Source organism: Adlercreutzia sp. (assembly GCF_056795635.1).
The window spans coordinates 57,672-115,342 of record NZ_JBQIIT010000003.1 but is presented as its reverse complement, the minus strand read 5'-3'; the positions used below and the strand labels follow the sequence as shown (position 1 = coordinate 115,342).

26 protein-coding genes (2 of these 26 cut by a window edge) are annotated in these 57,671 nt (G+C 65.3%); 20 read left to right on the top strand and 6 right to left on the bottom strand.

What is annotated here, in order from left to right:
* The 3 genes from ACTOXK_RS02745 to ACTOXK_RS02735 form a co-directional block, all read left to right on the top strand.
* Positions 1-17,825 carry the 3' end of a hypothetical protein gene (locus ACTOXK_RS02745; protein ID WP_482279221.1) on the top strand. Its footprint begins 20,116 nt before the window's first position, so only the last 17,825 of its 37,941 coding nucleotides appear in the window; the start codon falls outside the window, past its left edge; it ends in the stop codon at positions 17,823-17,825.
* A gap of 148 nt (positions 17,826-17,973) precedes the next feature.
* Complete coding sequence (locus ACTOXK_RS02740) at positions 17,974-19,062, top strand: hypothetical protein (protein WP_482277111.1); 1,089 nt, start codon at positions 17,974-17,976, stop codon at positions 19,060-19,062.
* A gap of 33 nt (positions 19,063-19,095) precedes the next feature.
* Complete coding sequence (locus tag ACTOXK_RS02735) at positions 19,096-20,421, top strand: amidohydrolase (RefSeq protein ID WP_482277112.1); 1,326 nt, start codon at positions 19,096-19,098, stop codon at positions 20,419-20,421.
* A 561-nt stretch (positions 20,422-20,982) separates the two neighbouring features.
* Here ACTOXK_RS02735 and ACTOXK_RS02730 read toward each other — a convergent pair.
* Complete coding sequence (locus ACTOXK_RS02730; protein ID WP_482279839.1) at positions 20,983-21,813, bottom strand: DUF559 domain-containing protein; 831 nt, start codon at positions 21,811-21,813, stop codon at positions 20,983-20,985.
* Between the two features lie 638 nt (positions 21,814-22,451).
* Here ACTOXK_RS02730 and fusA point away from each other — a divergent pair.
* The gene (fusA, locus tag ACTOXK_RS02725) at positions 22,452-24,530 is read left to right on the top strand and encodes an elongation factor G (protein ID WP_482277114.1); all 2,079 of its coding nucleotides are present in this window, start codon (positions 22,452-22,454) and stop codon (positions 24,528-24,530) included.
* Between the two features lie 634 nt (positions 24,531-25,164).
* Positions 25,165-26,271 carry a HipA domain-containing protein gene (locus ACTOXK_RS02720; protein WP_482277115.1) on the top strand — a complete coding sequence of 369 codons (1,107 nt, stop codon included), beginning with the start codon at positions 25,165-25,167 and terminating at the stop codon, positions 26,269-26,271.
* A gap of 115 nt (positions 26,272-26,386) precedes the next feature.
* Here the strand turns inward: ACTOXK_RS02720 and ACTOXK_RS02715 are convergent, their stop codons facing one another.
* Complete coding sequence (locus ACTOXK_RS02715; protein WP_482277116.1) at positions 26,387-28,072, bottom strand: FAD-binding protein; 1,686 nt, start codon at positions 28,070-28,072, stop codon at positions 26,387-26,389.
* Between the two features lie 198 nt (positions 28,073-28,270).
* Entirely contained in the window at positions 28,271-29,746 is a 1,476-nt protein-coding gene (locus ACTOXK_RS02710; protein WP_482277117.1) for a response regulator transcription factor, read from the bottom strand.
* A 294-nt stretch (positions 29,747-30,040) separates the two neighbouring features.
* Here ACTOXK_RS02710 and rpoB point away from each other — a divergent pair, with 294 nt between their 5' ends.
* Both rpoB and ACTOXK_RS02700 read left to right on the top strand, forming a co-directional pair.
* Positions 30,041-33,574: a DNA-directed RNA polymerase subunit beta gene (gene rpoB / locus ACTOXK_RS02705; RefSeq protein ID WP_482279838.1), complete on the top strand. Its 3,534-nt coding sequence runs from the start codon at positions 30,041-30,043 to the stop codon at positions 33,572-33,574.
* A 3-nt stretch (positions 33,575-33,577) separates the two neighbouring features.
* Positions 33,578-38,002 carry a DNA-directed RNA polymerase subunit beta' gene (locus tag ACTOXK_RS02700; RefSeq protein WP_482279837.1) on the top strand — a complete coding sequence of 1,475 codons (4,425 nt, stop codon included), beginning with the start codon at positions 33,578-33,580 and terminating at the stop codon, positions 38,000-38,002.
* Positions 38,003-38,233: 231 nt separating this feature from the next.
* Here ACTOXK_RS02700 and ACTOXK_RS02695 read toward each other — a convergent pair whose 3' ends face one another.
* Entirely contained in the window at positions 38,234-39,166 is a 933-nt protein-coding gene (locus ACTOXK_RS02695; RefSeq protein WP_482278179.1) for a LysR family transcriptional regulator, read from the bottom strand.
* 277 nt (positions 39,167-39,443) lie between these two features.
* Between ACTOXK_RS02695 and ACTOXK_RS02690 the strand changes: the two genes are divergently transcribed.
* The 4 genes from ACTOXK_RS02690 to ACTOXK_RS02675 all read left to right on the top strand — a co-directional run bounded on the left by ACTOXK_RS02690 (position 39,444) and on the right by ACTOXK_RS02675 (position 43,593).
* Complete coding sequence (locus ACTOXK_RS02690) at positions 39,444-41,228, top strand: FAD-dependent oxidoreductase (RefSeq protein WP_482278180.1); 1,785 nt, start codon at positions 39,444-39,446, stop codon at positions 41,226-41,228.
* Positions 41,229-41,401: 173 nt separating this feature from the next.
* Positions 41,402-41,533 carry a hypothetical protein gene (locus ACTOXK_RS02685; protein WP_482278181.1) on the top strand — a complete coding sequence of 44 codons (132 nt, stop codon included), beginning with the start codon at positions 41,402-41,404 and terminating at the stop codon, positions 41,531-41,533.
* Between the two features lie 120 nt (positions 41,534-41,653).
* Positions 41,654-42,163, top strand: a complete 510-nt coding sequence (locus tag ACTOXK_RS02680; RefSeq protein ID WP_482278182.1) for a phosphoribosyl-ATP pyrophosphatase — start codon at positions 41,654-41,656, stop codon at positions 42,161-42,163.
* A 2-nt stretch (positions 42,164-42,165) separates the two neighbouring features.
* Positions 42,166-43,593 carry a phosphoglucosamine mutase gene (locus tag ACTOXK_RS02675; protein WP_482278183.1) on the top strand — a complete coding sequence of 476 codons (1,428 nt, stop codon included), beginning with the start codon at positions 42,166-42,168 and terminating at the stop codon, positions 43,591-43,593.
* Positions 43,594-43,763: 170 nt separating this feature from the next.
* Here the strand turns inward: ACTOXK_RS02675 and ACTOXK_RS02670 are convergent, their stop codons facing one another.
* Positions 43,764-44,522, bottom strand: a complete 759-nt coding sequence (locus ACTOXK_RS02670; RefSeq protein ID WP_482278184.1) for a hypothetical protein — start codon at positions 44,520-44,522, stop codon at positions 43,764-43,766.
* A 72-nt stretch (positions 44,523-44,594) separates the two neighbouring features.
* Here ACTOXK_RS02670 and ACTOXK_RS02665 point away from each other — a divergent pair, with 72 nt between their 5' ends.
* The 8 genes from ACTOXK_RS02665 (at position 44,595) to ACTOXK_RS02630 (ending at position 55,637) form a co-directional block, all read left to right on the top strand.
* Positions 44,595-45,539 carry a LytTR family transcriptional regulator DNA-binding domain-containing protein gene (locus ACTOXK_RS02665; RefSeq protein WP_482278185.1) on the top strand — a complete coding sequence of 315 codons (945 nt, stop codon included), beginning with the start codon at positions 44,595-44,597 and terminating at the stop codon, positions 45,537-45,539.
* Between the two features lie 323 nt (positions 45,540-45,862).
* Entirely contained in the window at positions 45,863-46,039 is a 177-nt protein-coding gene (locus ACTOXK_RS02660) for a hypothetical protein (RefSeq protein WP_482278186.1), read from the top strand.
* Positions 46,036-46,878: an ABC transporter ATP-binding protein gene (locus tag ACTOXK_RS02655; RefSeq protein WP_482278187.1), complete on the top strand. Its 843-nt coding sequence runs from the start codon at positions 46,036-46,038 to the stop codon at positions 46,876-46,878. The genes ACTOXK_RS02660 and ACTOXK_RS02655 overlap by 4 nt, the downstream gene beginning before the upstream one ends.
* Positions 46,879-47,652, top strand: coding sequence for an ABC transporter permease (locus ACTOXK_RS02650; RefSeq protein WP_482278188.1), 774 nt, complete (start codon positions 46,879-46,881; stop codon positions 47,650-47,652).
* 90 nt (positions 47,653-47,742) lie between these two features.
* Complete coding sequence (locus tag ACTOXK_RS02645; protein ID WP_482278189.1) at positions 47,743-49,161, top strand: sodium-dependent transporter; 1,419 nt, start codon at positions 47,743-47,745, stop codon at positions 49,159-49,161.
* Positions 49,162-49,461: 300 nt separating this feature from the next.
* The gene (locus ACTOXK_RS02640; RefSeq protein ID WP_482278190.1) at positions 49,462-50,274 is read left to right on the top strand and encodes an Rpn family recombination-promoting nuclease/putative transposase; all 813 of its coding nucleotides are present in this window, start codon (positions 49,462-49,464) and stop codon (positions 50,272-50,274) included.
* 156 nt (positions 50,275-50,430) lie between these two features.
* On the top strand, positions 50,431-53,910 hold the full coding sequence (ppk1, locus tag ACTOXK_RS02635) for a polyphosphate kinase 1 (protein ID WP_482278191.1): 3,480 nt from the start codon (positions 50,431-50,433) through the stop codon (positions 53,908-53,910).
* A 26-nt stretch (positions 53,911-53,936) separates the two neighbouring features.
* Positions 53,937-55,637, top strand: coding sequence for a polyphosphate--AMP phosphotransferase (locus tag ACTOXK_RS02630; RefSeq protein WP_482278192.1), 1,701 nt, complete (start codon positions 53,937-53,939; stop codon positions 55,635-55,637).
* Positions 55,638-55,765: 128 nt separating this feature from the next.
* Here the strand turns inward: ACTOXK_RS02630 and ACTOXK_RS02625 are convergent, their stop codons facing one another.
* Positions 55,766-57,205: a helix-turn-helix transcriptional regulator gene (locus tag ACTOXK_RS02625; protein ID WP_482278193.1), complete on the bottom strand. Its 1,440-nt coding sequence runs from the start codon at positions 57,203-57,205 to the stop codon at positions 55,766-55,768.
* A 230-nt stretch (positions 57,206-57,435) separates the two neighbouring features.
* On the opposite strand from ACTOXK_RS02625, the gene ACTOXK_RS02620 reads away from it, so the two are divergent.
* Positions 57,436-57,671, top strand: the beginning of a protein-coding gene (locus ACTOXK_RS02620) for an FAD-dependent oxidoreductase (protein WP_482278194.1). The gene runs 1,735 nt beyond the window's last position; the window shows 236 of its 1,971 coding nt (coding positions 1-236); the start codon lies at positions 57,436-57,438; the stop codon falls past the right edge of the window.

Sequence of the window (57,671 nt, the reverse complement as noted above, 5' to 3'; positions counted from 1 at the left end):
GCTTCGTCGTGCGCTTCCTGCCCAAGGGCAACGATCTGAATGGCGACCCCGACGAGGAGCAGCGCATCCGCTCCCATCAGATGGACACATTCAAGTTCTCCATCGCCATGACCAACGAGCCGGAGTGGCCGGAGCTGCCCGATCACCGCGAGGCGGCCCGGGCCACGGAGTCCATCCGCACCTACGTGACGAGCGCCATGACCGGCTATGCGGCTCTGACCGACAACGACATCTCCCATCCGAGCTGCGGTGCCGACCCCTACACCGTGGGCGCCCCGGCCCGCTATCGCGGGGCCGGCGACTCCCGTCAGCGCGACGTGCGCCTCGATGCCCTGTCGGCGGCCTACGCGACGCGCTGGGACGACAACGGCAACTGGAACAGCAACGTGTGGCGCACCGATTCCAAGCTGGGCACCGCCCTGTACCGCGATGCCCACGGTTGGGACGCCTACCGCTTCCAGTGGGAGTACGACAACGTGTTCAGCGGCTCCTATACCTACCAGCACAACGGTTGCTACATCCAGTCCAACGGGTCTTGGTACCATCGCAGCCACTGGTGGAACAACGTGGAGTTCGTCGACCGCCTGAAGTACAACTTCTACAACGCCGGCACCCAGACCAACGACCAGGTGCAGTACAACCATCTGAACGGCTACTTCGGCACCTACACCGAGAGCGGCGGCGCCCGGGTGGGCACGGCGGCCACGGCGCTCACGGGCCCGGCCGACAACCGCGGCCTGAACATCTCCGAGTTCAACTGGCGCACCCAGTACGGCCTGTCGGAGGCCACCACGAAGAACCTGAACAACAACTACGTCGATGGCGAGGGCCGTCCCACCGCCGACTCCACGAACTCCGACGCCCAGAAGGCCGAGGCCTTCGCTCTGCGGGATGGGGGCGCGCCGGCGGTGCATACCGACGGCGGCGTGTTCGCCGCCACGAAGCTGCGCCTGAAGACCCCCACCCTGGGCTCGGCCTACGAGATCGAGAACACCCCGACCGACTTGCCCTCCGACGGCAACGCTACCACCGCCGTGCCCGGCCACACCGTGACCGGCACGGGGGCGACCAAGGGCCAGAAGCTGGCCGACGCCGATCCGGATGCGAAGGAGGGCGCCTTCGAGTACGACGACGAGATCTGGCTGGCGGCCACGTTCAAGAACGCCGTCATCGGCGACAAGGCCGCCTCGGGCAACCAGGGCAAGGAGGGCGCGCTGCTCCACGGCAAGCTCGTGTTCTCCCTGTACCTGCCCGAGCAGGTGACCTTCTACAAAGAGGAGCAGCTGAAGAACCTCGGCGAGGCCGTGGGCACGCCCGATCAGTACGAGCGCCTGTTCACCGACTACGAGGGCGACGACTTCTCCTTCTATGTGGAGCGCACCTATCGCGACCGCCACACCGACACGGCCCTCGTGGGCAAGACCGAGGTGCGCGACCCCGATACGGGCGAGGCGCTGTATCCCAAGCGCGAGCAGCAGACGGTGAAGTACGAGCGCCTGACCCCCAAGCAGCTGGTGGAGGCCGGCTGGACCGTGCGCGTGCGCGTGCAGCCCGACTACGATAGGGACGGCTACGGCACTCCCGGGGCGGCAGACCGCAAGCACGCCGACTTCGGCAAGCCCGACGTGGACGACCTGGAGGATCTGCCCGACAGCGACGACGTGAAGGTGCGCCGCCATGGCGGCGAGACCATCGTCTTCGAGCTGACGCCTCCCGACGATGCCTCCGACAAGGAGTTCGTGAAGCACGACAGCCTGCTGGCCGCCTTCTGGGCCCAGGTGCGGGCCGACGGCTACGTGGGCGCCGGCGACTCCGTAACCGTGAAGGTGCGCACCCGCATCGACAACCTCGGCGACGAGGAGGAGGCTCTGGCCGACCTGACCGACGCCGACGGCGAGCCGCTGCCCTACTACCAGCAGATCGATGCCATCCGCACCTGGTCCACCGAGGCTTCCACGGCCTACTTCGCCACGGAGAGCCGCGACGTGACCTGGCTGCCCACGGAGACGGGCTGGTCGCACCGCTTTGCCGAGGACATGACGGTGCCCGTGGCCGATGACGCGAAGATCCTCCAGGCGGTGAAGGAGAACGGCGCCATCAAGTACAACGCGGAGGGCTTCCCCGAGACGGTGCCCGTAGACCGCAACAGCGATGGCACCGTTACCTTCAAGAAGGGCGAGCTGTACTACAAGCCCACGGTGGGCGCCAACTCCCAGGAGCAGTACGGCGTGTCCGGCTTCAACAACCAGTCTCCGGAGTACTTCCAGTACAACGACGAGGCGTCCCTGGTCTACGATGCCGCCGAGCACGTGGACCCGGACACCCAGGACGTGGTGCCTGCCGTGGACTACGACCAGGACGGCAAGTACGAGAGCGGCGGCCGCCCCGAGCGGCACATGAGCTCCCAGGCCGGCACCTTCGATATTCGCAAGCCCTCGGCCTCGGTGCGCGTGGATACGGGCACTGTGCGCGTGCCCACCAACGACACGAGCTCGACGGACTGCACGCAATCGGGCGATAACGACCTCTTCGTGACCCAGGCCATCAACACTGGCGCCGCGGTGAACAGCTTCATCGTGGACTGGCAGGTGCCCCTGTGGGCCCTGGGCACCCAGTCGGCGGAGAACGCGCCTTTGAACAGCGCCACCATACCCACGGGCAAGGTGGCCCCCACCATCACCTCGGTGAAGTCCGGCGTGTGGGAGATTCCCGGCACCTACTACCATAGGCTGAAAAACCCCGTGACCGGCGCCGAGCGGGCCGTGGGTCAGGGCACCTACTACTTCAACGCCAGTGGCGCTGAAGTGGGCGCCTGGCGCGTAGATCGCAAGACCACCAAGGTGATTGACGGAAAGACCTGGTACGCCTACTTCAAGGACGACGACAACCACCATCAGACCAAGCCCCAGACCGATGCCGCCGGCAACGTGGTGACCAACAGCAAGGGCGAGATCGTCTATACCGACGAGATCGATTGGGTGCTGCCGGTGGATACGGTGCGCGTGCCCGTGGACACGCCCGAGGCCGAGGCCAACCGCGCCATCGAGGAGAAGCTCTTCGTGCTCGTGTACGTGCGCCACAACACCACCAACGTCACGAAGCCCAACAACGGCTATGTGGAGCAGAACGGCGCGGTTCGCCAGGATCGCGAGAACTTCGCCGTACCCGGCACCGACGCCGACCGCGACTATTTCTTCGGCGAGGACGACGCCTCGGACTTCAACACCGCCGACGATGCCGCGGGCACCTGGCAGTTCGTCGGCTCTGCGCGCGTGTCGGACAAGCAGAACATCACCTTCACCCAGGGCGTGGCGGCCACCGGCAAGCAGGTGCGCCAGGTGCGCTGGGTCATTCGCGCATGCGAGACCGACGAGACGGGCCGTCCCATCCTCGACGACGAGACGCTCTCCCATGAGGTGCCGGTGCCTTCGGGCTTCCGCTTGGCCACCGACGCCGACCCGGATACCGTGGAGGTGGAAGAGCCCGACGCGGTGGACCCGAACCGCAACAACACCGCCTGGGCCAAGCAGAAGGACTACAACGACCAGGTCATCTACAAGTATACTGAGCGCAATCTCGGCAACATCAACTACCTGGATATGAGCAAGGTCTACAAGATCGCCCCGAACACCCTCTACTTCTACGGCGAGATCATCACCACCAAGGAGGGCAAGGGGGCCGACCGTACCCTGTCGGCTGCCGAGATGGAGGCGGCCAAGCAGGGCACGGCCCCCAATCCGGCCGTGGGCGGCGACGACTGCTGGGTGCGCACCATGCAGGGCGACCTGCTCGTAGACGAGTACAAGCCCCAGTGGGTGGTGGGCAGCTCGCTGCCCGAATCGGTGACGAAGAACGCTGCGGGCGTCCACGGATCGGCCTTCATCACCGAGATGCCCAAAATCCAGGTGACCGGCCCTCTCGGGCGCCAGTTCTCCCTCGGCGAGCCGGATCGGGGCCAGACCATTACGCTTTTGGCCGACGAGGGCACCCCGGCCGAGGTGACTGATACCGTGGCCGACGCCCTGACGGCCAACGGCGCCGATGTGGACATCCAAACGGCGGCTGACGATGGACAGGATCCCACGGTCACCGTGTCCGACTCGGTGCACGTGAACCACTTCGCCACGGTGGTTCCGCGCTACGACGACACCAAGTACGCCTCCTTCGAGCGCAGCCGCGCCGGCTTCTTCCGCTCCGAGGAGCGACCCACCATCAAGATCGATGCGAAGCAGTGGTACTTCGCCGGCACGGCCAACAACGGCTACGGCTGGACGAGCGAGTCGATCATGCTCGATCCAGAGGACTCGCTGTTCATGCGCTACGAGATTACCCTATACAACATCTCCCGGGGCCAGATGACGCTACTCGGCTATGACGCGGACGAGTATCCGAGCGATACGTGCACGAACCCTTCGGTCTCCACGCTGCTGCCCCGCATCCAGAACTTCGGACCCACACCGGCCTCCATGTTCTCGAAGCTGCCGGACAAGACGGCCGATCAGAAGCTGCGTGAGCAGCAGGCGGAGCAGATTCAGGCCATCGGTCGGGAGCTGCAGGGGCTCGTCGATACCGACCGCGCTGCCTTCGAGGCGAAGCTGAAGGAGCTGAGCGGGCGGCTGAAGGCCATCGACATCATCTCCGGCGACCGCGTGCCCGAAACCTCGAAGGAGACGGTGGAGGCCATCAAGACCACTGTGGCCGCCCAGGCCGAGGCCATCATCGGCTATCATCCGCGCACCGTGGACCCGGACACCGGCCAGGTGACCGAGCCCTACTATGACATCAGCACCGTGAAGGCTTCCGATGCGAAATCCGTCGGCCGCAACCTCGTGGTGCAGGGCAACAACCTCATTAACCGCGTGTCCAAGGAACGCCCCTACAGCCGCGTGTTCGAGTACGTTCCCTATCAGAAGATGTTCGAGACGGACAGCGCCGGCAAGCCCGCGAGTCCGCTGAACGAGAACTACCGCCACGATCCCTCGTCGCCCTCGGCTGGCGATGCGACGCACATGAACACCCAGGTCCCGCAGTGGACCTACCGGGTTGTGCGCTTCAAGGAGTACCTGCGCGACGACGACGGCAACCTGTGGACGAAGAATGCCGACGACAGCTACACCTACATCCGCAATATCCACGACACCGACAGCTCTGGCGGAGAAGGAGAGGGCGACGGCGAAGGCGACGGCGGCGGCGACGGCGAGGGCGGCGACGGGGAGACTCCCGCTCCTGAAGAGAAGCCCATTCCCGACAAGCCCGTGGGCGACTTGGTAGAGTACGGCAGCTTTACCGAGTCCGATCCGGTGGCCATCACCGGCTCCACGGCGGCCCTGCGCGAGGAAGAGGGCATGGCCCAGCTCGGCGGCGGCCTCATTGCCAACGGCGGCACGACCATCTCGGCCAAGGACGAGTTCGCCTACTTGTACGGCGACAATGTTTCCAAGGCCGCCGTCTCCCCGCAAGACGACGCCGTGGCTCCGAGCGAGGGCGATGCCTCCGCGACGTCTAACACCCGCCGCAGCTTCACCTGGAACTTCACCGGCGAGAATGGCAGCCGCGGAACCCTGAACGCCGGCGAGGCCATCATCATCGACTTCACCATGCAGTTCAATCCGAACTCCTCGGCCACCACCGATGTGGGCAGCGCCCTGGTGCTGTCGGCCTATGCCGACAAAGCCGGTTCCTACAGCTTCTACGACTGGCCCCTCTTCCGCATCGACGGCCAGACGAAGCAGACGGTGCTCGTGGACAAGGCCACGCTGAACGATCCGGAGACGGCGGTGTCCAAGGACTCCTCCTACCGCTCCGACCTGAACGACGGCAACGGCAACGGTGACCGCACCGAGACCCTGCTGCGCAAGGACGTGGACTCCATCGGCTGGACCAACAACGACCAGGTGGTTCAGGAGAAGATGGTGCAGCCCACCTACACCGACGAGAAGTTCTCCAAGCGCACCCAGACGGCGGCCGTGCCCGAGGGCGGCTCCTATATTTACGAGCTCATCCAGCAGTACACGGGCAACAACCCCTCGACGGCCATGCTCTACAAGCACTCCACCTTCGTGGACACGCTGCCCCACGTCGGCGACAAGGAGGCCTCCACCTACGACAACAACGCGAAGAAGTACAACCTGCGCCAGTCCCAGTGGTCCGGCTGGCTCAAGAACCTCGACTCCATCAAGATGGAGTATACGGACACGACCTACGACGAGACCGTCGGCGACATCAAGGGCAAATACGAGCTGGCCCTGGAAGACGGCTACGACAAGGTGACGGGTCAGGAGGTCCACGCCCAGGGCCAGGTGTGGGTTGGGCCCATTGCCACCGAGGGCAGCGGCGCCAACGTGCGCTACCGGCCCCTGACCACCGACGACATCGTGGAGCCTATCGATATAGCCAGCGCCAATCTCGATGCGACGGAGATGGAAGCCGACAAGATCGACGAGTACATCACCAAGTGGACCGTGGCCCACGTCACCGGCAACGGCGGCGAGACCACCGTTGCCGCCGCCATGGCCGAGCTGAACCTCGTGGACCTCAACGACTTGAAGGCCTACGTGAAAGCCCATCCTGACGAGGCCGAGGCCCTCACCCGCTGCATCGGCACCATTTGGTGCCGCGTGCTCGACGACGATCTGTACCTCATGACGAACAACGGTGACGTGCGCTTGAAGTACGAGCTGACGGCGCCGCTGAACCTTCCCAAGTACCTCGGCGGTGCTGGCAAGACCTACAAGTCCATCGATGGCTTGAAGGAAGATGCCACCGAGCTGCAGAAGCGCCTGTGGGAGACGAGCCAGTGGAACACCTTCATGTCCATGGCCGACTACCGTTCCAGCGAGAGCGGCCTGACCTATCGCAAGATAGAGAACAAGCCGGCCGGCGTGTACGTGGATGCTCCGGAGGGCTACGGCTACCTGGGCAGCTACGTGTGGCTCGACAACAACTGGGACGGTCTGACCAACGACACCCTGGGCGAGACGACCACTGACACCCTGGGCAACGAGACCACGTACCACAAGGGGGCCAACGGCCGCTATATCCTGTCCACGGAGAAGTCCATCGACAGTGCCCGCGGCACCTATGCCTACACCTACGACGGAGGCAAGGACACCAGTGCCCTGTTCCGCGATTTGGATTACGACGGCAAGCCCGATGACCCGGGCGTGAACGGCGTGAAGGTGGAGCTGCTCAACGAGTGGGGCGTGCCGGTGAACCGCAACGGCGAGGCCGTGGCCCAGGTGCGCGAGAGCACTACGTCCTCGAAGATGATCTGGGTGAAGGCCGACGCCAAGACCGGCAAGCCCATCCGCGGCATCTACGGCTACGAGCCCATTACCACGGCTGAGGGCGTCGATCTGGGCGCCTACGTGTACACCACCGAATCGGACTACTACAACAACCGCGGCTACTACATGTTCTCCATGCTGAAGCCGGGCAACTACCGCCTGCGCTTCACCTTCCCGCGGCAGTACGCCAACTACGCGCTCACTACCAAGCGCATCGGTGCGGCCTCGGCGCCCGTGGTCAACGAGAAGGGGTCTCCCACCGGAGACACGGAGGACATTTCCTCCTATCTGTCCGTAAACCGCACCGGCGATGCCATGACCGCCACCTCCGAGGTGATTCGCGTGGACGCGGTGGCCTTCGATGCCGATCGCTATGCTGTGGGGGCCGATCCTCAAAACGAGATCTACGACGCGAAGATGACCAGCTACAACGTAGGCATCGCCCGTCCGGTGGTGTATTCCGGCGTGGCCTTCCGCGACGACAAGCTGGCCGGCTACGAGGATATGGAAGAGGATCCCGAAGAGGGTGGCGACGACGGCGACGGCGACGGTGGCGACAACCCCGGCGGCGACGGCGGCGGTGACATCTTCAACCCGCAGAGCGCTCCGGTCGCGACAGGTGCGCAGGATGACGGCCCTGAGGATGATGCCGGCATCGCGCCGCTGTCGCTCACGCCGGACAACGTGCCCGACTACGATGCCTCCAAGGGCGAGCTGCCGCCGTTCATTATGGTGAACGGCAAGTTGACCCTGAATCTGAACAAGTACGTCGAGAACGACGGATCGGTCGACCCCGAGCTCATCGATGGCGTGCTCGACTGGGTGAACGTGAACCTGGACGAGTCGAATCCCTACGAGTACGGCCTGGCCGTCGACGAGCTGCGCCTCAAGAACATGAAAGTGTCCGTGAAGGTGTACGACGAGGAGACCGACACCTGGGAGCAGGCCTACGATACCGACGGCAATCGGGCCGAGGTGCAGACCGACTGCGTGCTCATGGTGTCGGAGAAGGGCCAGAACAAATGGACCCGTGCCTTCGACGACGCGGGCAACAAGCTCGTAGCCGTCGAGGATCTGGACACCCTGGATTGGCGCTGGGAGCCCGCAGAGGGCGATGCCACCGGTGCCTTCAGCTTCTCGCTGGAGCCGGAGCACAACTACAAGATCGTTTGCACCGACACTAAGAACCGCGTGCTCAAGCCCTCGGTTATGACCTGGGAGAACGATCCTCTGAAGCGTCCGGTCGCCAACGCCGAGGATCAGACGGCGGATGCCGAGGGCAACCCGACCGACCAGGTGGCGGCCATGTGGGACAACGACCTGTGGCTCAAGGGCGGCATCGGCGAGACCAACAGCTTCTACGCTGCGGTACCCGTGGATGCCAAGGGCCATGCGGTCTACGAGGACCCGCGCAACCCCTGGAAGGGCTATAAGGTCTACGACAAGCTGGCCCTGGGCTGGATCGACGGCACCAAGGGCTTCCTCGGCAACTACGTGTGGAGCGACAAGAACGACGGCGCTGATGCTGCAGGCAACCCGGTGTTCTACGACGGCATCCAGGGCGACGTGCCCAACATCGGCGTGGGCGCGGTGACGGTGACCCTCGAGCAGTACTACTGGCTGCCCGAGGACGCCGATGCCTTCTCGGCCCGGGACTACAACCCCGGCACCCCGGGCGACAACGGCAACGGTCGGGGCCGCTGGGTGCTCAACGACCTGGAATACAAGACGGCGCGCACCTCCTCGGCCGGCAGCTATGTGTTCAAGGGTGTTCTCACCTACGTGGCCGACCCGAACGCGCCGAAGACCGTGAAGGACGAGGACAAGACCAAGTACCTGGCCGGCTATCGCGTACGCATCGACCGCGACAACCTGAAGGCCGCGGAGCGCGACTGGGGCATTTCCCTGCGCAATGCGCCGACCAATCCGCTGACCGGCCAGTTCGACGAGGAGCTGGACTCCGATGCCGCCATGAGCGCCACGCTTGTGCGGGATGCCGACGGCAACCCCTATGTGCGCGATGGCAAGGAGGTCTACGCCTACTACCTGAACGAGAGCGGATCCGGCTCCACTGCGGCGCCGACGCCGGGCACCGGGCCCCTGACCGTGACCGGCGGCCACGATGCCGATGTGTCCTTCGATCAGATGATCGTCATGGCCGGCGGTGCCGACGATGTGGCTACGGCCCGCGAGAACATCCGCCGCGTTTCTCGCAAGAGCGGGAACATCACCACTACCATCGATTACGACCTCGGCGCCGCCCAGCGCATCGAGCATTGGGATGTGGGCCTGGTGGAGGTGCCGCGGTCCTCCGTGACCGGCGTGGTGTGGAACGACGAGGACTACGACGGCGTGCGCACCGACGACGAGGAGGGCCTGGCCGGCGAAGCGGTGTCCATCAGCCAGTGGTACTACGACGGTGCCAACTGGGTGCAGAACCCGAACTTCGGCAACGATGTGCGCACCTCGGTGGCCGCCAGCTGGAAGACCGAGACCCGCCAAGATTTCCAGGGCAAGGACTACACGGTGTGGGTGCGCGATTACCTGGATGCCGGCACCGGGGCCCTCGCGAAGGCCGAGACGACCAACGAGGAGTCCACGCTGCCTATTGGCGAGACCCAGGATGGCGGCTGGGTGACGGTGCATACCGATGCCGAGGGCGCCTACACCTTCGAGAACCTGCCCACGGCCTACACTAACGACGAGGGCGAGCATTTCCTGGCCGCCTACCGCGTGCGCCTGGACGGCCTGCGCGTCGAGAAGAAGTACGACGAGGACGACCCGACCAAGCTGCTCTACGAGACGCCGTGGATGATGACCCACTTCCACCAGGGCGATGATGAGCAGCGCGATTCGGACGTGGAGGACAACCAGGGGCAGCAGACGCCGGCTCTGCGCATCGTGGGCCGCGAGCCCGACCATACGGGTACGGGCACAGCCGTGCAGCAGCGCTCTCTGGACCGCGACGGCCAGATCATCCTGGCGGCTCCGGTGGGCACCGGCCGCGAGAACGCCTACCAGCCCTCCCAGGTGAGCATTCCGCTCGCCGATGTGTACCAGGACGCGACGGGTACGGTGAAGTACGACTACCTGACCCGCCGGGCTGCCGAGGTCCAGGGCGGCGACGTGGGCGAGATCGCCGTGCCCCGCCGCGAGATTTCCGGCCGGGTGTGGCGCGACGACGACTACGATGGCGAGCAGGCCTACACGGAAGAGGAGGAAGACGTGCTCGATGAGCACGGCGATCCGGTACTCGACGAGAACGGCGAGCCGCTTAAGCGGACGGTGAAGCGCTACGACGAGCCGGGCATCGAGGACGAGTCGGTGACCCTTACCCAATGGTACTTCGACCCGGCCGATGGTGCCTGGAAGCGCAACGAGCAGTTCGGCCACGATGCCATGAACGCCTTGACTGCCATCGCCACCGACGACTGGGCCGCCGGCGAGCCCCACGAGGCCGCGCTGAGCGATGACGGCCGCGTGACCCTGACCACCAATGGTGACGGCCTCTACAGCTTCAAGAACCTGCCCACGGCCTATGTGGACGATACCGGTGCCTTCTACCTGGCCTCCTATCGCCTGACCCTGAACGGGCTGGAGCAGACCGACGTGCGCGATGGCGCGGGCAACATCGTGTCCCGCGTTCCATGGATGATGACCCGCTACCACGAGGGCGCCCTTGCGAGCGATTCCGATATCGACGATGGTCTCGGATCGACTCCGGCCGACACCGTGGTACCCTACCCGCTCACCGGTCGCGAGGAGGCCTTCGAGAACGCCATCGACGAGGGGACGCGCGCCGAGGACGGTCAGATCATCCTCGCGGCCCCCAAGGATGCCGCCGCTACCCTGGCTGCCGACAAGACCACCCTGGTCACGGTGCCCCACAACCAGGTGATCAGCGAAGCGACCGGTTCGGTGGTGTTCGATATCATGCGGGCGCGGGCCGATCGCTACGATGGCGGCGATGCCGGCGAGCTGCCGGTGCCCACCCGCTCGCTCACCGGCCGCGTGTGGCGCGATGCCGACTACGACGGCCTCCAGGATATGAAGACGACCGAGGAGGTGTCGCTGCCCGACGGCTCCACGACGACCAAGCTCGTGGAGGAGGGTCTCAAGGGGCAGACCGTCACCTTGGAGCAGTGGTACTACGATCCCGATGCGGTGAACCCTGACAGCGCCCCGGCTTTCCTCACCGACGACTTCGACTACGATACCTTGAACCTGTCCGGGAAGATCTCGGCCAGCTATGACACGAGTCACTGGTTCCGCAACGAGGACTTCGGCACTGATATATACACGACGCTGCGCGACGGCGACCATCCCCTGGTGACCGGCGATTGGGATACCGCCGACGCCGTCGTGGCCGACGGCACGGTAGCTGTGCGCACCAACGATGAGGGCATCTACCGCTTCGATAACCTGCCCTGCGCCTACACCGACGATGCCGGCAAGCAGTACCTGGCCGGCTACCGCGTGAAGCTGGACCGCCTCACCGAGAACTACGACCGCGATCATTACGGTTTGCCCGAGGAGGGCGCCTGGATGATGACCCGCTACCACGAGGGGACCGATGAGCGGGCCCTGGCTGTGGATTCCGATTTGCCGGACAATCTGGGCATCACCGAGCACTACCCGATCATCGGTCGCGAAGCCTTCGTGGCCGAGGAGGGCGCGGATGCCGACGGCGCGCCTCTCGTGGCTCCCAAGCGCTACCTCGGTCAGCGCCAGGAGATGCTGGAAGGCCAGATCATCCTGGCCGCCCAGGGCAAGGATCGCAGCGCCACGGCTCAGGAGACTATTGCCGCCACTGACTTCCAGAACGATCTGGACGGGCGGCTTACCTTCGACTGGATGGATGCTCGCGACTATGCCACGGGCGCCGATGCCGTGAAGGCCGGCGATGTGGGCGAGCTGCCGCCGCCGACCCAGGACATCGTGGGCATCTTCTGGAACGATGCCGACAACGACGGCGTGCAATCGGTTGACGAGGCCACGGGCCTGCCCGTGGTGCATGCCGTGGATCCCGCGGATCCGGAGAGGCTCGTGCCCTTGCTCATCGAGTACGCTGAGGACGGCACTATCACGGTGTACGAGGCCATCACGCCGACCGACGGCGACGGAGAGGGCGCTCCCCTTATGAAGGGCGACGTGGTGAAGCTCTCGCGTCTGGAGGCCGACGGCCTGATTCACCTGTACGCCGTGGACGACGCTGGTGCCGAGACCCCGGTGATGCGTGCGAACGAGCTCACGGGCATCGAGGAGCCGGTGGTCTACGAGCCGGAAGAGGCTGTGGACGGCACCGCCTACCGCGACGGCACCGTCTATGACGAGAATGCCAGCGAGGACGGCATCAACAACGCCCGGGTGACCCTGGAGCGCTATATTCCCGACGAGAACGGCAACTGGGTGCGCGACCCCGAGTGGGCGCTGCCCGGCGAGGGCTGGACCGACGGCAACGCCGATCCGGACTACTACGACCAGAACACCACGACGGCCTGGCGCAGCGACCCCCAGCACGTGCAGTACACGAAAGTGCAGGAGTACGCCCCGGTGGTCGAGGGAGGCGATCCGGTGGTGCGCTCGGGCGTGTACCGCTTCGAGGATCTGCCCACCCAGCGGGCGGGGGCCAACGGCGAGAAGATCATCTACGGCTACAAGGTGCGCTACACCGATGCCGGCTTCAAGCAGCGGGCCTGGATGATTGCGAAGTACCAGCAGAAGGACAACTTCACTCAGGACTCCGACCTCATCAACGTCAATGCCAATCTCATGCAGGCTGACGAGTACGATGTGCTGTTGAACCGCCAAGACGAGAGCTCGGTGCTGGGCAACCTGACTGAGGGCAACCCGTCCAACAACGACAACCAAGACAAGGGCCTGCTGCCTCTAGACGAGGCCCTGGCCCAGAAGAAGCCCGCTTCCCGGGGCGCCTCCCGCGGTGCCGCCGCGACGGTGGCCCGCGCTCTGGCGGCGCTGCCCGCGGCATCGGCGGTCGGGGAAGCGGCTGTGAGCGCTCGCTACGACCTGGGTGCCGGCAGCGATCGCGCCTATAACGACGCGGCCCTGTTGAAGCGCAAGACCGCCACCATCGAGGGTGTGCTGTTCCAGGACGGCAACTACGATGGCATCAACCAGGTCGACGAGCCGAAGTTGGCGGGCAAGCACGTGTACCTGCGGGCCTGGGGCCTCAAGTTGGTGGCCGACGACCAATGCGCCTGCGATGATCCCGTTGCCGGCGATGAGGGATCGTGGCCGGCGTCAGCCGGCGCCATCGAGGCCCGGGATGCCGCGGGCCAGCCTATGGCCGGCTACCATTACGAATGGGTGCCCGAACCCAACGGCACCGTGCGGGCCATCACCGACGCCGAGGGTCGTTTCGCCTTCGACGACCTGCCCGCGGCGACGCGCAACGTGAAGGCGGGCAACGACGAGGGCAACGATGACGTGCTCGTGACCGACGACTGGGACGAGTGGTATCTGCTCGGCTACACGTTGCAGGTGGAGGGCCGCGCGGGCCAGGACGGCACCGTGCGCGGCATGCCGGTGACCCGCCTGCTGTCCGATGACGGCGACGAGCCGGTGAGCGCGGCGGCCTCTAAGGTGCACCGTCCCGGAGACGCGACTGTGCTGAACGACCGCCTGGCCAACGATGCCGGCTACAGCGAAGACTACTACGCTATCACCCTGAGCGAAGTGAACATCCAGAATGAGGAGAAATCGGTGCTCGATGGCCGTTTGGTTCTGGCCGATCGGGCGACGACCGATGCCGATCCGGTGGGCGCGACAGATCCCGCGTACTACGTGGGGGCCAACGGTATGGCCTTCGACCTGTCCACCATCCGCGATGCCGACTGCATGAACGGCGGTTTCGGCCCCTTCGGCACGGCGGTCATCTCCGGCGTGGCGTGGGACGATGCCAACTATGACGGCATTCGCAATTACAAGGCCATCGACGGCGAGACGGAGGAAGACGGCTCGGAGCAGGATGATGGCACCGCAGGCGATGGCACCGCAGGCGACGGTGCCGAGGGCGACGACGCTGCGGGCGATGGGGCCAACGGCGAAGGCGAGGGGAGCGGCAACGAGGGCGATGGCGAGGAGCAGCCGGACAAGCTCGTTCCCCTGGAAGACCCGCTCGTGGGCGAGACGATCTACCTGACTCAGGAGTACTACGATCCCAAGGCTGCTGGCGGAGCCGGGGCGTGGGTGCACAACCCGGCCTTCGGCAATCCGGTGGACGACCCCCATCCGGGCGATCTGACCGCTACCGATAGCTCTGTGAGCGTGCGCCACGTGACCGACAACACTCAATACTCCATCGAGGGCTTCGGCTACACCGACGGCAACGGCGACTGGCAGCCGCTGTGGCTGGCCGATGCGGAAGATGCCGACTTCGTCACGGTGTTCCCCTGGGAGGACAAGTATCCGGGTCGCTTCCGCGACGGTATGACTGTGACGGCTCTCGATGGAACGACCCACACTATCGAGATCAAGCCGCACACCCAGTACGGCGTTATCTGCCGCCAGCAGGATCGGGATGGCAACTTGGTGACGAGCAAGCAGCCCTTCTACGTGGCTACCCGCGGGGCCACGGCGGTGGCCGGCGTGCCCTTTGCCGAGGGTGATGTGGATGTGACTGCCGTGGCGGTTGCCTTCACAGAGCGCGAGCGGTGGTGGAAGGAGGTCGGCGACGACGCCATTGCCGACGTTGAGGCCGGTCCCGACTGGAACGGCTGGGAGTACGCAGCGGTGCCCGAGGGAGCCACGGCGGCTGAGATCGCGGCCCACGGCTCTTGGGCGGTGGCCGACGAGGCCGGGTTCGTCTCCATCGAGGGGCTGGCCCAGCGCACGGACTACCAGCTGGTGGCCCGCTTGCGGGCGGCCGGCGACCCGAACGGCCCTGAAGGACCCGAGGCCGAGACGGTCCGGGCTTCTGCGGTTCGCGCCGGCGACGCTGTGGTCTTCCCCGATCCCGGCGGAACCGAGGTGTGGGCCGTGCGCACCCCCGCCGACAAGGTGGGCGACTCCAACGGCTACCTGCCCGAGGGCTTGCCCGACACCCCCGAGAACCGTCAGGGTTCCGTAAAGCCGGCGCCTCCCGGATCGCTCTCCACCACTACCGGTGCCGATGGCGGCTACCGCTTTGGCGCCCTCCAGTGCTACGTGCAGAAGGACGCGGCGGGCGATTTGGTGGATTACGGTGTGCCCGGTGCCGCCGACGAGGTGTTCCAGACGCGCTACCGCGTCTACATGGCAGAGTTGAACAACGGCTACGTGATGTCCCGCTTCCATGTGGGCGGCCCCGACTCCGACCTCACCCGCAGCGAGGAGGGGGCGCTTACCCTGCGCCAGGCCATCACCTACCGCAACGGTATGACCATCGACGATGGCTATGCCTACCTGAGCCGCGAGAGCACTAACAAGCCGGATTCCGTGTTCGGCTCCCAGTACGATGACGATGCCGATGACAAGAAGGTTGCCTTCGACGTGCCCGCTCCCAGCGGAACGGTGCTCGACGCCGGCGCGAAGGCCCCGAATCTGAATACCGTCTCCGGCACCGTGTGGAACGATGGCAACCGCAACGGGCTGCGCGAGGAGGGAGAGGCCGGCATCGTCGGCGCCACGGTGGAGCTGACCCGCTACTGGTATGACGGGGAAGAGGGCCAATGGGTCTTCGACCGCGACTTCAACCGCCTCGTGGATGCCCAGGGCAATGTGGTGCAGCCGGGCGGCGCCACGGTATATCTCTCCGCCGAAGAGCAGGCGAGCACCTGCCGGGTAGTGACCACTGGGTACTTCGAGCGCCGCGTGAAGGACTTCCTTGGCGAGGAGCAGGTTATCGAGTACCCGCAGGGCTATTACGAGTTCAACGACTTGCCCGCTACCGAGGTACGCGTCATCGGCAATGCCGAGCAGACGGTGGTCTACGGCTACCGCGTGAACGTGGTGGATATGCCGCGCGGCTTCGCCGTGACGGGTCTGAACAACGGCGAGGATATCGAGACCGACTCCGATCTCGACGAGGCCACGACGCGCCTCGATCCCGAGGGCGAGGTGGCCGTTGACGGTCTTATGGTGCTCGCCATGGCCGCCGACGATGCCGATGCCGAGGAGTCCAAGGTGGACGGCCCCGATGGGCTGCGCTGGTCCACGCTCGGGTCGCGGTCGAGCCACTTCAACGATGCCGGCCTCATTCCCTTCGCGGGCACGAGCGTGAGCGGCTGGGTATGGAAGGACGCCGATAAGGACGGCCTCCAGGCCGAGGACGACGAGCTCGTGATTGATGCGGAGGTGGTGCTGGAGCGCTCGGTGGCTACCTTTGCCGATGCGGTGGATGCGGGCTGGATGAGCCGCATCACCGACGGTGCTCCGGGTAGCGACCTGGATGCTGAGGGCAACCCGCTCCAGGGAACGAAGCGCTATCTGGATATCGCTTGGATCGTGGACGGCGCGAAGCCGCCCGTGGATGAGTCGCCGAATCCCGATGGGGACGAGGTTCCCGGCACGCCGGGCGACGATGAGGATCCCGCCGATCCCGATGGGGACGGTGGCGGCGCGGGCGATGACGGCACCGATCCTGACGATGGCGCCAATCCCGACGGCGATGGCGACGTTGACGACGGCACAGGCCTCGACGGCGATGCTGGTGCCGATGGCCTGGTCGCCAGAGCGGCCCTGACGTGGGTCACCCGCGTGTACGGTCTCGACGATGGGGCCGGCGATGCAAGCGATGGCAATGTCGATGGCGACGACAACGGGGGCGCCTCCAGCGGGGAGGATGCCGGCGACGACGCCCCGAACGACGGGGATGCTGATACCCCCGACGAGGGCGATGGCGACGACGAGGATGCCCAGGCTTCGGCGCGGCTCAAGAAGCTGCTGGACATGGATGTGCCCGATCCGGCGGCCGATCTCGACCGCAACCAGGATGACGGCGTGCTTTCCGAGGGCGTCTGGGAGCGCGTGGCCGCGACCAAGACCGACCTGGAGGGCGGCTATGCCTTCGCCGGATTGCCGGCGGTGGATGGCTACGGCCGCCCCTATGTGTACCGCGTGCGCATGGAGAAGCCGTCGGATGCGGAGTGGGTGCCGCTGAATGTGGGCGAGGATGACAACCTCGACAACGACGTGGCCCACATGAACCTCCGTGGCGAGGACGTGGACGACAACGTGGGCATCAGCGAGCCGCTCGGCGTACTGAGCCCGCGCGGAGCGCCCAATGCCTATGGTGTCGCCTATCAGGTGCTCGCCCCCCAGCAGTGGACGCGCGATGCCGGACGGGCCGTGGATCCGGGCTACTATGTGGAGCCCGACCCCGATCCCGAGGAAGAGGACGACTGGATGACGGAGATCTTCCAGAAGGACTGGCTGGCGAAGGTGACGCACAAGCTGCTGCCCCAGACCGGCGATCCTACCTCGCTGCTGCGTTTCATCCTGGCATCTTTGGCGGGCCTGGCGGCTATGATGATCATTCTCTCGCGGCTGCGTCGCCGTGAAGAGGAGGAGGCCGAGCGCTGGGTTGACATCACCATCTAGCCCATGGCAGCGAAGGCATCTCGGAGTGTCCGGCTGATCGTCTAGATTAAGCGAGGAGGGGAGCGGTCCGCAGGGCCGCTCCCCCGTTTATAGGGTATCCTTGGCCCAGTGTATTTTCGCCTGAGGCGTTCCCCGAAAGGAGCATCCCGTGACCGAGCAGTACCCGAGCGAAGCATCGAACTGCGAGCCGCCGACCGAGCCGCTCGGCGACAGTGCCCCTGCCGTCCCCGTGGAGCCTCTGGCTGAGGACGCTGCTCCGGTTAAGGATGTTGCCCCAGTTAAGGACGTTGCCCCGGCCGAGGATGTCGTCCCGGTCGAGCCTCCGGCTGAAGGCGCCGCTGGGGCCGTCGAAGCCTCCGTGTCTGGTGGCGGCGCTGCTGCTCAGGCCGATGAGGGCCGTGCGCCGCGTCCGGCCTTGCTGGCGGCTCTGGTGGGGCTGGTGGCGGTCATCGCGTGCGTGGTGGCGGTGCCGCTGCTCATGGGCCGCATGACGCCCTCGGCTCCGGCTGAAGCCCCGGCAGTAGAGGCTTCGGTCGGGGAGAGCGCCGAGGCCTCCGGCGACGGGGATGCGGCGTCCGAGGGCGACGGCCAGGCTGCTGCAGAAGGTGCGGTCGAAGACGGCGAAGCGGTGCCGACGGCGGGGCCCATCGTTTCCGAGGGCGCCGGCTACGCCTTTGCCGATGACCTGCTCGCGGCCATCACCCCGGGGTTGAACCGTGCCCTCGCCGCTCCGGACGATCCGTCGGCCCAGGCCCAGTGGGTGCGCAGCGCCCTGAGCTTCCTGCCTGCCGACTATCTGAGCGCCTGGACCGCTTCCCTCGGCGCCGATTCTCCCGCAGCCCTCATCGAGCGCCTGACTGATCCCGAGGTGGCTGCCTTGGCTGCGACGCTGGCCCCCGAGGGATTCATCCTCGTGCAGGGCGACGCCTGCTCGCCAGAGGAGATCCAGTCCCTTGAGGCCCGCTTCAAGGACGTCGGCCTCGAGCGCTTCCTCCAGGCCGCCTATGTGGTGAATGCCCAGCCGATGATTGCCGCCGACGTTGCGGGCGAGGGCAGCGCTGCTCCCGAGGCTGAGGATTCCGCTTCCGCCGCGGAGGGGGCCGGCGCCTCTGACGCTGCTGCCGGCGAAGCCCCCGTCGCTGCCGGTGGTGAGGCCGCCGAGGCCTTCCCCACGGCCTATCGCATCATCAAGATCAATGACAGCTGGTATCTCGCCCCCAGCATCTTCTCCCTCTAGTTCCGTGCTTCCATCCCCCGAGAAAGGCCTGCCATGCTCTTCGCCGACATCGATATCCTGGACGAGAACTTCGCCGTGCAATCCCATCGCTGGGTTGGCGTGCGCGACGGCCGCATCGCCCTTGTGAGCGAGGAGGCCCCCGAGCCGGCCGTGGCCGCCACGTTCGGAGAGATCTACGACGGCTGTGGCAAGCTGCTCATGCCGGCGCTCTACAACGCCCACGCCCATTCCCCCATGACGCTTCTGCGCGGTTTCGCTGAGAACCTGCCGCTTCAGCGCTGGCTCGAAGAGAAGTGCTTTCCCTTCGAGGCCAAAATGACCGCCGAGGACTGCTACTGGGGCACGGTGCTCGCCTGCGCCGAGATGGCCCGCTACGGCGTGGTGAGTTTCTCGGACATGTACTATGCCAGCGAGGGGCGCTGCCAGGCGGTGCTGGAAGCAGGCATGAAGGCCAACATGTGCGAGGGGCTCGTGGCCTTCGAGGAGAAGCCCTACGCGGAATATCCCATCTGCGCCCAGATGGAGGCCCTGGTGGCCGATTGGCACGGGGCCGGTGACGGGCGCATCCGCATCGACTACAACATCCATTCCGAGTACCTGTCCACGGAAACGGTGTGCCGAGACATTCTCGATATCGTGCGCGGCACCGATCTGCGGCTGCACATCCACCTCTCGGAAACCGAGAAGGAGGTGCGCGAGTGCCGCGAGCGCCATGGCGGCCTCTCGCCAGTGGAGTACTTCGACGGCATCGGCATCTTCGATGTGCCGGTGACGGCGGCCCACTGCGTGTGGGTGGACGAGCGCGACCTGGACATCCTCCAGGCCCGCGGCGTGTTCGTGGCCAACAACCCCGCGTCCAACCTGAAGCTCGGCAGCGGCTTCGCCCCCATTCCCGAGATGCTGCGCCGGGGCATGAACGTGTGCCTGGGCTCTGACGGCATGGCCTCGAACAACAACCACAACCTGTTCCACGACATGTACCTTCAGGCGCTCATCTACAAGGGCGCCACGCTGGACCCCACGGCGGTCACGCCCCAGCAGGCGCTGGCTTCGGCGACGCGCGTCGGCGCCCGATCCCAGGGGCGCGACGATTGCGGCGTGCTGGCCGAGGGCATGCGCGCCGACCTGTGCGTGCTGGACACGACCGGCCCCCAGTGGTGCCCAGCGCCCGACCCTGTGTACAACCTGGTGTACGCTGGCGACGGCGCCGACGTGGTGCTGACGATGTGCGATGGCGAGGTCATCTATCGGGCCGACGACACCCCGGCGGGTCGCCAGGAGCAGTGGCCCACTATCGACCTGGAGCGGGCCAAGGCTGAGTGCGCCGCCCGCACCGCCCGCATCATCGGAGAACTGTAGGGACGCACGCCGGAGCGGCCGCGGCCGCCGTCGGAGTCGATGCGCGTCCCTCGCGCGGCAGCAGCCTGCGCCGCGCCACGGGGACGCACGCCGGTTCCAGCCTGCGTCCCTCCCGTGGGCGCCGCCGGAGTCGATGATGCTCTGAGCATGCGAGACCACGCGGCGCTCCTCGCGCGGGTGCAGCCTGCACCGCGCCACGGGGACGCACGCCGGTTCCAACTTGAGAATCGCGCGATGCCCAACCCCTGGCTCCCATGGCCCCGGCCGCTCGCGATACCCAACCCCTGGTTTTTGCCGCACCGATCGAGTTTTCCGGCAAGATTTGGGGGTTGGGTATCGCGAGACGCCACTGCGGCCAATTCCGACCTGGGCTTTTGTCGTTCGCATGTACCCAACCCTGCAATTCTGGCATACCAAACCCCTCAATCTTGACGGTTTTTCTCAGTGCGGAGTCAGTCCCAGAACTGTCCAGAGGGAGGCTTGCCGGCTTTTGAAGTCGTGAACGCGGAAGCGGAAGTCTCGTCCGTGAGCTTTGGCGATAAGGGCGCCCACTTTGTCCATTTAGGCGGGGCTGTTCAGCTGGCGTCGCGAAACGGTGATGACGCGATAGCCCATAGCCTCAAGCGTCGTACGTTTCACCACATCATGGTAGTGCTGGTCCGATGAGAGATGGAAGGTGTCGCTGTCGTATTCTACGACCAGCCGTCTCTCGGGCCAGCAAAAGTCGGCGACGTAATAACCCCTGTCTGCCAGGTTCCGCGTGCGCAGGCCCAGGGCAATGGGGAAATTCGGTGCGGGTTTTGGGAGGCCGTAGCCGCCCAAGCGCACGGGCAGGGACAGCACGAGTCCCAAAGCGATTTCCCGGGGTGAAGCGCAGTGGGACAGCATCCACGGAATGGCGCTCCGGGTAATTCTGCACCCGGGAATATCACTGCAATGGCGGCTGGCTTCCTCAATGGCGGAGGGCAGGGTGAGGGGCGTGCGTGTCTTCAGGGACGCAGGCTCCCCCTTCTTGAAGAACGCGGAACAGAGCAAGCTACCTCGCTGGGCCGCCTCGACGACGGAGAGCCCGCGGGATGCTTGGGCGAGGGCGATTTCAGGGAGGGGCACGAGGATGCCGTCGCCAATGCGGAAGAGGGGCATGGCGGCGAGCGATGGGGAAGCGGTGTGGCATCGTGCGTCCTTTTGTCGACGATGATCCCTGTCCAGCACGGTGACATGGGCGGGACGGCTTAGGTGGGGGAGTTGCCGGTGCAAAAAGGCGAGGGCTTTGGTGGTCGGCATGAGGGCGCCGGCGTCGCCCGCAGAAAGGAAGGTTCTCTCGAAGTTGAGATCGGCCACAGTTTCGTAGAATTCCAAGGCGGTGGGGCCGAAGAGGAGGAGCTTGGACATGGGAATCCTTTCTGGGAGGGATGCTCTAGCTTAGAGGCTCGCAGTCGTACTTTTGTCGCGGGAACGGCGTACTGAGGTCATGCCGCACGCCGTTACCGCGTCACCCACAATCGCGCGCAGGCCTCGCCGCCGTCCTGCGTGAGACCCTATGCGATTTCGCCCGTGTCCCGCCGATACCGCGCTCGCATCTCGCCCGCATCCTGCCGATACCGCGCTCGCATCTCGCCCGCATCCCGCCCCGCCCCCTACCCCTGCGACTTTCCCGGAGTGTCGCGCCTCGCCACGGCGCCCTCCGCGCGCCCTCGGCCACGCTGAAAAGTTGGGGAAAATATCGGGCAGGTGCGGGCCGTGGGGGCCAAGGGTTTTGCTAAGATGAATCCAACGCCAAAATGCCGCTCGCCGGTCGAAGAGAGCCGCTCGCTGTCACAGTGTCAGTAAGCGGAGGGGTTGGCGGATGTCGCAAGAGCAGCGGGAACGCCGGGCCACAGGTGCCGGTTTCCGCTCGTCAGGGGCTTCCGCGCAGCTCGAGGCGTGCGACAGGAAGGTACTCGCCTGCGGTGGGGCCTGCGCCCGCGCCGCTTGGGAACGCTCGCGCACGGGGCGCGAGCGCCCTCTATCTGGAAGGCAGGTGGTCGCTCATGGCAGCTCCGGCTCCCGAACACGTCAGAAACATCGTCCTTGTGGGACAGGATGGCGCCGGTAAGACCTCGCTGGCCGAGGCCATGCTCTTCGTTTCCGGCAAGACGCCGCGCATGGGCACGACGCACGACGGCAAGTCGTACCTCGACTACGATCCCGAGGAAATCAAGCGCAAGTTCACCATTTCCACCTCCATCGCCCCCATCCCCTACAAGGACTACAAGATCAACGTGCTGGACACCTCCGGCCACCCCGACTTCATCGGCGACACGCTGGCCACCATGCAGGCCGCCGAGATGGCCCTGTTCGTGGTGGACGCCGTCGACGGTCCCCAGGTCATGACGACGAAGCTGTGGCGCGAGGCCGAGGACATGCGTCTGTCGCGCGCGGTGTACATCAACCACATCGATCGCGAGAACGCCAACTTCGACGCCGCCATGGCGCTGCTGCACGCCCGCTTCGGCGGCCGCTTGGGCGCCGTGACCATCCCCATCGGCCAAGCCGAGGAGTTCCAGGGCGTCATCGACATCATCCGCATGGAGGCCCGCTATTTCGAGGACGGCGGCGAGCGCGTGGAAGCGGTGGACACGCTGCCCGAGAAGTACCAGGAGGAAGCCCGCATCGCCCGTGATAAGCTGTGCGATCTGGTGGCCGAGGCCGACGACGAGCTTATGATGAAGTACCTCGATGGCGAAGAGCAGCTGACTCAGGAGGAGTTGGAGGGCCTGCTTGATAAGGCCATCGCCCAGGAGCTCATCATCCCCGTGTTCGTGGGTAGCACCATCATCATGCAGGGCGTGCAGGGCCTCATGGAGGATATCTGCACCTACTTCCCGCATCCGAAGAGCCACGGCCGCTTCCGCATGGCCGACGACGTCACCGTGCGCATCGACGAGACGAAGCCTCCCTGCGCCTTCGCCTTCAAGACCGTGTCCGACCCGTTCGTGGGGCGCCTCACCTTCCTGAAGGTGATCTCCGGCTACCTGGAGCCCGGCCTGGAGCTGGTCTGCGGGCGTACCGGCAAGAAGGAGCGTTTGGGCAAGATTCAGGTGATGATGGGCAAGGAGTCCATGGACGTGAAGAGCGCGAAGGCCGGCGACATTGTGGTCGTGCCGAAGCTGAACGACGTGCGCGCCGGCGACACCCTGTCCTGCGAGGGCACCATCGCCATCGAGCCTCTGCCCCTGCCCGAGCCCTTGTACCCCGTGGCCATCGAGGCGGTGTCGAAGAAGGAGGAGGACAAGCTGGGCACCTTCCTCGCCCGCGCCGCCGAGGCCGACCCCACCCTGCGCATCACCCGCGATGAGGATACCCACCAGACCATCATCCATGCCATGGGCGAGGCCCAGGTGGAGATGCTGCTGAACCGCCTGAAGGACCAGTCCGGCGTGGAGGCGCGCCTTGTGCCCGTGCGCATTCCCTACCGCGAGACCATCACGCGCCAGGCCGAGGCCCAGGGTCGCCACAAGAAGCAGACCGGTGGTGCCGGCCAGTTCGGCGACTGCTGGTTGCGCGTGGTCCCCATCCCCGGCGAGGGCTACGAGTTCGTGGACGAGATCAAGGGCGGCGCCATCCCGAACGGCCTCATCCCCGCTGTCGATAAGGGCGTGCGCGAGGCCATGGAAGAAGGCTTTCTCGCCGGCTACCCCATGGTGGACATTCGGTGCACCGTGTTCGACGGCTCGTACCACTCCGTCGACTCCAACGAGATGGCCTTCAAGACCGCGGCCCGCATCGGCTTCCGCGCCTGCTGCGAGCAGGCCGGTCCCATCATCCTGGAGCCCTGGGCCACCATGGAGGTGACCGTGGGGGAGGAGTACGCCGGCACCATCATGGGCGACATCTCCACCCGTCGCGGCCGCATCGTCGGTACCGACGCGGGCTTTGCGGCCGGCGAGACCATCATCAAGATGCGCGCCCCCTACGCCGAGGTGATCAATTACACCAAGGATCTGCGGAGTATGACCCGCGGATCGGGCTCCTACAGCCTCACGCTGGAGGGCTACGAGGCCGCGCCGGCCGACGTGACCAAGAAACTTGTGGAAGCCTACGAGGCCGCCCGGGCCGCGGGGAACTAACAGCCAGGACCACACACTAGCGAGCGACGGGGCGGCATCAGCTCCCGCGCCGCTTGCAACGGGTGGCAATCGCTACCGCACGAGGCTAACGCTCAAGGCCACGCGCCGCACAGTGGCGAATGGCGCTGCGCGAACCGAACGGGCTGGGAGGGCGAACTTCCCGGCCCGTTTTGCGTCTTCTGGCAGGGCCGCCCTGGGAGGCGGCTGCCTTGTCGCCCGTTGCCAGGGCTTTCCCTTCGTCGCATTCGCTGTCTGTGCCCTGCAGCGTGGGCCATGACGCAGCGCAAAGGTCAAGCCCCCTTGACGCAAGGGGAAGACGGGGGCGAAGTTTAAACCTTTAAACCACTGTATTTAAACCTTTACACCGTTATCTTTAAACCTTTATAATTTGAAACCATGAAAGGCGGTGAATGCGGTAATGGATATGAGCATACGAGAGGCCTCAAATGAACTGGGCATTTCCGTCCAGGCAGTGCATAAGCGCATCAAGAGCGGGGCCCTCGAGGGAATTAAGGTCAATGGCAGTTGGCGCGTACGAGACGAGTCGGTCTCTGCCTCCAAGGCGGCGCCCCCGAAGAAGGGACGCCCCTGGGCGGGGGCGACCTATCTTCTCATGAACGGCCCCTACGAGGTCATGGAATTCACCTATCACGATCAGACCGATTCCTTTCAGCCGGGGGAGGTGATCGACGCCAGGCGAGCTCCTTTGGGCACCGTATCGCGAACGGGCCGTGGCAGCGCCTCCGGTCTTAAGGAGTGGTGGCTGCATCGCAGCATCCCCGGGTCTCGGGCAGGTATGGATGAGAAGCTGCGCTCTCTTGGGCTGGAAGAGCCCTCCCAGATACCGTTTCGCAATCTCGGTCTCTCGCTTTCCGATCAGTATTGGATTCGTCCCGCAGGTCAAAACGTGCGATGGGAGGAGGTTAATTACTTCCAAAACGACTTCGGCGCGGCCGAGGGTGCATGGGACGAGTGGCTCGCAGAGGTGGGCCTCTCGTCTCCCGACAACACGTCGGAAGGCGTTCTGCCGAAAAGATGGATTTGCCGAGGTGACGAGCGCATCCTTCTCAAGGGGCATATCCCCTGGACCGATCAGCAGGTTTACAACGAGGTGGTGGCGAGCGAGCTGCATAGGCGCCTTTTGCCTCCGGTCGATTATGTCCCCTATGAGGTCCTGTCGATCGAAGGGCTCGGCGTCGTAAGCGCTTGCCCGTGCTTCCTCGCGCCTAACGAGGAGTACGTGCCCATGAGCGCGGTTGTCGAATCCGAGCGTCGCAGACAGGGGGAAACGCCTTACGATACTGTGGTTCGCGCCTGCGGCAATGTGGGCATACCGCAAGAGCAGGCCGAGGAATGCCTGGCGAAGATGATTCTGTGCGATGGCATTCTGGCCAATACCGACCGCCATCTGCGCAACTTCGGGCTCATCCGTAACATCGACGACCTCGCCTGGCGCTTCGCTCCGTTGTTCGATACGGGGAACAGTCTGTGGTACGACAAGGATGAGGGCGCGGTGGCCCGCGGCGACTACCAGTTTTCCTCGCGGCCGTTCAACGACCGCCCGAATCGGCAACTCATGTATGCATTGGCCACGGATTGGCTTGATATGGCGGCCTTGGACGGTTTCCCCGAAGCGGCCTGTGCGATCCTTGCGGAGGGCGACTTGTCCCGCTGGCGCCTCGACTACCTTCGTGAGGGAATCCAGCAGCGCATCGACGCCGTGCGCTCGATGGTGGGGTAGAGCAAGGCTTCACGTGCGGAAGGATCGCCTCCCGCTTCATGAGCAGGGGATCGGAAGGTGGCTTCCGATCCCCTGCTGTATAAGACCTGGCAAGAGAGGGGCTGATGGGAGGGGCCTAACCTTCCAAGTATTGGATAATTTCTTTCGCTGCCGTCACGCCCGAGGCGATGGAGAGTCCACATGCCGTGCCGGGGATGTCGTAGTAGGGGCGGCAGAAGGCGCTGCCCATGTTGAGGCCGCCGATGAACAGGCCGTCGATGGGCCTGTTGTCGGCATCCAGCGCGGTCAGACGGTCATTGGTGCGAATGCCGCCGAGGGTGGCCCAATAGGCCGACTGGTACTCGAAGAGGTAATAGCCCTTGCCGTCCTTGATTTCGGTGAGGAACATGGGGTCCTTGCCGAAATCGGCGTCTTCCTTGCTCTGACAGAACTCGTTGTAGCGCTTCACCGTCTCCTCCAAGTTCTCCAGGCCGAAGGCCTCGGCGCACTCGGCGATGGTGTCGCCCTTGACGGCCCAGCCTTCGCTCACGGCCGCCTCGAATTGCTCGGGGGCATGGCTCAGCACGGGGTAGAACATCTCGCGGCCGAAGTTCCAGTCGGGCTCACCCAGGTGCTTGTACACGCCTTCGACCACACAGGCGTCGTAGTACTCTCCATCGACGAGCACATAGTAGTTGCCGTTGTTCAAACCTGCCTGGCCGCTGTGCACTAGCGGGTCGAAAGCCATGTTCTGTTCGTTCATAAAGCGCTCGCCGGTTTCATCTACCATGAGGCCGCCGTAAATGGCGAAGCACAGATTCTCGTTGTTGAGGTTCCAATCGGCATCGTACATGGCGCTGCCGTGCTTCTGGTTGGCGCCGCAAATCTCATTGCTGATGAGCGCGTAATAGTTTTCGCAGACTGCGCCGACCGCCTCTGCCATGCGGATGCCATCGCCGGAATTCGTGGGTGTGCCCATGTTGACGAGCGGCACACCGAGGAAGCGGTCGTGCACCATATCCTCGCTGGCACCGAAGCCGCCCGTGGCCAGAAACACCGCCTTGGTGTCGATGGACAACACCGTATTGTTGTCGCGAATGGCCTTCACGCCGACGATGGCCCCGTCCTCAAGCACGACTTCGGTGGCCTCGCAGTTGTAGATGAACGAGCCGCCCATGGCTTCAATGGCGTTCACGATGGGCGAAATGCGCTCTTCACCCACTTCCACGAAGTTGTGTAGGGGCGCCCACTTCAGTGATTCGCCGTACTGCGGATCCCCCGTGTACTCCACGTAGTTGTAGAAATGCAGGCCGCAATCGACGAGGCTCTCAAAGGCCTCGGTGCTGTTGGATAGCAGGTTCTTCAGCAGTTTGGTGTTAGCCGAGCCGCGGGCCCATTCCACATAGTGGTCGTAGAGCGCCCGCTCGGTGGCGATGGTGATGCCGCTGGCTTTCTGGTTCGAGGTATTGCAGGCGGCAGGACCGGAAAGGGTCGCCAGGTTGGAAGAGACGCACGAGGGGCCTTTCTCTAACAGCAGGGGCGCTTTGCCCTCCTTGGCCAGTTTGTAGGCGGCCAGAAGACCGCCGGCACCCCCGCCCACGATGACGGCGTAGGCGCTCGATTCCTCAACGGGCAGGTCGACATACCGCTCCTGCAGGTCCGATTCGGGCTCGACTTCCGCATCGCCCTGGGTGCTTGCAAGGTTGCCTTGTGCCGGTGAACAGGCTGAAAGGGCACCGGTTGCAGCCAGGGCGACCGACCCAGCTCCGACCCACTTGAGCAGTCCTCGACGAGAGATGGACGGTTGGCTTTCCGTGATCATGTAATCCTCCTCTGTTGGGATGTTCCTTGCGCCGCGCCTTCGTTTCCTGGGGTAAGGCGTTGCGCGGTAAGAGAACGATAGGTCATGCCGGGAGGGCGGAAAACCTTCCTTTAGATTGATTTACAGCTGAAACTGCTCGCTTGGACCTGTCATACCAATGGGTGTATACAAGAAGACAACCAGGCATTTTGTTGTCATCTATGCGAGATTCTCGGCATCTTTCGTATTGAGAATGAGAGAAATGAGTTCCTGGCGGGTGTGCACGCCGAGTTTTGCGTAAATACGAGCTATGTGGGTCTTCGCCGTGCTGCGCTCGATGCAGAGGTACTCTGCGACGAACGGCGCGCTTCTTCCCTCGGCGAGCAGGCTGAGCACTTCTTGCTCGCGAGCTGTCAGCTGCGCGTCGGCCGCCAAGCGGCCGACGGCATCGACGGCTTCGCTTCCAGAGGGCACCGCAAATGAAGGTGCTGGGGGGTTAGGGGCACCGGGAAACGAGGCCTCGTCTTCTCCGGATGCTGCGCGAGAGCCCCCGTTTTCGCCGCTTTTTCCATTGCCGTCGTGCGCTCCCCAAAACAGGCCGTCGAGACTCTGCTCGTTGAGTAGATAGAGCCCGCAGAACACGAGCAGGCAGACGATAACAGCATCGGTTGACCTGGAGAGGAGGAAGCTATCCAGAGAGGGGGAGAGCAAGCTTGCGAGGCAGATAAGGGTGGCCGGACCGGTAAGCAGCAGATACACGGCTCCCATAATAGTGGAGAACGACGTCTCGGCGTAAGTGGCAAGATCGAGCGCGACAACGATGACGCCTGTCCATACAATAATGCCGAGGGCGGTCTCTACGAAATCCACTGCGTAGGAGTTGAAGCTGCCGGATAAGCGCATGACGCACACAATAGTGGAAATGAGGACAAGACAGCGGATAAGGGATATGTGGCTCGTGTCATCATGAATTATGGCGCACAACCAGAGTGTAGCAAGAGCGGCGATGTAGGCGCCGGCCGTCTGCTCGGGGCTCAGTGCGGCAGCATTGGCCGAGGCTAGGTGGGCCACAAAAGCAAGCATAATGAGCCCAATGGTCGGTCGGGGCTTGAGGGCGATTCTCCGTCGCACGCGTACGGCGGATCTGGTACCGGCCGCCCGTGATGAGGAGCCGTTTTCGAAAAGGGGGACGGCAAGGGCGACGGCAATCGTTATGCACGCAGGCGCAACGAACAGCATGACCGAAGTGTCTATGGGAAAATAGGAGCCGATGAGGGCGCCTCCCACGGTTGCCGCTACGAACACTTTCCTCATGGCAGAGTTGGGGAGAGTGAGCAACGATCGGCATACGATTACTTCAAGGAAAGCGCTTGCGATGACGGTGGCACCGCTTCCCGCGAGGGCCCACGAAGGAACGGAAGCAATAGTCAGCGCGCTAGCGAAGATGGCAATCAGGCCCAGAGAAGCGAGATACTTCGGCGGAAATGCTGCGGAAAGGCGGGGTCCGGCTGTAACGATAAGAACGCTGGCAACGGCAACGAAGAGAGAGTGAGGCGAAAGCCCTCCGGAGGTCACTTCGTAAAATCGGAAGCACCACTGGCTGAGAAGAGTGGTTCCGACAGTGCACAGGAACGTGGCCGCGAAAAGCCGAGCTGTAGTTTTTCGAGAGTTATTCAATGGGAGGTTTCCAGCCATAGCCTATCCTCGGGAACATGCGAAACATGGTTCGTCCTTTACTGCTGCATGGTATCACAGGGTGCGGTAGCCAGAGTTGCTTTTGGGCACTGGGTCATATAGATGCTGCAGGGGATGGCATCTCGCAGAGGGATGTCGTAGAACCGCTCTGAACAACGCCCAGCTCCATCCCTATTTTCCAGAAAATTTCCATGGCTGCTAAAAATTTTTCTTGACTCGGGTCTCTTTCTTTAGTAGTTTAGCGGATTGCAACTTTTTGCAGATTTGCGATGGACGTGAAGGAGGAACAGCCTCGTGGCTCAAGGAAAAAAATCCGCTCCCACCAGCCTTTACAGGGATCGCCGAAGCTTTGCGAAGATTCCGGACGTTATGGACGTCCCGAACCTGATCGCTATCCAGACGGAAAGTTTCGAGTGGTTCAAGAATGAAGGCTTGGCTCAGGCCTTCGCCGACGTGTGCCCCATTGAGAACAATACGGGCGACATGTGTGTCGAGTTCGGCAAGCATGAGTTCGGCGAGCCCAAGTACACGGTGGATGAATGCAAGGAGAAGGACGTCTCCTACCAGGCTCCGCTCTTCGTGGAGATCCGCTTCATCAACCGCGAGACCGGTGAGATCAAGGAGCAGGAGGTGTTCATGGGCGACTTCCCGCTCATGACCCCCCGCGGCACCTTCATCATCAACGGCACCGAGCGCGTCGTGGTGTCCCAGCTCGTGCGCAGCCCGGGCGTGTACTTCGCCGCCGAGCGCGACAAGACCTCCGACAAGACCATCTACAATGCGAAGGTCATCCCCTCCCGCGGTGCCTGGCTCGAGTTCGAGACCGACAAGCGCGACCTGCTGAGCGTGCGCATCGATCGCAAGCGCAAGCAGCCCGCGACCCTGCTCGTGCGCGCCCTCGGCCTGGCCGAGACCCGCGAGGAGATCATCGAGCTGCTCGGCTCCTCCGAGATGGTGCTGCGCACCCTGGACCGCGACCCCGCCACCACCAAGGAAGAGTCGCTCATCGAGCTGTACAAGCGCTTCCGTCCCGGCGAGCCGCCCACCATCGACAGCGCCCGCACGCTCCTGGAGGGCCTGTTCTTCAACCCCCAGCGCTACGATCTGGCCAAGGTCGGCCGCTACAAGATGGACAAGAAGCTCGGCTTCACCCCCGAGGAGAACGACTCCTCGGTGCTGACCGATGAGGACATCATCCGCACGATGCGCTACATCATCGGCCTGCACGAGGGCGACGAGGGCTTCGCCACCGACGACATCGACCATTTCGGCAACCGCCGCATCCGTTCCGTGGGCGAGCTGATCCAGAACCAGTTCCGCATCGGCCTGTCCCGCATGGAGCGCGTGGTGCGCGAGCGCATGTCCATGCAGGAGCCCGACGAGATCACGCCGCAGTCGCTGGTGAACATCCGCCCCATCGTGGCCGCCATCAAGGAGTTCTTCGGTTCCTCCCAGCTGTCCCAGTTCATGGACCAGACGAACCCCGCCGCCGGCATCACTCATAAGCGCCGCCTGTCGGCTCTGGGCCCGGGCGGTCTGTCCCGCGAGCGCGCCGGCTTCGAGGTGCGCGACGTGCACACCTCCCACTACGGCCGCATGTGCCCCATCGAGACCCCTGAAGGCCCGAACATCGGCCTCATCGGCTCGCTGGCCGCCTACGGCCGCATCAACCCTTACGGCTTCATCGAGACGCCCTACCGTCGCGTGATCGACGGCAAGGTGACCGACGAGATCGACTACCTGACCGCCGATGAGGAAGAGAACTTCACCATCGCCCAGGCCAACGACCTCTTCGACCTTGAGACCCGCGAGTTCGGCTACACCGACGAGGACGGCGTGTTCCACAAGTCCGCCCGCGTGCTCGCCCGTACCACCGACACCAACGGCGTGTTCGGCGAGGCCATGGACGTGCCGCCCGAGCAGGTGAACTACATGGACGTGTCCCCGCGCCAGATGACCAGCGTGGCCACCTCGCTCATTCCCTTCCTCGAGCACGACGACGCCAACCGCGCCCTCATGGGCTCGAACATGCAGCGTCAGGCCGTGCCGCTGCTGCGCCCCACGGCCCCGCTCGTGGGTACCGGCATCGAGCACCGCATCGCCGTGGACTCCGGCGAGATCCTCGTGGCCCAGCGCCCCGGCGTGGTGGACTACGTGGACGGCCAGACCATCATCATCCTGAACGACGACGGCGAGTACGACGAGTACCTCATCCCGAAGTTCCAGCGCTCCAACCAGTCCGGTTGCATCAACCACCGCCCCATCGTCCGCAAGGGCGACGAAGTGCAGGCCGGCGACGTGCTGGCTGACGGCCCCTCCTGCGACGGCGGCGAGCTGGCCCTCGGTCAGAACCTCATGATCGCTTACATGCCCTGGGAAGGCTACAACTACGAGGACGCCATCATCGTGTCCGAGCGCGTGGTGTCCGAGGACCTGCTGACCTCCATCCACATCTCCGAGTACGAGATCGACGCCCGCGATACGAAGCTGGGCCCCGAGGAGATCACCCGTGAGATCCCCAACATCTCCGAGGACATGATCTCCGACCTGGACGCCGACGGCATCATCCGCGTGGGCGCCGAGGTGTTCCCGGGCGACGTGCTCGTGGGCAAGGTCACCCCGAAGGGCGAGACCGAGCTGACTGCTGAGGAGCGCCTGCTGCGCGCCATCTTCGGCGAGAAGGCCCGCGAGGTGCGCGATACGTCGCTGAAGGTGCCCCACGGCTCCGGCGGCCGCGTCATCGGCATCTACCGCACTTCCCGCGACGCCGGCGACGACCTGGCTCCCGGCGTGAACGAGCTCGTGCGCATCTACGTGGCCCAGAAGCGCAAGGTGCAGCAGGGCGACAAGCTGTCCGGCCGCCACGGCAACAAGGGCGTTATCTCCCGCGTGCTGCCCGTGGAGGACATGCCCTACCTCGCCGACGGCACTCCCATCGACGTCATCCTGAACCCCCTGGGCGTTCCCTCCCGAATGAACGTGGGCCAGCTGCTGGAGAACCACCTCGGCTGGGCCGCCAAGTGGGGCTGGTCCGACGCCGAGCAGACCGACGAGGTCGTCGAGGGTCCCATCCACGTGGCCACGCCCGTCTTCGACGGCGCCACCGAGGAGGAGATCTCGGATGCCATCGAGAAGGCGAACCGCAACCTCATCAATATGAACCACGCCAAGTACGGCGATATGGCCCGCGACGAGCTGGTGCCCCAGCTGTCCCGCACCGGTAAGACCTGGCTCTACGACGGTCGCACCGGCGAGAAGTTCCGCGAGCCCATCACCGTCGGCCAGACCTACATCCTGAAGCTCGGCCACATGGTGGACGACAAGATCCACGCGCGCTCGACCGGCCCCTACAGCCTCATCACCCAGCAGCCCCTGGGCGGCAAGGCCCAGTTCGGCGGCCAGCGCTTCGGCGAGATGGAGGTGTGGGCCCTGTATGCCTACGGCGCCTCCAACGTGCTGCAGGAGATCCTGACCGTGAAGTCCGACGACACGTCGGGTCGCGTGAAGTCCTACGAGTCCATCGTGAAGGGCGAGAACATCCCGGCGCCCGAGGTGCCCGAGTCCTTCAAGGTGCTCGTGAAGGAAATGAAGTCGCTGTGCCTGAACATCGAGCTTGAGGGCCACGACATGCAGCCCATCAGCGAGGACGAGATCGACGCCATGGACGACGATCAGGCCCTGTACGCCGCCCTGGCCGCTGATGCGAAGAAGACCGAAGACGAAGAGGCCAACGCCATCGACACCCTGGCCGCCGAGCTGGGTGACTTGATGAGCGGTCTTGAGTCCGACCTGAACACCGACCTCATCGGTGGCGGAGAGGAGGCCTAAATAATGACCGAGTTCGACGTCAACAATTTCGACGCCCTGCGCATCTCGCTCGCTTCCGCTGAGGATGTGCGCAGCTGGTCTCGCGGCGAGGTGAAGAAGCCCGAGACCATCAACTACCGTACTCTGAAGCCTGAGAAGGACGGCCTGTACTGCGAGAAGATCTTCGGTCCCACCAAGGACTGGGAGTGCGCCTGCGGCAAGTACAAGCGCGTGCGCTTCAAGGGCATCGTCTGCGAGCGCTGCGGCGTTGAGGTGACCCGCTCCAAGGTGCGCCGCGAGCGCATGGGCCACATCGAGCTGGCCGCGCCCGTGAGCCACATCTGGTACTTCAAGGGTTCCCCGTCCCGTCTGGGCTACCTGCTGGACATCCCGCCGAAGGAACTGGAGAAGGTGCTGTACTTCGCCAGCTCCATCATCACCTCGGTGGACAAGGAGGCCCGCGAGGAGGACGTGGACGACCTGCGCGACGAGCTGGCCGCCGACCTGGAGGAGCTGGACGCCGAGCGCGACCGCCTCATCGAGGCCACGCGCAAGCTGTCCACCGACTACGTGCCCGAGGAAGACGACTTCGTCGACGACCTCGATGACGACGAGCGCCTCACCCCCGAAGAGGTGGAAGAGGAGATCGCCGACATCTACGAGGAGTTCAACGAGCGCAAGGCCCTGCGTCAGGACGCCTTCGACGCCTTCCTCAAGATCGAGCCGAAGCAGCTCATTCCCGATGAGGCCCTCTACCGCGAGATGCGCGCCTGCTACCGCGACTACTTCACCGGTGGCATGGGCGCCGAGTCCGTGCGCGACCTGCTGGACGCCATGGACCTGGAGGCTACCTCCGAGGAGCTGCGCGAGGTCATCGCCACGGGCAAGGGCCAGAAGCGCGCCAAGGCCGTGAAGCGCCTGAAGGTGGTGGACGCGTTCCTGAAGTCGGACAACAAGCCCTCCGACATGATCCTGGACGTGATCCCGGTCATCCCGCCCGACCTGCGCCCCATGGTGCAGCTGGACGGCGGCCGCTTCGCCACCTCCGACCTGAACGATCTGTACCGTCGCGTCATCAACCGCAACAACCGCCTGAAGCGCCTGCTGGACCTCGGTGCCCCCGAGATCATCATCAACAACGAGAAGCGCATGCTCCAGGAGGCCGTGGACTCCCTGTTCGACAACGGCCGCCGCGGCCGCCCCGTCACGGGCCCGGGCAACCGTCCGCTGAAGTCCATCTCCGATATGCTCAAGGGCAAGCAGGGCCGCTTCCGCCAGAACCTGCTCGGCAAGCGCGTGGACTACTCCGGCCGTTCCGTTATCGTCGTGGGCCCTTCGCTCAAGCTGCACCAGTGCGGCCTGCCCCAGCAGATGGCCCTGGAGCTGTTCAAGCCCTTCGTCATGAAGCGCCTAGTGGAGCTCGAGTACGCCGCCAACATCAAGGCCGCCAAGCGCGCCGTGGACCGCGGTGCCAGCTACGTGTGGGATGTGCTGGAAGAGGTCATCGTCGACCATCCGGTGCTGCTGAACCGCGCACCAACCCTGCACCGTCTGGGCATCCAGGCCTTCGAGCCGGTGCTCGTCGAGGGCAAGGCCATTAAGCTGCACCCGCTCGTCTGCACCGCCTTCAACGCCGACTTCGACGGCGACCAGATGGCCGTGCACGTGCCGCTCGGCGCCGAGGCCCAGGCCGAGGCCCGCGTGCTCATGCTGTCCTCCAACAACATCAAGTCCCCGGCCCATGGCCATCCGCTCACGGTGCCGACCCAGGACATGATCATCGGTCTGTACTACCTGACCGCCGTGCGCGACGGCTTCCCGGGCGAGGGCCGTGTGTTCATCGATCTCGATGACGCCCTGAACGCCTACGACGCCCGTGCCGATCTGGACCTCCAGGCCAAGATCTCGGTGCGCCTGCCCTACAACATGAAGGTGGCCACCGCGTTCAACACCTTCGAGGACCACAAGGAAGGCGAGCGTATCGAGACCTCCGTCGGCCGCATCATCTTCAACGACGTGCTGCCGCCGGACTACCCCTTCTTGAACTACGAGATGAACAAGAAGGAGATCAGCCGCCTGGTGGAGGACGTCACCAACACCTACGACCTGTCCGAGGTGCCGCCGATTCTGGACGGCCTGAAGGACGCGGGCTTCCACTACGCGACCCGCGCCGGTGTGACCGTGTCGGTGTACGACGCCACCATCCCGCCCTCCAAGCCGGAGATTCTGGCCCAGGCCGACGCCCGCGTGGCCGCCATCGACGAGGACTACGAGATGGGCCTCATGTCCAACGAGGAGCGCCACAAGCAGGTTGTCGACATCTGGAATGATGCCAACGAGGAAGTCGGCGAGGCCATGGCGGCGAACTTCGACAAGTTCAACCCCATCTACATGATGGCCTTCTCCGGTGCCCGCGGTAACATCAAGCAGATCCGCCAGCTGGCCGGTATGCGCGGCCTCATGTCCGACCCGAAGGGCGAGATCATCGACCGCCCCATTAAGGCGAACTTCCGCGAGGGCCTGTCCGTACTGGAGTACTTCATCTCCACCCACGGTGCCCGTAAGGGTCTGGCCGACACCGCTCTGCGTACCGCCGACTCCGGTTACCTGACCCGTCGTCTGGTGGACGTGGCCCAGGACGTCATCATCCGCGAGATCGACTGCGGCACCACCGAGGGCGTGAGCTACCCGGTGCGCAACGAGAAGAACGAGGTGGACGAGAACCTCGTGGGCCGCTGCCTGCTGGAGCCGGTGGCCAGCCCGGAGACCGGCGAGATCATCGCCGAGGCCGGCAGCTACCTGCATTCCATGGCCCAGCTGCGCGAGATCGATGCGGCCGGTGTCGAGGAAGTGGTCATCCGCACCATCATGACCTGCCATGCCGATCACGGCGTGTGCCAGAAGTGCTACGGTTGGGATTTGGCCACGGCCCGTCCGGTGAACATCGGCACGGCGGTGGGCATCATCGCCGCTCAGTCCATCGGCGAGCCCGGCACCCAGCTGACCATGCGTACCTTCCACACCGGCGGCGTTGCCGGCGAGGACATCACCCACGGTCTGCCCCGTGTGCAAGAGCTCTTCGAGGCCCGCAAGCCCAAGGGCCAGGCGGTGCTCGCGGAGATCTCCGGCACCATGCAGGTGGCCGGCGACAAGATGTCCAAGACCATCACCATCCACGACCAGGAGGGCAACTACCGCGAGTACGTGGTGAGCGCCCGCGCCCAGCTGCTGCCGGGCGTGTACGACGGGTGCGAGGTGACCGTGGGCCAGCAGCTCACCAAGGGTTCCGTGAACCCCCACGACCTGCTGCGTCTCACCGACCCGAACACCACGCTGCGCTACATCGTGGGCCAGGTCCAGGGCGTGTACGTGTCCCAGGGCGTGGACATCAACGACAAGCACATCGAGGTTATCGCCCGCCAGATGCTGCGCAAGGTGGCCGTGCTCGATGCCGGCGACTCGGACTTCCTGCCCGGTCGCCAGGTGAACCGCTTCGAGTTCGAGAAGGTGGCCAACGAGCTGATCGCCGAGGGCAAGGAGCCGCCGGTGGGCCAGCCGCTGCTGCTCGGTATCACCAAGGCCTCCCTGGCCACGGATTCCTGGATGTCCGCCGCGTCGTTCCAGGAGACCACCAAGGTGCTCACCGATGCTGCCATCGAGGGCAAGACCGATCATTTGGCCGGTCTGAAGGAGAACGTCATCATCGGCAAGCCGATCCCGGCTGGCACGGGCCTGCGCCGCTACCGCGACGTGCGCCTCACCTACAAGGGCCGTCCGGTGGAAGGCGTTACCGGCGACGCTCTGCCCGACTTCGCCCCCGATGCCCTGCGCGAGATCGAGGATCTGCTGCCCCAGCCCCAGGATTGGTCGCTGGACAACGACGGCTACTTCAACTCCGCGGGTTCGTTCGGCGGCTACTACAGCGCCCTGTCGGGCCATCGCGGCCACAACCTGTCCGACGAGGACGCGCGCCTGTACATCTACGACGATCTGGGTGTGTCCCAGCGTTGGGCGAACAAGTTCTCCGAGGCGGGCATCGAGACCGTGGCCGACCTTCTGGGCCACACCGAGGAAGACCTGCTGCGCATCGAGGGCATCGGCGTGAAGGCCATCGAGGAGCTGAAGGAGGGCCTGGAGGCCCGCGACCTCATGCATGTGATCGAGGACGACCTGTCGGCCTCTTCCGACGACATGAGCCAGCTGCTCGACATGGTGTTCTCGCCCGATGACACCATCCTCATCGGTGGCGACGAGCCGCCGGTGTTCAACACCGACGGCGAGGAGATGCTCGGCGAGGCCCTGCCGCCCCGCTCCTACCAGCGCAATCTGGAAGAGCTGGACGCCCTGCTCGGCTCGGTCGGGGGCCTGGGCTCCTTCGGCTTTGGCGTGACCACTGCCGAGGACGAGGCTGCCAGCAACGAGCGTATGGAGAACGGCGAAGAGGACTAGCATCGTTCCGTTGGCCCTCACGGGCCAACGGACTTTGTCGATGCTGCGGTTCCGACAGGCACCTGGCCTTGCCCCTTGTTTCGCACACGGCGTTGGCCGAAGCCAACTTGGTGCGAAGGCGGGGCAATTCCAGGCACCGGTCGGACCCTCGCTGACTTCCTTAGGCGTACCTATGGGGATAGTCGATGACTATCCCCTTTTTGTTGTGGGGCCAATGGCGGTTGAGGCGGCCTACATTCCCGCGGGGGAGGCGGCGCGGCGCATTTCGTCGAAGAGGAGCCGTCCATTCTCCGTTGCGGTGAAGCTGCGGTTGAACAGGGCGTAGAAGTCCGAGGCGATATCCATGTCGGCAAGGGAGAAGACCCGCAGATCGGGGCGCTGGTCGATGCCGAAGCGGGGGAGCAGCGTGGTGGGCACGATGCCGACGGTCTGGCCGAAGTCGTGGGAGAAATACTCGAAATGGTCGGCGAAGCCCTGGGTGGCGATGGAGACGGCGGCGCCCTGGGCCGCGAAGCGCTCGGCCATGGAATCGCGCTGGTAGCCGGCGTAGATGTCCGGGGGTACCATGAGGGTGGCGCCGGCCAGGTCGGCGGCGCAGATGGTCTCGCGGACGAACAGGGGGTTGCGATCGGTCACGAGGAGAAGGATCTTCTCGCTGCTTACGATGAAGCCATCGACGGCAGTTGACTGGAGGGGGCTGGCGGGACTTTCCTGCTTGTAGCCGGCGATGATGATGCGGTTCTCGTCGTCGGCCAGGGCATCGATGGTGCTCAAGGGGCCGTTCTCGATGATGATGGAGAGCTGCTTTTCCGGATGGCTCTTCTGAAGCGCTCGTCGGGCCGTGAACAGGTGCGCCTCTATCCAGGGCAAATTCGAAGCGGCGACCTTCACGGTGATGAGGTTGTCAGAGAGGTGGCGGTAGGTCTCGACGACCGCTTCCCAGTCGGCCACGAGACGTCGGGCCGTGTCGACGAACTGCTTTCCCGCGCCTGTGAGAGTGGCATGTCCTCCGTGCTTGTCGATGAGCTGGCAGTTGAGCTCGTCCTCCAGTTCCGCCAGATGGGCCGCGAGCGCCGGCCGCGACACGAAGAGCCGCTTGGCGGCCAGAGAGTAGTTGAGTTCCTCGGCGAATACCAGGTATTCCCTCAGTTGGCGCAGATCCATCGGAGCCCCTTTCTCCCATTCCCCCTCGCTTCGACGCCGGGCCGTCCTCCTGCAGGGGGAGCGTCCCGTGCCGGATCCTCCTCCATGGTACGGAGTGCGGGAGCGGCTCTGTGCAGGAAGATGCGGCAGCGCTGTAGGAAATTTTAACAGGGCAGGGCCGTTTTCCTGCGCCAGGGCCGCCATTTCCTGCCCCGCCTTCAGTGCAGTGCCCCTTAAGGTGGGGATAGGCGAAGCCGGGACCGCCGCTTCGCAGGAGCGAAGGGAAAGGGGAAGAACCATGACCATGGATCGAAGGAGCTTCTTGAAGGGAACGGCCCTTATGGGCGGTGCGGCCGCCGTGGCCGGGCTGGCCGGGTGCGCGCCGGCGCGAGAGCCGCTTTCCGACACCGGGTCGGATAATGCCGAGCGCGATGCCTTCGAGGCGGCTCGGGCGCCCATCGAGCCGGTGGAGGTGCCCGAGGCGTGGGACGAGGAGGCCGACGTCGTCATCGTAGGGTCGGGGGCCGGCGGCGTGAACGCCGCCATCCGCCTCGCCCAGGCGGGCTATCATCCCCTCGTGCTCGAGCGCCTCGACGAACTGGGTGGCAATTCCAAGCATTCCTCGGTGTTCTCTAACTTCGGCGGCCATCGCCAGGCCGAGGCGAATCAGTGGGCCTACCCGAGCTACCCCTATGATGTGGACGGCATCGTCGAGTTCATGCTCGACTGCCAGCAGAACACGGGCGATCCGGAGCTGTTGCGCGCCATGGCCGAGGAAGGTCCCCAGTGCATCGACTGGATGATCGAGAAGGCGGGGGCGAAGTGGGTGCCCATGAATCCGTCGCCGGCGGGCGCGGGGCTGCTGGAGTGGGAGGGCATGTCCACCCCCACCAACGGCATCAACGTGAACCTCGTTCCCATGCAGCTGCTGACCGAGCGGGCCGAGGCCGATGGAGCCCAGTTCCGCACCGGCTGCTCCGTGGACGCCCTCGTCTTCGACGGGGAGCGCGTATGCGGCGTCATGGCGACCGAAGGGGAAGCGCAGAAGTACATCAAGGCGGAGAAGGCGGTGCTTCTGACTGCCGGCGGCATGGAGATCAACCGCGCCATGATGGCCCAGTACTCGCCGACGGCTCTGCGGGGCATTGCCAACATCGCCACGCCCCCTAACGGCACGGGCGAGTGCATCCGCATGGGCCAGGGCGTCGGTGCCGATTTGGCGGGCTACGATTCCACGGGCGCGTTCGACGGCGGGGTGTGGTGGCGCGACTACGAGCCCTACGATATCGAGATGGACGCCCATATCAACAAGGACGGCAACCAGGCGCTACGCCAGCCGTGGTTGCGCATCAACCGCAACGGGCAGCGGGTTCCCTACATTTCCACGTCGGCGACGACCTATCCTTACAATCCCAACGCGGCTCCCGGCTCCCACGGCCTGTGCGAGACGGCTGCCATTGAGATGTCCCAGCCGGGCGGCAAGACCTACTGCATCTTCGACGCGAAGTTCGACGAGCTTGTGACCGACAACTTCTTCGGCCAGGTGATCTGCCGTAAGGCGAAGATCGTCGCGGCCGACGACCCGCTGATCGACCGCGTGCCCGAGTGGCTGCGCGACTGGCACACGGGCTTCGAGATGATGGTCGAGGCCGGCGTCATCAAGAAGTGCGACAGCATCGAGGAGCTGGAGAGCGCCCTCGGGCTGCGCGAGGGCCTACTCGTGGCCGAGGTGCAGAAGTGGAACGCGGCCTGCGCCGAGGGCAAGGACTACCTGGCCACCTACCCCTATCTTCCCGAGTGGATGATTCCCCTTGACGAGCCGCCCTATTACGGTGCTGCCCTGGGTGGTCATGTGTTCGGGTCGAAGTGCGGCCTGCGCGTTAATCCCCGTATGCAGGTGCTGTCCGTCGACGGCTCGGTCATTCCCGGGCTCTACGCCGGATGGCATACGGCGGGCGGTTCGGCGGGGGACGGCAATCCCGCCGGCAAGCCCCTGACGGGCATGTACGCCGACCTGGGCCTGGCCTTTGTGGGCGGGTACATGGCGGCCGGCGGTATCCTCGCGGAAGAAGAAGCCGCCTAGGCTCGGCTTCTCAGAGGCCTCCCTCTTCGGGGCGGGGCGGTCCTCCGGGGCCGCTTCGCCCTGTTGTTTTTATCGGGCGCGCGCCCGCGCTCCCGCCCTGGGGGCCGGGCGGGTATCATGGCAAGGCTGGCAAAGTCCGAACGGGGGCGGCGCTTCGAGAGAGGAGTCGCCTTATGGATATAGTTCATGAAACTCTGGGCGTGTTGGCGATGGTTGCAAACGTCGCCATCTTTATACTTGAGGTATGGAGAACGTGGAAGGAGCATAAGCGCGAAGACGACGCGGAGAGAAAGAAAAAGGGCTAGTTGCAGCTAGCCCTTTCCAGTCAATGACCCGCGCCGCCCGACTACTGTCTAAGGTCACTCGGGCTTTGCTGGCCCCTGCAGTATATCATTTTACGGTCTGAAGAGAAAGCGGTGCTACCTATGGTCAATAAGACGTTCATTCCCGCAGGTGAAGCGGCGCCTGCCTCGCAGATCGGGGCGACTATGGAGGCGCTCGCTGCCACCATTGGGGCACGGCGCGGGGCCGATGAGGCCAGCTACACCCACCGGCTCTTGACCGGCTCGGTGGACACGGTGCTGAAAAAGGTAATGGAAGAGGCCGGGGAAGTGGCCTTGGCCGCTAAGGACGTGGAGGGCTGGGCCACCTCGTCGCTGGCTGCGGCCGTGGCCCTGGAGGCCGCTGGGGCCGTCGATCCCGCCGATGCCGAGCCGGATGCCCTGTCCGTTCAGCTGCCGGCGGAATACGGGCAGGCGGTGGACCATCTGCGCTACGAGGCCGCCGATGTGGTGTATCATCTCCTTGTGATATTGGAGCGCTACGGCATTGGGCTTAACGAGTTCGCCGCCGAGCTGAACATGCGCATGACCGAGGAAGAGCGCCCGGCGGGAGCCGTGCGCCTGCACGAGGAATATGTGAGAAGGGGAAAGTAGCCATGGCCCGACTGTTTGGAACCGACGGCGTTCGCGGCATCGCGAATGTCGAGCTGACCTGCGAGCTCGCCTATCGCTTGGGTCAGGCCGCCGCTATGTACCTGGGCAAGACCATCGTGGTCGGGCGCGATACGCGCCATTCGGGGGACATGCTGGCCGCGGCGCTTTCGGCCGGCATCATGAGCGCCGGCGGCACCGTCCTTGAGGCCGGCATTATTCCCACGCCCGGCGTGGCGCTGCTCGTGCGCGAGATGAAGGCCGCTGGCGGCGCGGTTATCTCCGCCTCCCATAACCCGCCGGAGTACAACGGCATCAAGCTCTTCGATTCGGCGGGCTTCAAGCTGCCCGATGCCGTGGAGGACGAGATCGAGCGCTTCATCACCACCGGCGGTTTGGAGGGCCAGGTCGTTGCCCTGGAAGAGGCAGCCTGGGAGGCCTCGCAGGAGGCGACCGACCTGCTCGCCGCCGACGCGACGAATTACCTCGCATCGGGGATCGCCATGCCCTCGGGCGGCTCGCTCGGCGTGGTCGTTCCGCTGGAGCAGGCCTGCGATTTGTACGTGGACCACGTGGTGCGCTCCATCGAGCGCCAGGGCATCAGCTTCAAGGGTCTGCGCATCGCCCTGGATACGGGCCACGGCGCCTCCTCTCTGACCTCGCCGGTTGCCCTGGAGCGGCTGGGAGCCGAGGTCATCGTCATCAACGACGACTTCAACGGCATGGACATCAACGTGCAGTGCGGTTCCACCCATCTGGAGCCCCTGCGCATGCTCATGGCCGAGAGCGGGGCCGATGTGGGCATTGCCCACGACGGCGACGCCGATCGCGTGATGGTCATGACCCCCGACGGTACCGTGGTGGACGGCGATATGGTGGAGGCGGTGTGCGCCCTGGATATGATGGAACGCGGTGAGCTGCCCCACAACACCGTCGTGTCCACGGTGATGTGCAACTTCGGCTTCGTGCGCGCCATGAAGGAAGCCGGCATCGAGGTGGTGCAGACGAAGGTGGGCGATCGCTACGTGCTGGAGGCCATGCGCGAGCACGGTTACGCCATCGGCGGCGAGCAGTCGGGCCACATGATCCTGCTGGAGCACAATTCCACGGGCGACGGCCTCATGACGGCCTGCCAATTCCTGGCGGCGGTCATTCGCTCGGGCAAGCCCGTGGGCGAGGCCATCGGCGTCATGGAGAAGATGCCCCAAACCCTCATCAATGTGCGCGTGAGCGACAAGCATGCCGTGGACGGCAACGCGGCCGTGGCCGAGGCCGTGGCCGCCGCCGAGGAGGCCCTTGGCGACGACGGTCGCGTGCTTCTGCGTCCGAGCGGCACCGAGCCGGTGGTGCGCGTCATGGTGGAGGCAGTTGATCCCGCCATCGCCCAGGCCCACGCCGAGGCCATCGCCGCCATCGTGGAGGCCAACGTGTAGGGACGGCTCTTTCTGTCGGAAGAGAAGAACGGCCGCTGCGATGCCCGAGCATCCAGCGGCCGTTTATGGTTGGGAGCACAAAGCACCGGAAGAGGTGATTCCTCACCATTCGGGTGCTCTGCAATGTTGATCATAGGCTGATTACCAAACAAAGGCAACTAATATGAGCGCTATGAATACGAGTGGGCGGGGTTCTTGCGTTTCCAGGTTTTGATGCAATGGCGCAGCCAGAAGGCGCCGATGGCGAGCCAGATGATTTCGTTGGCGATCACGGCAGCAGCGGTGAGGCCGAGGCTCTCGGGGCTGCCGGTGAGCACCCATGTGGCGGCGCCCGTGAGAAACCCGGCGGGGCTGACCAGGGTCGCCGCGCCCAAGGCGGGGTCGAGGGTGCTGACGAAGGGCAGGATGCCGGCCAGGGTAAGGGGCCAGGCCCAGAAGTTCGACTGCATCTGATCGTTCGAGAGCAGGCCGCAGCCGCAGAACAGGAGAAGCAGCGGCAGGCACCCCACGGCGGTGACGGCTCCCAGCGCCGGCAGGGCCGCGGGCGCAAAACCCGCCAGGGCAAAGCAGGGGAAGCTGAAGGCCACGGCGAGCAGGCAGCCGGCGATGACCTTCCCCGCCACAATGGCGCCGATCGTGGCACCGCTGCGCATCATCACGCCGTAGGCACCGCGGGAATGCTCGTGGCTCATAACGAAGAGGGTCACCACGCCGCCGACTTCCAAGGTGGGCAGCACGGCTGCGAGCACGATGATCAGCCCGCGGAAGGGGGCGTAGCGCTCGCCGTCAACGGTGTCGAGGCTTCCGAACAGCCAGCAGAATCCCAGGGCCACGGCCATGCACGCCAGCACCGTGGGGTTGCGCAGGGCGCAGCCCAGATCGCGCCATACCAGGGCGCGGACGGTGCGGATGAGGCTCGTGGGTTCCATGGCCGCCTTCTCTTCGGTAACGGGATGAGTCACCATTATAATGAACGGCGTCACCAACGAGGAAGAGAAGCCATGGCCCACGAAACGCTCGCGACCGATTACGCCACCATCGAGGACTTGATTGCCGCCGAAGTGGGTGCGGCCCAGCGCAGCGTGCATCTGGAATGCAGTCGCGACACGAGCCGCCGGGCTCGGGCGGCGGTTCAGGCTGCGCAAGGGGCGCGGCGCGGAGCCTACCTTCTGGAAGGCGAGGGCGGCTTCGATCGGGACACGGCCCGTTCCTATCTGCGGTTCTTCGCGCGGCTGGCCGGCCGCGACGCAGCGGCGGTCGAAGAGGCTCTGGAGCATTTCGGCCTCGGTTCTTGCGCCCGCGCCCAGGTGGTGTCGCTTTCGGCCGAACAGCGGGCCCTGCTGGGCTTCGCCCGCATGAGCCTATTCCAGCCGGAAATCTGCTTCTGCGAACGTCCGCTGATGGACTTGGGCGCCGAGGCCCGCTCGCTGGTGTTGAGCTGGATCGGCGAGCGCCATGAGGCGGGCACGGTGTTCGTCACGGTGGGGCAGCCCCTGCGCGAGGCGCTGCTCATGCCCGGCCGAGCCTTCTGGGAAGAGGAGGAGCGCCTACGAGCCGCCGAGCTGGAAGAGACGTCCGACGGGGACGACGGTTTCCAGGACGAGGTGCGCGTCTGCAAGATCGCGGCGAAGGCCGGCGATGCCACGTTGCTGCTGGACCCCCGCGACATCGACTTCATCGAGAGCGCCAACCGCGTGAACTATGCCAGCGTGCGCGGCGAGCTGTATCCCACGAGCCTCACCATGGACGAGCTGGAGGCGGAGCTGGAGCGCTTCGGCTTCTTCCGCTGCCATCGCTCCTATATCGTGAACGTGCAGAAGGTGGCTCGTGTGGAGCGCTACACCCGCAACACCTTCAACCTAGTGCTGTCCGACGCCGCCCACACCTCGCTGCCTCTGTCCAAGGGCCGTGCCGAGGAGATGCGCGACCGTTACCGCTGGAAGTAGGGGGCGCGGGACGGCAAGGGTCGTCCGGGCAGGGCCGGCGGGAGGGCCCCGTGCTCAAACAAGTCCTCGCTTTCGCGAAAAGCGGTGTGGGAATGGTACACCCCTTTTCGCGAGACTGCGGAATCTGCGCGCGGGGCCCTCCCGCCGGCCCTGCCCTGCTCCTCTTAGTTCGCGGCTGCTCCTCTCGTGCGCCCCTCTGCTCCTCTCGGGCGGAATCTGCGCGCCTCGTGCGCCCGTCATTGCAGGTCAGGACGGTGCGCTCCATCATGGGGCTCGTCAGTTTCACGGCGCCGCATCCGGTGCCCTGCGAGAGAGGAAATCCCATGATCTCATCCCATGCCCTGTCTATTCTGATCCTGCTGCTGGCTGTGGCCTGCGTGCTCATGGGCTCGGCTCTGGTGTATGTGCAGCGTCGCATCGACCGTGGTATCGCGGCGGTGAACGAGCGGCTCGATACCCTCGAGCGGGGCGCCACGGAGCAATCGGAGGTGGCTCGATGAGCGCCGTTGCCCTGTCCATGGAGGCCGTGAGCCTCAGCTTCGGCCCCAAACGGGTGCTCGACAACCTGGCGTTCTCGGTGCGCCGCGGCGAGGCCTTCGGCTTTCTCGGGCCGTCAGGCGCCGGCAAGACCACGACGATCAAGCTGCTCACGCGCCAGCTGACCCGCGACGGCGGCCGCATCAACCTGCTCGGCCGTCCCATCGAGAACGCCACCACGGCCGACTACGAGCGCATCGGTATTTTGTCGGACACGAGCGCCCTCTACGAGCGGCTGTCCATCGCCGACAACCTGAAGCTGTACGCCCGACTGCGCGGCACGAGCCGCCGGCGCGTTCCCTATCTGCTGGAACGGCTGGGGCTGGCCGATGACGGCAAGCGGCTCATCAAGAACTGCTCGAAGGGCATGCGTCAGCGGGCGGCCCTGGCCGCGGCCCTCGTGCACGAGCCGGAGCTGCTCTTTTTGGACGAGCCCACGAGCGGGCTGGATCCGGCGGCTCGGGCCGAGGTGCATCGGATGCTCGCCGAGCTGCGTGAACGGGGCACCACGGTGTTTCTCACGACCCACGACATGGCCGAGGCCGAGATCGTGTGCCAGCGGGTCGCCATCCTGAACGACGGCGTCATTGCGGCTTGCGACACGCCCGACGATCTGAAGTTGCGCTATGCTCGCAACCGCATCGTCGTGCGCACGCGCAGTCGCGGCACGCTGGAGCTGACGAAGGATGCCGCCGGCCCCGTGCTGAGCGAGCTGGCCCAGGCCGGCGAGCTGCTCTCGGTGCACTCCGACGAACCGAACCTGGAGGAAGTGTTTCTGGAACTGACGGGAAGGGAGTTCTAAATGCAAGCGAATCTGCGCAAACTGGGCGCCCTGATCGCCAAGGATGCCGTTGATCTGGCCAAAAACCCCACCATGGTGCTCTGCGTGGTGCTGCCGGTGGGCTTCTCCGTGTTCTATCGCTTCTTCATGGGGGATATGGGCCTCGGCGGCCCGCTGCGCAGCGGCGTGGGAGCCGACCTGGAGCCGACGGTGGCCACGCTGCTCCAGTACATCGTGCTGAACATGGCGCTGTGCATGTGCATCGGCATGGGTGCGGCCACCTCGCTCATCTACGGTTTGGCCGAGGAGAAGGAGAAGCATACCCTGCGCACGCTGATGCTGGCCAATGTGACCGCCGAGCAGATCATGCTGGCGAAGGGAATCGTGGCCCTGGGGCTGACTGTGGTGGCCGAAGTGCTGTGCTTCGTCGTGTCGGGAGCGTCGTGGAGCCTGTTCGGGTGGTTCATGCTGTGCGGTATCGTGGGCGCCGTGCCCATCATCCTGCTGTCGCTCGTGGTGGGGCTCGCCTCCCGCGACCAGATGACCGCCGGTATGTACAGCGTGCCCATTCTAGTGATTGCCCTGGCGCCCATGTTCGGCAACTTCTCCGAGAGCGTCCGCAACGTGGTGCGCTTCGCCCCCACGGGCGGCGTGGACGAGCTGTTGCGCATGGCCATCAGCGGCACCGTCGCTCCGTCGGAATTGGTGATGCCCCTGCTGGTGACCGCGGCCTGGATCGTCGTGGCGGCTGTCGCCTTCAAGCTGCTGTACCGGCGCCTGCTGCGCGATAACTAAGGGGCGAGCCCGCGCCTTCTGGAAAATTCCGCTCCCCATCACGGCTTCTTTCGCTATGATGGGGAGCACGTATTTCTCAAGGAGGGCGCTGTGGCGAACAGAGGCGACAACATCATTGCGGAAGAGGCGCGGGCCATGGAGGTCGGCGAGGAGCCGACGGCGGCCGGCAACACCGGCCGGGGCGGTCGCAAGCGCGACACTTGGGCCACCCACACCGGGTTCATCCTGGCCTGCGTGGGCAGCGCCGTGGGCATGGCCAACATCTGGCTGTTCCCCTACCGCGTGGCCCAGTTGGGCGGCGCGGCCTTCCTCATCCCGTACCTCATCTTCGTGGCGCTGCTCGGCTTCACGGGCGTGATCGGAGAGATGGCCTTCGGCCGTGCCATGGGCACCGGCCCTATGGGTGCCTTCGGGCGGGCCATGGAGATGCGCGGCGTGAAGGGCGGCAGCCGTATCGGCAAGATCATCGGGCTCATTCCCACCCTGGGGTCGCTGGCCATCGCCATCGGCTATGCCGTCGTGCTCGGCTGGGCGTGCCACTACCTGTTCTCGTCGCTGTCCGGCGAGCTCATGGCCCAGACGGACATGGGGGCCTTCTTCGGCGGCATCGCGTCCGATTTCGGCAACGTGGGCTTCCACCTGCTGGGTCTGGCCATCACCTTCGGCATCATGATCCTGGGCGTGTCCCGGGGCATCGAGCGTGTGAACAAGGTGCTCATGCCCCTGTTCTTCGTGCTGTTCGTCATCATCGCCATTCGCGTGGCCACGCTGCCCGGGGCCGACGCGGGCTATATGTACCTGCTCGTGCCCCGCTGGGAGGCGCTGCTGAACCCCACCACCTGGGTGTACGCCCTGGGCCAGGCGTTCTTCAGCCTGTCGCTGGCCGGCTGCGGCACGCTCGTGTACGGCAGCTACCTCAAGAAGGACGTTGACGTGGTGGATGCGGCGAAGAACGTTGCCATCTTCGATACCATTGCCGGCCTCGTGGCCGCCTGCGTGGTGGTGCCGGCGGTGTTCGCCTTCGGATTGGACGTGTCCTCGGGACCGCCGCTGCTGTTCATCACCCTGGCCCAGGTGTTCCAGGAGATGCCCTTCGGCGGCATCTTCGCCATCATCCTGTTCGTGGCCGTGGTGTTCGCCGCCATTACGAGCCTCATGAACCTGTTCGAGGCACCGGTGGAGGCGCTGCAGGAGCAGGCGGGCCTGTCCCGTGTCGCCTCGGTGGCCGTGGTGGCCGTGCTGGCCGTGGCCGTGGGTCTGTTCCTAGAGAACGGCAGCTCGGTGAGCGACTGGATGGACGTCATCTCCATCTACGTCATTCCCGTGGGGGCGTTCTTGGCGGCTATCATGTTCTTCTGGGTCTGCCCCCGCGGCTTCGCGAAGCAGCAGGCGGAACTGGGCCGCGCCAAGCCCCTGGGCCCGTGGTTCAATGTGTTCACTCGCTACGTCTTCGTGGGCATCACCGCGCTGGTCATCGTCCTCGGCATCTTCTACGGCGGCATCGGGTAGGATGGTGATGGTTGGCCTCGGGCGAACTCGGGCTTCCGCGGCTCCTGTTGGCTCGGGTTTCGCAAGGAGGCATTCTAGCCTTGTCGTTGGAGCGCCCCGCCGCAGTTCGTGTGACGGGGTGCTTTTTCGTGGGGTAAGGTCATGCTGAGGCGCGGGCGATGCTGCCGAGAATTGAGGACGGTGTAGGGCGACGCGGGCACGGTTTGCGGCGGGAGCGAGGTGCGGTTTTCCCGCGACATAAGTGCGGTTCTGGGAGCGTAGGCTAGGGACATTCCTCTATCGCCGCCGAAGGAGCCCGCCATGTCCCAGAGAAGCCTGAAGTTCTCGAACCGCTGGATGTTCAACCGCGTTATGTGCCAGGAAGAGATATGCCGTCAGGTGCTGAGCGCCGTGCTCGGCACCCCCATAGGCGAGATACGCTACCTCAATGCCGAGCAGGCCATGGAGCCGGCGGCGGCGAGCCGGGGTATTCGTATGGACGTGTTCGCCCGTGAGGACGGCCGCGTGTACGATGTCGAGATGCAGCTGGCCCGCGAGCGTCATATCGGACGGCGGCTGCGCTGCTACCAGGCGGCCATCGACGCGACGGAACTCGGGGAGGGGGAGGGCTGCGGGCAGCTGCTCGAGAGCTTCGTCATCTTCATCGGGGCCACCGATTTCCTCGGGGCCGGGATGCCCCTCTACACCATCGAGCGCACGTGCCTCGAGGCCGCCGAGGTGCCCATCGGCGACGACTCCCACTGGATCGTTCTGAACGCCTCGGCGGCGGACCGCATCGCCGACCCCGTGCTGCGGGATGTGCTACACTACGTGCGAACGGAGCAGGTGAGCGGGGCGCTGTCCCGTCAGATCGATTCGCTCGTCGAGAGGTACAACCAGGATCGGGAGTGGGTGACGAGAGTGCTTACCTATGAGCAAGATACCGAAATGCGTTGTCGACAGGCGAAAGCCGATGGGCGCAAGGAAGGCCTCGAAGAAGGTATGGGCCAGTTCGGGGAGCTCGTGACCATTCTGCTGGATGCCGGTCGCATCGACGACGTGCGTCGGGCATCGGAGGATGCCGCCTGCCGGAACAGACTGATGGAGGAGTTTGGGCTGAGCGTTTCCCGATAGCGGTATCTTCCCCATTCCTTTGACCCCTCTCTGGAACCTTCGCTATTTCCCTGCTCATTTGCCGTCTGCGGACTATCCAGTGGTAGAATAATAGGGTCGCACGTTTTTGGCGTGCGGCACGTTTTTTTCGGTTAAGGACAGGGGAGGCGCAGGCTCATGACCCAGCAGGCATCGAAGGACGCAACAACTGCCACCACCGTGGCGAAGCCCCCCTATATGCAGAACCGCGAGCTGTCGTGGCTCGACTTCAACAAGCGGGTGCTCGACCAGGGGGCCGATCCCACGGTGCCCCTGCTGGAGCGTTTGAACTTCATCTCCATCTTCTGGAGCAACCTCCAGGAGTTCTTCATGGTGCGCGTGGGCTCTCTGGGCGACTTGGCGCTGCTGAAGAAGTCAATCATCGACCCGAAGTCCGGCATGACCCCCGCCGAGCAGCTCGACGCCATCTACGAGCGGTGCCACGAGCTGTACCCCTATTACGAGGAAACCTACCAGCACCTCAACGACCTGCTGGCCCGCGAGGGCATCCGCCAGGTGCGCAAGGACCGGCTCACCGACGAGCAGCTTGTCTTCCTCGACGATTACATGGCTGACAACGTGCTGCCCTTCCTCTCCCCCCAGATCGTGAACGCGCGCCACCCCTTCCCCCACCTGGAGAACGGCGGCCTCTACATCATCGTGCGCCTGGACGAGCAGGCGCCCCCGAAGGTGAAGAAGACCAAGGAGGAGAAGGCCCGGGCCAAGGCCGAGAAGGCCGAGCGTGTCGAGAAGGGGGAGCGCAAGCAGTCGAAGAACCTGGGGGCCGAGGGCGTGACTTTGGGCATCATCCCGCTGCCGCGCCAGACCGACCGGGTCATCGCCCTGCCCGGCGAGGGGCTCTCCTTCATGCTCGTGGAGCACGCCATCGAGATGTGGGTGCCCGAGATCTTCTCCATGTACACGGTGAAGCACACCAACATCGTCTGCGTCACGCGCAACGCCGACCTGGACGCCACCGAAGGCGCCGAGGAGCAGGGCGAGGACTATCGCGAGCACATGAAGCGCATTCTCAAGAAGCGCAGCCGCCTGGCCCCTGTGCGCCTGGAAAGCGAGCGGCCCCTCTCGCGCACGGTGAAGCAGCTGCTGCTGGACAAGCTGGGCCTGTCCGAGCACCAGCTGTTCGTGACGAGCGTGCCCCTGAACATGGGCTACACCTGGGGCCTCGGCTCTCGCCTGGCGCCCGAGCGCCGCGCGGAGCTCACCCAGAAGCCCTTCGCTCCCCAGTGGCCGGCATGCCTGGACCGCAATCGCTCCATCATCGAGCAGGTGAGCGAGCGGGAGGTGCTGCTGTCCTACCCCTATCAGTCCATGGATGCCTTCGTGCGCCTGCTCCACGAGGCGGCCAACGACCCGGCGGTCATCTCCATCAAGATCACCCTGTACCGCCTGGCCAGCCAGTCGCACCTCGCCGAGGCCCTCATTGCCGCGGCCGAGAACGGCAAGGAGGTCACGGCCCTGTTCGAGCTGCGGGCCCGCTTCGACGAATCGAACAACATCGAGTGGTCCCAGCGCTTCGAGGCGGCCGGCTGCCACGTCATCTACGGGTTCCGCAACTTCAAGGTGCACTCGAAGATCTGCACCATCACGCGCCAGACCGAGGACGGGCTCCAGCACATCACTCAGCTCGGCACGGGCAACTACAACGAGAAGACAGCGAAGCTCTACACCGACTTCTCCTTCATCACCACCGACGCCCGCATCGGCGCCGACGCGGCCGACTTCTTCCGCAACATGGCCCTGGAGAACACGTCGGACAACTACGACACCCTCTGGGTGGCGCCGCTCATGATCAAGCAGAACATCCTGCGCGGCATCGACGAGCAGATCGCCCTGGCGAAGGCCGGGAAGCCCTCGGGGCTGTTCTTCAAGACGAACTCCATCACCGACAAGGAGGTCATCGACAAGCTGGTGGAGGCCTCTCAGGCCGGGGTGGAGACGCACCTGTTCGTGCGCGGCATCTCCTGCATCCTGCCCGGCGTGCCCGGCTACACCGACCACGTGCGCGAGGTGTCCATCGTGGGCCAGCTGCTCGAGCACAGCCGCATCTACGGCTTCGGCCCGCGGGAGAGCTGCACCATCTACCTGTCGAGCGCCGACCTCATGACCCGCAACATGGACAAGCGCATCGAGATCGCCTGGCCCGTGCTGAACGACACCCTGCGCGAGCAGGTGCTCGGCTACCTCGATATCAGCTGGTCGGACACGGCGAAGCTGCGCGAGCTTCTGCCCGACGGCTCCTACACGCCCCTCAGCTTCTTCGCCGAGCGCGACTGCGAGGGGAACGTGGAGCTGTTCGATTCCCAGAAGTACCTCATCGCCGAGGCCCAGCGCATGCGCCTGGCCGCCGCTGAGCTGGCCGCTCGCCGCGAGGCCAACGCGGGCGAGGAGCACCGCGTGGTGTTCCCCCTCGGCCCTGTGACGGCCTCGGCCCCGAAAGCGCCCGTCGTCACCGAGGAGGAGGCTGAGTTCGTGGCCCGCGAGAGCGTGGCCCCGGAGGCGCCCGTGGCGGTTGCGGCGGCGCCGGTCGCGGAAGATGCGGCCGTCGCGGCCGTTGGGGCTGCGGCCGTTGGGGCCGTTGGGACTGTGGCAGCGGTCGCTGTCGGGAAGACGCCGACGGCGGAGGCGAGTGAAGTCGCGGAGCCGGTCGCGGCGGTCGCCCCGGAGGTGGCCGGTGCCGTTGCCGGCGTCTCGGCTGCGGAGACCTTGGCTGTGGCAGCCGGAGCCTCGGCGGCTTCGGTGCTCGCCGCGCTGCACCCTGCACCGGCGGCGTCGGTGGCGGGGAAGACGTCGGCGCCCGCAGATGCTCGGGCGGATGCGCCCGTGGAGAAGGTGGGCAAGCACGCCGCGCCCCCGCGGGTGGAGAAGGTTGCCCCGCAGCCAGAGATAGAGCCTGAACCGTCGTCGGTGGAGCCCGCGCCCGCTTCCGAACCCGTGGCCGTCGCTGCGCCTGGGGCCGCTCCCGAGGCCTCTTCTGAAGCTTCTGCGTCTGCCGTTCCCGCTGTCGTCCCCGAGGCCGCAGTCGAGCCCGCGGCGGTCGCCGATCCTGCCCTCGCTTCTGAGGCTCCTGAGCCCGCTGCGCCCCTGGACCCGCTGCCGGATTCGGCGGCGGTGGCAGCCGTGGCCGCGGCCGGGGCGCCCGTCACTCCCGAGTTCGAGGCCATCCTGCGCTCTGTGCTGGCCGCCGACCCGTCCCTGGCCGGCACGTCTCAGCCCGAGGCATCGCCCTCCCCGGCCGCCGGCGATGCGGCCGTCCCTGCGGCCCTGGACACCCCGGAGCCGCAACCTGCCGTGACCGCCGCGGCCTCCGCGCCGTCGCAACCGGCGTCCGCGCCGCAGCCCGTCGCGACCGCCCCGGCTCCCGACACGCCGCAGGCAGCTTCCGCACCGCAGGCCGCCCAGCCCCGTGCCGCCGCTTCTCCGGCAAAAGCGGAGCCCGACCCTTTTGTGCCGGCCGCGGAGGTCGTCGATCCGACGAGCCCCTCCGCGGCGACGGGACGCGAGCCGCTGCCGACGGAACTGGTGGGAGCCGAGATCGTGCCGGCGACCCCGAAGAAGCTGGGGATCTTCGGACGTCTGCTGAAGCTGCTGTTCGGATAGAGACCACCGAGGAAGGAGCCTCCGGCATGCTGGAGACCATCGACTTCAACCAGAAGAAGCTGCCCAAGGCCGAGTACAAGCAGGAATGGGATGCCCTCATCGAGCAACTCGTCGTGCTGCAGCAGCAGGCCCACAACGCCGGCGTGGGCCTCGTCGTGCTGTTCGAGGGTTGGAACGGCGCCGGCAAGGGCAGTCGCATCTCCGACCTCATGTACAACCTCGATGCACGCTCCACGGGCGTCTACGTCGGACTCGACCTCGACCCCGATGCCCGCGAGTTCGCCGGTCGCGAATGGGGCGTGACGGGCTACTATCCCATCATGCAGGACTTCTGGAAGGCCCTCGGCGAGCGCAACTCCATCACCTTCTACGACCGCGGATGGTACTCGGCGGTCATCCAGCACATGCTGTACAACGCCCCGGCCAAGCTGCTGCTGCCCAAGGAAGAGGAGCGCCACTACCTCGATTCCATCTACGACTTCGAGCGGCAGCTGACCGCCGACGGCTATATCGTCGTGAAGTTCTTCGTGCACATGACCAAGGAAGCCCAGGTGAAGCGCTTGCGCAGCCTTCACGATGACCCGGCCACCCGCTGGCGCGTCACCGACAAGAAGCTGCACAGCCACCACGGCTACGAGGCCGCCTACGAGCTGTACGACCGTCTGCTGGAGCGCAGCGACTACCCCTTCGCCCCCTGGGTGCTGCTCAACGGGGAGGACAAGCGCCGCACGAATCTCACCATCGCCCGCACGCTGGTGGAGGCCCTGGAGCAGGGGCTGCGCCAGAAGGAGGCCAACGACGCCCTGCGCGGCGCCTTCTCGGCCCATCAGGCGGAGATGGAGGCCCAGTTCAACCTCGAGGCCCTCGGCATGACCGATGGCGTGGGTGCCCCGGGGCGCGGGATGCTCTCCGGCATGCGGTTGGCCCGGGCCAAGGCCCAGGCCGAGGCCGCCCGCGAGCTGGCGCCCCGCCAGTCGCGCTTCGCCATTGTTGAGGACTATCCCCAGGTCGATCTCATCGACCACAGCCTGGCCATCGACCCGGAATCCTACAAGAAGACCCTGCGGGCCCTCCAGGCGCGCCTGTTCCGCCTCGAGAACATCATGTTCCAGAAGCGGGTGCCCCTCATCCTCATGTACGAGGGCTGGGACGCCGCGGGCAAGGGCGGCAACATCAAGCGCGTGGCCCAGGCCCTCGACGCCCGCGCCTACAACATCTTCCCGTCGCCGGCCCCCACCAAGCCCGAGCTGAATCATCCCTTCCTGTGGCGCTACTGGACGCGCCTGCCCAAGGCGGGCCACGTGGGCATGTACGACCGGAGCTGGTACGGCCGCGTGCTCGTGGAGCGGGTGGAGGGCTTCGCCACTCCCGAGGAGTGGAGCCGCGCCTACGACGAGATCAACGAGTTCGAGCACGACCTGGTGGATTGGGGCGCCATCCTGCTGAAGTTCTGGGTGGACGTGAGCCCCGAGGAGCAGCTGCGCCGCTTCCAGGATCGCGAGACGGATCCGGCCAAGCAGTGGAAGATCACCGAGGACGACTGGCGCAACCGCGAGAAGTATCCCCAGTACAAGGCCGCCATCAACGACATGTTCCGCCTCACCTCCACCACCTTCGCCCCCTGGATCGTGCTGGAGTCCGACGACAAGCGCTATGCTCGCATCAAGGCCCTGCGCATCATCGTGAACGCCCTGGAAGACCGCCTCGGTGTGGAGCACTTCGGCTAGGGGCGGTCTTCGCTAAGGCCGTGGTCCTGGAAAAATGCCCGACGGAGGTCTTTCGGCCGCCATGGCCCCTGCCTGCCGGCCGGCGGTCATGGCGGGGTCGCAGCCATCGATCGCGAGGCTTCGCACTCTTATCGGCGCTCGGTGTGGCGGTAGCACTGGACGAAGTCGATGAGCTCTTGCTTCGAGTGCACGCCGAGGCGCGCATAGATTTGCTTCACGTAGGATGCGACGGTGTTCTCCGACATGGTGAGCGTTTGGCTGATGCGGGCCACCGTGCGGCCGGCGGCCAGGTGGACGAGTACGTCGCGCTGGCGCGGTGCGAGGGCGAAAGTCTGGGCGATGGCGTTGCAAACTGCTTCGGTGTCGTCGCCGGCCATGGCAGGGGGGATGGGGATGTCGCGGGGTGCGGTGCGGCTCGGCCTGGCGAACAGACTTAAGATCAGGCCCGCACTGGCGAGCAGCCCCACGAGCACGGACTCATTGAGGGCTCCTGTGCAGGCGGCGCCCATGGAGCCCATCAGGCTCCCCGCGAGATCGCCCAACTTGCTGGCGGCGAGCAGTACGGCGATGGTCGTGATGCAGCGAGCAGCCATGCGGGGGCTTTGGGCGAGGGGGAACGTGAAGGCGAAGATAAAGGCCATCACCTCGGCAATGCGGAAGAGGGCCACGCCGGCCAGGCGCAGCCCATCCAGCTCCTGCAGATAGAGCAGGGCGCCGATGGCTGCCATGGTGAGGGCCCAACACAGATAATTGGATGGGCTTCCGTGCGATCGGTTGAGGGCCGCCACAGCCAGGCCGAGGGCCGCAATGGTGCCCAGGAAGGCGAAAACGCCCTCGAAGGCCGCTGCCGAGCCTGCTCCCGCGAAGCTGCCGCTGCCCGAGGTGGTGCCGATGAGCCCGTACAAAGCAAAGAGCGCCGCGGCCGGGACCCCCAGCGTCGAGAGGGCCGCCTTGGGAGCCCAAGGCGCAGGCGGCTCTGTCGGCGCATCGGGCGTATCGTCTTGTCTCGCGAACGAGAGGAGCATGAGGGCGGAAAGGGCGGGAAGAGCCGCGGTGAAGGCCCATGATGCCAGGGGGATGGCCCCGCTGATCACGAGAACCGGCAGTACGGTGACGGCTGCGCACAGGGGGATGGCCACCTCGCTGCGCACCCGCGGAGCCCGTGCGTAGGCGGAAGTCCACAGCAGATAGAGCAGGGCCGCCCCGACGCCGGCTGCCGCGCCGCCCAGGAAATGGAGCAGGGCCGGTGCTCCGAGAAGGATGCCGGCACCGAGGGCCACCGAACTTCCCGTTGCAAGCAGTCCCGCCGCGGCAATCCAGCGCGCGCTGGGGGCGAGGCGATCGGTGGCGAAGGCCCAGCCGAACACGGCCAGCGCGGCAATGCAGCTGGTCGTCGAGGTGATCCACGCGGGCGATGAGGCGATGCCGAAGGAGCTCCTGCCGGTCAAGGACGAGAGGGCGCCCCATAGCGTCCAAGCCCACGACCACGCGAAACCGAGCCCGAGGAAGCGGAACGCCACCGATGAGGCGAGGTCGTCCAAGCGAAGTCGTGCGAGCGGATTGCCCACGGATCCTCCTTATTGATGAGTGTTCTCCCGAAGATGCAAGTATAGCGTATAAGTCGAGGTCATTGCCTGTATACCCCCTGTTTCAAGGGGCAACCCTTTGTTGTGGGGGGTCTTTCGCTTTCCCCCTGAAACACGGCCACCGGCTCCGGGAAAAGGCCTATGGTTCCCCCATCGCCCGTCTCCCCGCGGACGATGGTGCGGAAAACGATGAGCCAAGGAGGAGGAACATCATGGAATGTATGGAAAAGGGCGCGCTGGGTATGACCCGCCGCCAAGTAGTGGCCCTGGGCGCTGCAACTGCGGCAGCTTTGGCGCTCGGGGGCTGTGCGCCGCAGAGTCCGTCGCCGGCGACGGGGGGTGGGAAAAGCGCCCTCTCGTTCACGCCCGGCGTCTACGCCGGAGCCGCAGAGGGCCGCGGCGGCCTCGTGACCGTAGAAGTGGCGTTCGGCGAGAACGCCATCGAGGC

Excerpts from the sequence above, each read along its gene's own strand:
- ACTOXK_RS02735 (WP_482277112.1), top strand. The coding sequence starts at position 19,096 with ATGCTCTTCGCCGACATCGATATCCTGGACGAGAACTTCGCCGTGCAA.
- ACTOXK_RS02730 (WP_482279839.1), bottom strand. The coding sequence starts at position 21,813 with ATGTCCAAGCTCCTCCTCTTCGGCCCCACCGCCTTGGAATTCTACGAA.
- fusA (WP_482277114.1), top strand. The coding sequence starts at position 22,452 with ATGGCAGCTCCGGCTCCCGAACACGTCAGAAACATCGTCCTTGTGGGA.
- ACTOXK_RS02720 (WP_482277115.1), top strand. The coding sequence starts at position 25,165 with ATGGAATTCACCTATCACGATCAGACCGATTCCTTTCAGCCGGGGGAG.
- ACTOXK_RS02715 (WP_482277116.1), bottom strand. The coding sequence starts at position 28,072 with ATGATCACGGAAAGCCAACCGTCCATCTCTCGTCGAGGACTGCTCAAG.
- ACTOXK_RS02710 (WP_482277117.1), bottom strand. The coding sequence starts at position 29,746 with ATGGCTGGAAACCTCCCATTGAATAACTCTCGAAAAACTACAGCTCGG.
- ACTOXK_RS02700 (WP_482279837.1), top strand. The coding sequence starts at position 33,578 with ATGACCGAGTTCGACGTCAACAATTTCGACGCCCTGCGCATCTCGCTC.
- ACTOXK_RS02695 (WP_482278179.1), bottom strand. The coding sequence starts at position 39,166 with ATGGATCTGCGCCAACTGAGGGAATACCTGGTATTCGCCGAGGAACTC.
- ACTOXK_RS02690 (WP_482278180.1), top strand. The coding sequence starts at position 39,444 with ATGACCATGGATCGAAGGAGCTTCTTGAAGGGAACGGCCCTTATGGGC.
- ACTOXK_RS02685 (WP_482278181.1), top strand. The coding sequence starts at position 41,402 with ATGGATATAGTTCATGAAACTCTGGGCGTGTTGGCGATGGTTGCAAAC.
- ACTOXK_RS02680 (WP_482278182.1), top strand. The coding sequence starts at position 41,654 with ATGGTCAATAAGACGTTCATTCCCGCAGGTGAAGCGGCGCCTGCCTCG.
- ACTOXK_RS02675 (WP_482278183.1), top strand. The coding sequence starts at position 42,166 with ATGGCCCGACTGTTTGGAACCGACGGCGTTCGCGGCATCGCGAATGTC.
- ACTOXK_RS02670 (WP_482278184.1), bottom strand. The coding sequence starts at position 44,522 with ATGGAACCCACGAGCCTCATCCGCACCGTCCGCGCCCTGGTATGGCGC.
- ACTOXK_RS02665 (WP_482278185.1), top strand. The coding sequence starts at position 44,595 with ATGGCCCACGAAACGCTCGCGACCGATTACGCCACCATCGAGGACTTG.
- ACTOXK_RS02660 (WP_482278186.1), top strand. The coding sequence starts at position 45,863 with ATGATCTCATCCCATGCCCTGTCTATTCTGATCCTGCTGCTGGCTGTG.
- ACTOXK_RS02655 (WP_482278187.1), top strand. The coding sequence starts at position 46,036 with ATGAGCGCCGTTGCCCTGTCCATGGAGGCCGTGAGCCTCAGCTTCGGC.
- ACTOXK_RS02650 (WP_482278188.1), top strand. The coding sequence starts at position 46,879 with ATGCAAGCGAATCTGCGCAAACTGGGCGCCCTGATCGCCAAGGATGCC.
- ACTOXK_RS02640 (WP_482278190.1), top strand. The coding sequence starts at position 49,462 with ATGTCCCAGAGAAGCCTGAAGTTCTCGAACCGCTGGATGTTCAACCGC.
- ppk1 (WP_482278191.1), top strand. The coding sequence starts at position 50,431 with ATGACCCAGCAGGCATCGAAGGACGCAACAACTGCCACCACCGTGGCG.
- ACTOXK_RS02630 (WP_482278192.1), top strand. The coding sequence starts at position 53,937 with ATGCTGGAGACCATCGACTTCAACCAGAAGAAGCTGCCCAAGGCCGAG.